We start from the raw sequence: 54,191 nt of genomic DNA, 5'->3' as shown, positions 1-54,191 counted from the left end.
GCGACGCCAGCGACTCGACCGTCGTCTCGGGCCGGATCCCCTCGTCCAGGGAGACGACCACCGGTGCACCTCGGCGCTGCGGCACCTCCACCGGGACGATCTCCTCGGCGAACACACCCGACTGCACGGCCGCGGCCGCGCGCCGGTGGCTCTCGGCGGCGACGAGGTCCTGGGCGTCCCGGTCGATGGAGAGGGCCTTGTTGCCGCGTTCCGTCGACGAGCCCATCGACTCGCGGTCGAACGCGTCGGTGAGCCCGTCGAAGGCCAGGGAGTCGACGGCCTGGATGTCGCCGTAGGTCCACCCGCGACGCGAGCCGGGCAGGAGGTGCGGCGCCTGGCTCATCGACTCCTGGCCGCCGGCGACCACCACGGACGCCTCGCCGAGCCGGATCATGCGGGCGGCGTCGATGATCGCCGTCAGCCCGCTGAGGCAGACCTTGTTGATCGTCGTGGCGGGCACCGTCCACGGGATCCCGGCCGCCACGGCGGCCTGGCGAGCGGGGTTCTGCCCGGCGCCGGCCTGTACGACCTGGCCCATGAGCACCTGGTCGACGTCGGACGGGTCGACGCCCGCGCGGGCCAGCGCTCCGCTGATGGCGGCGGCGCCGAGCGAGGCCGCGGACAGGGACGACAGGCCGCCGTTGAGGCGCGCCATCGGCGTCCGGGCGAAGGAGAGGATCACGACCTCGCGGTCAGCGTTCATGACAGCACCATCTCTCGCACGTCGTCGGCGATCGTCAGAGGGACGAGGGAGGTGGCCTCGACGACGTCCTGCACGGACACGCCGGGGGCGCACTCCCGGAGCACCAACCCGTCGGGCAGCACGTCGATCACGGCCAGGTCGGTGATGATCCGGTCCACCACGCCGACCCCGGTGAGCGGGAGGGTGCACGCGGGCAGGATCTTGGCGGACCCGTCGCGCGCGACGTGCTCCATCAGCACGACGATCCGACGAGCGCCGTGGACGAGGTCCATCGCCCCGCCCATGCCCTTGACCATCTTCCCGGGGATCATCCAGTTGGCGATGTCGCCGGAGGAGGACACCTGCATGGCGCCGAGGATCGCGACGTCGACCTTGCCGCCGCGGATCATCGAGAAGCTCACGGCGGAGTCGAAGTACGACGCGCCCGGCGCGATCGTGATCGTCTCCTTGCCGGCGTTGATGAGGTCGGGGTCGACGGCGGCCTCGGACGGGTAGGGACCGACGCCGAGCACCCCGTTCTCCGACTGCAGGACCACCTCGACGCCGGGCGGGACGAAGCCGGGCACCAGCGTCGGCAGGCCGATCCCCAGGTTCACGTACGACCCGTCGGACAGCTCGAGCGCCGCCCGTGCGGCCATCTGCTCCCGCGTGAGGCTCATGAGACCGTCCTCCGTTCGATGCGCTTGTCGGTGGCCTCGTCGGGTGAAAGCGCGACGACCCGGTCCACGAAGATGCCCGGCAGATGGATGGCATCGGGGTCCAGCGAGCCGACCGGCACCAGCTCCTCGACCTCCGCGATCGTCACCGCGCCGGCGGCCGCGCACAGCGGGTTGAAGTTGCGCGCCGACGCGTGGAACACGAGGTTCCCGTGCCGGTCGCCGCGGGCTGCGCGGACCAGCGCGTAGTCGGCGGTGATCGCCTCCTCGCGGACGAACTCGTGGGCCACGCCCCGCACGGTGAACGTCTCGACGGGCTTGGGGGGCGAGGAGACGAGGACCGAACCGTCGGGGGAGTACCGCCACGGCAGGCCCCCGGAGGCGACCAGCGTCCCCACCCCGGTACGCGTGTAGAAGGCGGCGATGCCGCTCCCACCTGCACGAAGACGCTCGGCGAGGGTCCCTTGCGGGGTCAGCTCCACCTCGAGCTCCCCGGCGAGGTACTGCCGCGCGAACTCCTTGTTCTCGCCCACGTAGGAGGCGACGATGCGCCGGATGCGACCGGCCTGCAGCAGCAGCCCGAGCCCCCAGTCGTCCACGCCGCAGTTGTTGCTCACGACCTCAAGGTCCTGGACGCCGGACTCGAGCAGAGCGTGGATCAGCACGCTCGGGATACCGCACAAGCCGAACCCACCGACCGCGAGGGTCGCCCCGTCGGGGATCTCGGCTACCGCCTCGACGGCGGACTGGACGACCTTGTCCATTCTTGCCTCCTGTCGACGACGACATTGTGTGCAGCCGTGTCGGCACTCGCGCTAGTCCAACATGTGGACCTACTCTGACGGGACATCAGGCAATGGGGCCTAGCTTCACAAGAGCGACGGTTCCGCCACCAGACGGAGCGAAACATGTTGCGTGCAGATGTGTCACCCGGCCGTGCCCTGCCCACCCACCAGCAGGCGGAAGCGCTGCAGCTGGTGACCCCCGACGGCGTCCGTCGGGACGATCCCGTGCACGACCCCTGGATCGCCGACGTCGACGACGAGCTGCTGCTGCACCTGTACGAGGACATGGTCGTCGTGCGGAGGTTCGACACCGAGGCCGTCGCGCTGCAGCGGCAGGGACAGCTCGGGCTGTGGCCCCCGCTGCTGGGCCAGGAGGCCGCGCAGATCGGCTCCGCCCGGGCGCTGCGCAGCGACGACTTCGTGTTCAGCAGCTACCGCGAGAACGGTGTGGCGTACTGCCGCGGCGCGCAGCCGACCGACCTGATGCGGGTGTGGCGGGGGACCGCGCTGTCGGGCTGGGACCCGCGCACGATCGGCATGGCGACGCCGCAGGTGATGATCGGCTCGCAGACGCTGCACGCCACCGGGTACGCGCTCGGCTGCGTCAAGGACGGCGTCGACTCCGTCGCCGTCGCGTACTTCGGCGACGGTGCCACCAGCAAGGGCGACGTGCACGAGGCGATGGTGTTCGCCGCGACGTTCGCGGCCCCGGTGATCTTTTTCTGCCAGAACAACCAGTGGGCCATCTCCGAGCCGGTGGGGCTGCAGGCCCAGCGGCCGATCGCGGACCGGGCGGCCGGGTACGGCATCCCCGGCATCCGCGTGGACGGCAACGACGTGCTCGCCGTGCTGGCCGCGACGCGGGAGTCGCTCGACCGGGCGCGACGGGGCGACGGCCCCACGTTCATCGAGGCCGTCACGTACCGGATGGGCCCGCACACGACCTCCGACGACCCGACCCGGTACGTCGACCCGTCGGACAAGGAGCAGTGGGCCGCGAAGGACCCGATCGCGCGGGTCGAACGGCTGCTGCGGGCCACGGGTGCGCTGACCGACGAGCGTGCCGCCGCGATCACGGCGAAGGCCGACGCGTTCGCCACCCAGATGCGGGAGGGCTGCTACGGCCTGCCCACCCCCGAGCCGCTGAGCGTCTTCGACGACGTCTTCGTCGAGCCGACACCCGAGCTCGAACGGCAGCGGAGCCAGTACGCCGCGTACCTCGCGATGTTCGACGAGGAGGCGTGATGGCCACGATGACGCTGGCCGCGGCGCTCAACAGCGGCCTTCGGCACGCGCTCGACGACGACCCCACGGTGGTGCTGCTCGGCGAGGACATCGGGACGCTCGGCGGGGTGTTCCGGGTGACCGACGGGCTCCAGCGTGACTTCGGCGTCGACCGCGTCATGGACACGCCGCTGGCCGAGGCCGGGATCATGGGCGTCGCCGTCGGGCTGGCGTACCGGGGGTACCGCCCGGTCGTCGAGATCCAGTTCGACGGGTTCGTGTACCCCGCGGTCGACCAGCTGATCACCCAGGTGGCGCGGGTGCACTACCGGACCCGGGGCGCGGTGCGGATGCCGATCACCGTCCGCATCCCCTACGGCGGCGGCATCGGGGCGGTCGAGCACCACTCCGAGTCGCCCGAGGCCTACTTCGCGCACACGCCCGGACTGCGCGTGGTCACGTGCGCCAGCCCGCAGGACGCCCACACGATGATCCGGCAGGCGATCGCGTGCGACGACCCCGTGGTGTTCTTCGAGCCGAAGCGGCGGTACTGGGTCAAGGGCGAGGTCGACGAGTCGATGCACGACGCGCCCCTGCTCGACCGCGCCCGCGTCGTCGTCGAGGGCACCGACGTCACGCTCGCGACGTACGGACCGCTCGTCATCACCGCGCGCGACGCCGCGATCGCCGCGCAGGACGACGGGCTGTCGATCGAGGTGGTGGACCTGCGGTCGCTGTCGCCCGTGGACCTCGACACCCTCGAGCTGTCGGTGCGCAAGACCGGGCGGCTCGTGGTGACGCACGAGGCGCAGGCCAGCGGCGGCCTGGGCGCGGAGATCGTCGCCGGCATCACCGACCGCTGCTTCGACGTCCTCAAGGCCGCGCCCGCTCGGGTGACCGGCTTCGACACCCCGTACCCGGCGGCGAAGGTCGAGGAGCACTTCCTGCCCAACCTCGACCGCATGCTCGACGCCGTCGACCGCGTGATGGGCAGACAGCACTCCCTGACCGGATGGAGGGCGTCATGACGACGATCAGGACCGTCACGCTGCCGGACCTCGGCGAGGGGCTGACCGAGTCCGACCTGGTGGAGTGGGTCGTGGCGGTCGGCGACACCGTCGAGCTCAACCAGGTCGTCGCCGAGGTGGAGACCGCCAAGGCGCTGGTGCAGCTGCCGTCGCCCTATGCGGGCGTCGTGGCCGAGCTGCTCGTCGAGCCGGGGGTGACCGTGCCCGTCGGGACGGCGCTCCTGACGATCGCGGTGGAGGAGCCGGCGACGGCCGACGGCGCCGCTGTGCCACCGGCCGTTCCGGCGCCCGCCGCCACCGACGCCGAGGACGCCGTGCCCGAGGCCGAGGGGGTCGCCCCCGCGGCGAGCGCCGCGCCCGAGCGGACCGCGGTGCTCGTCGGGTACGGGCCGCTGGTCGAGGGGTCGGCGCGACCGAGGCGCCGGTCGAAGTCGGAGGAGTGGGCTGCGGCGCACGCGGTCGCCGACGACGTCGGGCTCGCGCTCGCGGGCGGCCGGATCGGGCCGAGGGTGCTGCCGCCGGTCCGCAAGCTGGCCCACGACCTGGGCGTCGACCTCAACAAGATGGTCGGCTCCGGCAAGGACGGGATGATCACGCGCGAGGACGTGCTGCGCGCGGTGTCGGGCGTGGACGTCTCGCCGTCCGCCCGGCGGCCCGACGCCCTGTCCGCCGCGCACCGGCCCGGTCTGGCGAGGCCGCGCACGGACGTCCCGGCGCCCGCCCGCCCGGAGACCGCGGCGCGCGAGCACCGGACTCCGGTCGCCGGTGTGCGCAAGCAGACGGCCGCCGCGATGGTGGCCAGCGCGTTCACGGCGCCGCACGCGTCGACGTCGCTGACCGTGGACGTCACGCCGACGCTCGAGCTGCTGGAGGCGTTCCGGGCGGACCGCGCGCTGCAGGGTCACCGGATCTCGATCCTCACGCTCGTCGCCAAGGCGGTGACGATCGCGGTCGGCGGCAACCCGTCGGTCAACGCGCACTGGGACGAGGCCGCGGGGGAGATCGTCCAGTTCGGCTACGTGAACCTCGGGATCGCCGCGGCCACCCCGCGCGGCCTGCTGGTGCCGAGCATCAAGGACGCCGACCGGCTGCGGCTGCCGGATCTGGCCGACGCGATCGGGCACCTCACGGAGGACGCCAGGGCGGGCACGACGAGCCCGGCGGACCTCGCGGGCGGGACGATCACGATCACCAACATCGGGGTGTTCGGCGTCGACACCGGCACGCCGATCCTGGTGCCCGGGCAGGCGGCGATCCTGGCGATGGGGGCGATCCGGCGGCGGCCGTGGGAGTTCCAGGGCGAGATCGCGCTCCGCAGCGTGATGACGCTGAGCGTGTCGTTCGACCATCGGCTGGTGGACGGCGCGGAGGCCGCGCGGTTCCTGTCCGACGTCGGCACGATCCTGGCGCGACCGGGCATGGTCCTCGGCATGGTCTGACGAGTCGACGCCGAGCTCGCCGGTCCCGCCGACCTCGTCACCTGGCGCCGAGCTCGTCCGTTCGCACCGAACTCGTCCGTTGCAACCGACGAGCTCGGCGCAGAGTGACGAGTTCGGCACCGGGTGGCGAGCTCCGCGTCAGTGTCGCGCGGGGGCCAGGGGAGCGACTGGCGTCAGCGTCGTGCGCCGTCGGCGCACCGGGTACGGGACCGGGTGCACGACGACCCAGGCAGCGCCCGCGCAGATCAGCTCCTTGTACCGGGCCATGAGCCGTCCGCCGGGCGCGAAGGACCGGGCGCGGTCGTCGGGGGTGACGAACTGGATGAGCGCGTCGCGTCGGCCCAGGCTGATGCACTGGTGCACGTAGCTGAGCGGGGTGTGGGGAAGCTTCCCGCCGGTGAGGCGCGCGACGATCGAGTCCGCGGCCTGCCAGGACATCGGAACGCCCGACGCACACGACATGCGCATCGGCGTGCCCACCGTGGTGTGGGCGAAGGCGGCGTCGCCGACCGCGTAGACGTCGGGGTGGGACACCGAGCGCATCGTCCCGTCGACCACGATCTGCCCGCGGTCGGTGACGTCCAGGGTCGAGGCGGCGGCGATCGGGTGGGCGGCGAAGCCCGCGGCCCAGACCGTCACGTCCGCCGGGACGGTGGCGCCGTCGGCGGTCGTCACCGACGCGGCGTCGACGCGCGTGACGGGGGAGTGCTCGTGGACGGTGACCCCGAGCCGGTCGAACGTGCCGCGCAGGTGGCGACGACCCGACGGCGAGAGCCAGTCGCCGAACGCCCCGTGCACCGCGACCGCGACGTCGAGGTGCTCGAACGACTCGGCGATCTCGCTGGCGGCCTCGATGCCGGTCAGGCCACCGCCGACGACCACGACGCGTCCGCCGGGCGCGAGCGCAGCCAGCCGGTCCCGCAGCCGAAGGGCGCCTGGTCGGCTCGCGACCTCGTGGGCGTGCTCGAAGACGCCCGGGACGCCGTGGTCGTCGCGCGCGCTGCCCAGCGCGTACACGAGCGTGTCGTACGCGAGGTCGGCGCCGTCGTCGAGCGTCACGCTCCGGCCGTCCGCGTCGACCGAGACGACGCGCGCGACCCGCAGGGTCACGCCCGAGCCGGCCAGCAGGTCCTGCAGCGGGCGGTCGCGCACGATCTGGCCGGTGGCGACCTGGTGCAGACGCACGCGCTCGACGAAGTCGGGCTCGGCGTTGACCAGGGTGATCTCGACGTCGTCGCCGTGCAGGCGACGGGCCAGGCGCCCGGCGGCAGAGGTTCCGGCGTAGCCGGCTCCGAGGATGACGATGCGGTGCACCATGTCGCTCAGCTCCTTGGTTCGGGGGTTGGTGCCCCCTGAACTGAGCGTCGACCCGATCCCTGACACCGTCGGGCTGTGATCCGGGTCACCAGCCGGTGAGCAGCGGCTCGCCGTGGTCCGACGCGGCCCACCGACGCGACGCCCGCTCGAGCTTGTCGGGGTTGGCCTGGCTCAGCACCGCGGTGATCCCGTCCCGGGTCAGCTCCAGCGTCATGATGCCGACCACCCGGTCGCCGACGGCCACGACCACGGCGGGGCTGCCGTTGGCGGTCCCCGCGTAGGCGTCGGGCGAGCCGCCGATGATCCGGCGCTTCGCCTCGTTCGGTCGCAGGACCCCCCGCAGCATCTGCGCGACCGCCTGGGCGCCGACCACGACCTTGGCCCGTGCGGGCACCTTGCCGCCGCCGTCGCCCGCGCCCATCGCGTCGTCGGTCAGCAGCCGCACGAGCGGCTCGGTCTGCCCGCTCATGGCGGCCGCGAGGAACTCCTCGACCACGCGCCGGGCGGTCGCGCGGTCCACCTCGGTACGGACGCGCTCGCGGGCGAGGTGCTCCTTGGCGCGGTGCAGCACCTGCTGGCTGGCCGCCTCGGTGAGGTCGAGCAGCTCGGCGATCTCCGCGTGGGTGTGCGCGAACGCCTCGCGCAGCACGTAGACGGCTCGTTCGGTCGGGGTGAGGCGTTCCATGAGGAGCAGCACGGCGGTCGACACCGACTCGCGCTGCTCGACGGTCTCCGCGGGACCCAGCATCGGGTCGCCGTCGAGCAGCGGCTCCGGCAGCCACTGGCCGACGTAGACCTCGCGCCGCGCCCGCGCGGACTGCAGCTGCGTCAGGCAGAGGTTGGTCAGCACGCGGGTCAACCACGCGGCCGGCACGCGGACCTGGGTGCGGTCGGCGGCCTCCCACCGCAGGAACGTCTCCTGGACGAGGTCCTCGGCCTCCGCGGCCGAGCCCAGCAGGCGGTAGGCGATGGCGCCGAGACGCTGCCGGAGCCCCTCGAACACCTCGACGTCGTCCGGCGGGATCTCGTCGTCCACGCTCCGCACGCTCACGCGCCCGACCTTACGACGGCGCCCCGGCCAGGACGTGCGGACCGAGCCAGCCGAGCCTCAGCGGTCCCTCAGGGAGGTCGCCCGTGGGTGCAACGCGGCGAGCGCCATCTCCTCCAGCAGGGCCCGGGTCCGGGCGGAGGTCAGCGACCGGGCGCTGTGCGGGGTCGAGTTGAGCAGACCGAACGTCGCCTGGGCGCGCAGGCGGAGCTCGGCGCGGTCCGTGGCCGGGCTGAGCCGGGCGAGGACGTCGACCCACAGGTCGACGTACCGACGCTGCAGGTCCCGGACGGACTGGCGGTCCTGCGGCGAGAGGGCAGCGAGGTCGCGGTCCTGCACGCGGATGACGTCCGGGTCGCGCAGGGCGAAGTCGACGTGGAACCGCACGAGCGCCGCGAGGGCCGACGAGTCGTCGTCGGCGGTGGACACCACGGCCCGCCCGCCCGCGAGCAGCCCTTCGCTGACGCCGACGAGCAGTGCGGCGAGCACCGCCTGCTTGCTGGGGAAGTGGCGGTAGACCGCCGGGCCGCTGACGCCGACCGACGACCCCAGGTCCTCGATCGAGACGCCGTCGAAGCCGCGGCTGGCGAAGAGCTGCGCGGCCGACGACAGCAGCGCGTCGCGGCGCTCGGCCTTGGCGCGTCCCCGGGCGGTCGGCAGAGCCTCGAGCTGCTCGGACATCGGCGCGGCCTCCCGTCGTGGACAAGTGCGTGATCGCAGACTAGCCTGAATTCAGTTAACGACCGTTAACTCAGATCGTCTCTCCCACCACCCCCGCGGAGACAGCGTCGATGGAGATGCTCAGCACGGCAGCCGACCCTGCCGGGACCCCGTTCACCGCGAACGACGCGTCCCAGCGCGCGCTCGTCGCGGAGCTGAAGGACCGGCTCCGCACCGCCGCGCAGGGAGGCCCGCAGCGGTCGCGCGACCGGCACGTGGCCCGCGGCAAGCTGCTCCCGCGCGAGCGGATCGACGTGCTGCTGGACGACGGCAGCCCGTTCCTCGAGGTCTCCCCGCTGGCCGCCGACGGGCTGTACGACGGCGAGGCCCCGGGCGCCGGCGTGATCGCGGGGATCGGGCTCGTGCACGGCCGGCACGTCATGGTGCTGTCCAACGACGCGACCGTGAAGGGCGGCACGTACTACCCGCTCACGGTCAAGAAGCACCTGCGGGCCCAGGAGATCGCCCTGGAGAACCGGCTGCCGTGCATCTACCTCGTCGACTCCGGCGGCGCGTTCCTGCCCAAGCAGGACGAGGTGTTCCCGGACCGCGACCACTTCGGCCGGATCTTCTTCAACCAGGCCCGGATGTCCGCCGAGGGCATCCCGCAGGTCGCGTGCGTGATGGGCTCGTGCACCGCGGGTGGCGCCTACGTCCCGGCGATGAGCGACGAGACCGTCATCGTGCGCGGGCAGGGCACGATCTTCCTGGCGGGGCCGCCGCTGGTGAGGGCCGCGACCGGCGAGGTGGTGACCGCGGAGGACCTCGGCGGTGGCGAGCTGCACTCCCGGACCTCGGGCGTGACCGACCACCTGGCGGAGAACGACGCGCACGCGCTGCAGATCGTGCGGGACATCGTCGCGACCCTGCCCGTGCCGACCGCGACGGCGTGGGAGATCCACGAGAGCCGGCCGCCGAAGGTCGACGAGGGTCAGCTCTACGGGGTGGTCCCCACCGACCTGCAGACGGCGTACGACGTGCACGAGGTGATCGCGCGGCTGGTCGACGGCTCGGAGCTGCACGAGTTCAAGCGCGAGTACGGCACCACGCTGGTGACGGGGTTCGCGCGCCTGCACGGGCACCCCGTGGGCATCGTCGCCAACAACGGCGTCCTGTTCAGCGAGTCCGCGCTGAAGGGCGCGCACTTCATCGAGCTGTGCGACCAGCGCGGCATCCCGCTGGTGTTCCTGCAGAACGTGAACGGCTTCATGGTCGGCAAGGACTACGAGGCCGGCGGGATCGCGAAGCACGGCGCCAAGATGGTGACCGCCGTCGCGACGACGCGCGTGCCCAAGCTGACCGTCGTCATCGGCGGCTCGTTCGGGGCCGGCAACTACTCCATGTGCGGTCGGGCGTACTCGCCGCGGTTCCTGTGGATGTGGCCTGCCAGCCGGATCTCCGTGATGGGCGGACCGCAGGCGTCGGCCGTGCTGGCGACCATCCGGCGCGAGCAGCTGGGCGACGAGTGGTCCGCGCAGGACGAGGAGGCGTTCAAGGCGCCGCTGCGCGAGCAGTACGAGACGCAGGGCAGCCCGTATTACTCGACCGCGCGGCTCTGGGACGACGGGATCATCGACCCCGCCGACACGCGCCGCGTGCTCGGGATGGCCCTCGACGTGTGTGCACGCGTCCCGCTGAGCGAGCCCCGCCTCGGGCTCTTCCGGATGTGAGCGCCGTGTTCACCACCGTGCTCGTGGCCAACCGCGGCGAGATCGCCTGCCGGATCATCGCGACCCTGCGGAAGCTGGGGATCCGCTCGGTCGCCGTGTACACCGACGCGGACCGGGACGCCCTGCACGTGCAGCGCGCCGACCGCGCGGTGCGGGTCGGCAGCTACCTGTCCATCGAGGACGTCGTGACCGCCGCGCAGGACGCCGACGCCGTCCACCCCGGGTACGGGTTCCTCTCCGAGAACGCGGACCTGGCGCGCGCGTGCGAGGCGGCGGGGATCGTGTTCGTCGGTCCCGGCGTCAAGGCGCTGGAGGTGATGGGCGACAAGATCCGCGCCAAGGAGCACGTGAGCGCCGCGGGCGTGCCGGTGATCCCGGGCTCGTCGACGGCCGACGCCGAGGCGGCGGACCGCGTCGGCTACCCGCTGCTGGTCAAGCCGTCGGCGGGCGGGGGCGGCAAGGGCATGACGGTGGTCGAGCGGCCGCAGGACCTGGCCGACGCCCTGGCCGGTGCGCGGCGGGTCGCCGCCGCGGCGTTCGGTGACGACACGCTGCTGCTCGAGCGCCTGGTCAGAGCGCCCCGGCACATCGAGGTGCAGCTGCTGGCCGACGAGCACGGCAACGTCATCCACCTCGGCGAGCGCGAGTGCTCGCTGCAGCGCCGGCACCAGAAGGTCATCGAGGAGGCGCCGTCGCCGCTGCTGGACGAGCCGACCCGCGCGCGCATCGGCGCAGCGGCGTGCGAGGTGGCGCGCAGCGTCGGCTACGTCGGCGCGGGGACCGTCGAGTTCCTGGTGTCCGACGAGGCGCCGACGGAGTTCTTCTTCATGGAGATGAACACGAGGCTCCAGGTGGAGCACCCCGTCACCGAGCTGGTCACCGGGCTGGACCTGGTCGAGTGGCAGCTGCGGGTGGCGGCGGGGGAGCCGCTGACCGTGACGCAGGCCGACGTCGTCCTGACGGGCCACGCGATCGAGGCGCGCGTCTACGCGGAGGACCCGGCGCGCGACTTCCTGCCGTCCGCCGGCACCGTGCTCGTGCTGGACGAGCCGACCGGAGACGGCATCCGCGTCGACAGCGCGCTGCGTGCGGGCCTGGTGATCGGGTCGGCGTACGACCCGATGCTCGCCAAGGTCGTCGCCTGGGCGCCCGACCGGACGACGGCGGTCGCGCGGCTCGACGCTGCTCTGGCGCGCACGACGATCCTCGGCGTCCGCACCAACGTCGGGTTCCTCCGTCAGGTCCTGGCCGACCCCGACGTGCGCGCCGGACGGCTCGACACGGACCTGCTCGCCCGTCTGATCCCGACGCTGAACTTCCTGAGCCCGGACGACCGCCACCTCGTCGCGGCCGCGCTGTCGCGCCACGAGGTCCGCGAGGGGGCGTGGGGCTCCGACGGGTGGCGGCTCGGCGAGCCGCGACCGATCCGCTACGAGGACGTGTCCGTGCTGGGCGACACCGTGAGCGTGCGCGACGGCGACCCGGTCCCGGCGCGCCTGGTGCGCCGGGGACCCGACGCGGTCGACCTGGAGCTCGACGGGGTCGTGCACCCGCTGCGTCTGGTGTCGGACGGCTCCGTGACGTGGGTCGGCGACCAGGGCTCCGCCGTCGAGCTCCGGTTCCGCACCCGCGTCGAGCGGCTCGCCGACGAGCTCTCCGTCCTGACCCGCGGCACGCGCCCCGTCGACCCGCAGGTGCGTTCCCCCATGCCCGGCACGGTCGTCTCGGTGGAGGTGGCGACCGGCGACAGCGTCGTCGCCGGCCAGACCCTCCTCACCATCGAGGCGATGAAGATGGAGCACCGGGTCGTCGCGCCCAGCGACGGCATCGTCACCCTCACGGTCCGACCGACCGACCAGGTGGCACTCGACCACGTGGTGGCCACCATCAGCGGCCACCCCGACGAAGGGACCCCGGCATGACGTACGACCTGACCCCCGAGCAGCAGAAGCTCCGCGACGAGGTGCGGGACTTCGCCGACACCGTCGTGGCCCCCGCCGCCTACGAGTACGACACCAAGCGCGAGCTGCCGTACGAGATCCTCGCGCAGATGGGGGAGATGGGGCTGTTCGGGCTGCCGTTCCCGGTGGAGTACGGCGGCCAGGGTCGGGACTACGTCGACCTGTGCCTCGCGGTCGAGCAGCTGGCCCGGGTCGACCAGTCGATCGCCGTGACGCTCGAGGCCGGCGTCGGGCTCGGGGCGATGCCGGTGTGGCGCAGCGGGACGGAGGCGCAGAAGCGGGAGTGGATCCCGATGCTCGCGCAGGGCAGGGCGCTCGCCGGGTTCGGGCTGACGGAGGCCGACGCGGGCTCGGACGCCGGGGGCACCAAGACGACCGCGCGGCTGGACGACGGCGAGTGGGTCATCGACGGGACCAAGCAGTTCATCACCAACTCCGGCTCGAAGATCACGAGGCTGGTGACCATCACCGCGGTGACGGGGGAGAGCGTCCGCCCGGACGGGTCGGTGAAGAAGGAGCTCACCGCGATCCTCGTGCCCAGCGGGACGCCCGGCTTCACCGTCCTGCCGGCCTACGACAAGGTCGGCTGGCACACCTCCGACACCCACCCGCTGCGGTTCGAGGACGTCCGCGTCCCGGAGGAGAACCTGCTCGGCGAGCGCGGGCGCGGGTTCGCCCAGTTCATCCAGACGCTCGACGAGGGCCGCGTCGCGTTCGCCGCGCTGTGCACGGGGGCGGCGCAGGGCTGCCTGGAGGAGGCCATGCGCTACGCGAAGAGCCGCAACGTGTTCGGGCACCCCATCGGGGAGAACCAGCACATCGCGTTCACCATCGCCCGCATGGAGGCCCGCGTGCACGCCGCCCGCCTGGCCTGGCTCGACGCCGCCCACCGGCTCGTCGCGGGCCAGCCGTTCAAGCTGGAGGCCAGCCTGGCCAAGCTCATCGGCAGCGAGGCCGCGATGGACAACGCCCGCGACGCGACGCAGATCTTCGGCGGGTACGGCGTGATGAACGAGAACCCCGTCGCGCGGCACTACCGCGACGCGAAGATCCTGGAGATCGGCGAGGGGACGACGCAGGTGCAGCTCATGGTGATCGCACGCGAGCTGGGTTTCGCCGGGGCGCCGCGATGACGAGGGAGATCGAGCAGCGCGGGCTGTACTACGAGGAGCTGGAGCTCGACGTCCGCTACCAGCACCGGCCGGGGCGCACGATGACCGAGGCGGACAACGTCCTGTTCTCCACCCTGACCATGAACCCGCAGGCCCTGCACCTGGACGCCGCGTGGTCCGCGGAGCAGCCCTTCGGGCAGCGTCTGGTGAACTCGATGATGACGCTCGCCGTCCTGGTGGGCAGCTCGGTCGCGCAGCTCACCCAGGGCACGATCGTCGCCAACCTCGGGTTCACCGACGTCCGGTTCCCGCACCCGCTGTTCCACGGGGACACCCTCTACTCGTCGACCGTGGTCACGGCCAAGCGGCTCTCGGAGTCGCGGCCGGGCCAGGGGGTCGTCACGCTCGAGCACACCGGACGCAACCAGGACGACGTCGTCGTGGCCGTCGCCACGCGCTCCGTCCTCTTCCGGTGCCGCTCATGAGAGGACCGGCGCTGCTGTTCTGCCCCGCCGACCGCCCCGAGCGGTACGAGAAGGCCGCCGCCCGGGCCGACACCGTGATCCTCGACCTCGAGGACGCGGTCAACCCCGACGCCAAGGCGGCTGCCCGGTCGCACCTCGCCGCGAGCGCCCTCGATCCCGCCCGGACGATCGTGCGCGTCAACCCCGTCGGCACCGCCGACCTCGACGAGGACCTCGTCGCACTGCGCAGGACGCCGTACCGGACGGTCATGCTCGCCAAGACGGCCTCCGCCGCCGACGTCCGGGTGCTGGCCCGGTACGACGTCGTCGCGCTGGTCGAGACCGCGGCCGGGGTGGTGCACGCGGCGGAGATCGCCGCCCAGCCGAACGTGGTCGGGCTCATGTGGGGGGCCGAGGACCTGGTCGCGTCGCTGGGCGGGACGTCCAGCCGGCGTGCCGACGCGTCCTACCGGGACGTCGCCGTGCACGCCCGCTCGGTCGTGCTGGTCGCCGCGGGCGCCTACGGCAAGGACGCCGTCGACGCCGTGCACCTGGACATCGGCGACGTCGACGGGCTGGCCGCCGAGGCGTCCGACGCGGCGGCCAGCGGGTTCGCCGCGACCGCCTGCATCCACCCGTCACAGGTGGAGGTGGTCCGTGCCGCGTACCGGCCGACGGACGCGGAGGTCGCGTGGGCGCGCGGCGTGCTCGCCGCGGCGGCCGGGCAGCACGGGGCCTTCCGGTGGGACGGGAAGCTGGTCGACGGCCCGGTGCTCAAGCACGCGCGCAGCGTGCTGGTGCGGGCGACCGCCTGACTGGTTGCCTGGACCCGTGCACACGCCGCTCCCGCCGTTCGCCGCCTGGCGGTTCGTCGACGCGGTCGACGGGTTCGAGGTGGTCTACCCCGCACCGGGCCGGCTGCGCGGGCACACGTCGGCGGTGGAGGACGGCCGGGCGTACGCGGTGGCGTACGAGGTCACGCTGGACGACGCCTGGCGGACCCGGTCGGTCCGCGTCGGCTCCGACACCGTCGACGGCCCGCGCAGCACGCTCCTGCTCAGCGACGGTCAGGGCGGCTGGACCGTCGACGGTGTCCCGGCACCCCACCTGGACGGGCTGGTCGACGTGGACCTCGAGGCGTCCGCCTGCACCAACACGCTGCCGGTGCACCGGCTGACCCTGCCCGTGGGCGAGGTCGTCGCCACCTCGGCCGTCTACGTGCAGGCGGCGGACCTCGCCGTCCGCCGGCTGGACCAGACCTACCGGCGCCTGGACGACCACCGCTTCGCGTACACGTCGGAGGGCGGCTTCGAGGCCGTGCTCACGTTCGACGCGTCCGGGCTCGTGCTCGACTACCCCGGCATCGCGGTGCGGTTCGCCTAGCCGGCGGGCTCCTCAGGTCGCGGGAACGAGGACCTCGACGCCCGCAGCGTCCAGTGCCGCGGCCAGGTCCGGGGGCGGCGCCGAGTCGGTCACCAGGTAGTCGGCGCGACCGAGCTCCGCGATCTGCGCGAACAGGCGGCGGCCGAACTTGGTGGAGTCCGCGAGGACGGCGACGCGCGCGGAGCGGTTCATCATCTCGCTCATCATCGCGGCCTCGCCGAGGTTGCTCGTCGAGTAGCCGGCGTCCGCGTTGACGGCCCCGACGCCGATGAGCGCCAGGTCGCAGCGGATGTCGCGGTCGGTGCCGTTCTCGCTGGGGAAGGCCACGGCGCCGACGGTGCCCTGCGCGCTGAGCCGGACGACGCCCCCGAACACGTAGAGGTCGCGGAAGGCGAAGGGGCTGAGCTCCGTCGGCATGCGCAGGGAGTTCGTGGCGACGGTGAGGTCGCGGTGCTCGGACAGGTGGCGGGCCACCGCGAGCGTCGTCGTCCCGGCGTTGATCATGAGCGACGCACCGTCGGGCACGAGGGCTGCGGCGAGGGCCCCGATCTGGTCCTTGGCCGATGTCTGGATCCGCATCCGGACGTCGACCCCGGTGTCGGGCCGGGGGACCGCCTGGGGGCTGATGGCGCCGCCGTGCGTGCGGATGAGCACGCCGTCCCCGTCCAGCGCGTCGAGATCCCGGCGGATGGTGTCGGGAGAGACGTCGAACCGCTCGGCGAGGTCCGCCACCGTCACCTGGCCCTGCTCGGCGACATAGGCCGCGAGCGCGGCCTTGCGGCCCGCGGGCAGGCGGCGGGCGGAGCCGTCGGAGGTCGCAGACATGGGAGTACTGAACCACAGGGATGCGGCTTTGTGCGAGAAACCGCAGGCGTACTGCGAGTTCCGCGGAAACCCGCAGGGACGCTGACGCGAGCGGCGGATCCGGTCATCCGCGCAGTTCAGAGCGATGCACCAGGTCGTGACCTCGCGCTGGCTGGGAGAGGGGTGGCGTGCGAAAGCGGTCGCGACGGACATACACCGCTTGACGACGCAGATCTCCGGGTCTACTTTGGCGTAAACCCGCAAAAGTGCGCAGACAGTCGCACGAAGCGGCAGGATCGGGAGATGGGGAGAGTCATGGGCAAGGGCGCTCACGTTGGACGCTTCATTGCACTCACCGCGGTCGCGTCACTCGCGCTCGCGGCATGCTCCGGTGGGGGCGACGCGGACACAGGCTCGGACTCGGACTCGGGAGAGGACGTCACCCTCGAGTTCTCGCAGTGGTGGGAGCCCGAGCTCCCCGACGGTGCGTTCCGCGAGCTGATGGACCAGTTCGAGGAGGAGAACCCGGGCATCACGGTCGACCTGCTGTCGGGCCCCTACGCCTCGACCAAGGAGCAGGTGGTCGCCGGTGCCGCCGCCGGCACCATGTCGGACGTCGTCGGGCTGGACGGCGCCTGGGTCAGCGACTTCGCCGACCAGGGTGCGATCACGGACCTGTCCGCGGTCATGTCCGACGCGGGCTACGACGAGTCGCAGCTGGCCAGCCAGGTCAAGGTGGACGACAAGACGTACATGATCCCGGTGGTCAACTTCGTCTACCCGATGTTCACCAACGACGCCCTGCTCGCCGGCGCCGGGGTCACGGCGCCGCCGGCCACCCGCACCGAGTTCGCGGACGCGGCCGCCAAGATCACCACCGACAGCACCTACGGCTGGATCCTGCCGCTGTCGCTCGAGGCCCCCAACGGCATCCAGAACGACGTCATGTCCTGGGTCTGGGCATCGGGTGGCTCGATGCTCGACGACGGCCAGCCCGCGCTGACCGACAACGAGGACGTCACCAGCGCCACGGACTACATCCAGGGCATGTGGGACGACGGCGTCATCGCGCCCGGGTCGTTCACCATGAAGGAGCAGGACAAGGTCGAGGAGTTCAGCAACGGCCGGGTCGGCATGATGATCGACTCCCTCGCCCACGTGAACCTCATCCGCGAGTCCAACCCGGACCTGGACTTCAGCATCTCGGCGATCCCGGCCGAGGACGGGTACACGGGCGAGCGCGGCATCCCCTACGCCTCCTGGGGCATCGGCATCGCCGAGAACTCCGAGCACAAGGAGGAGGCGTTCAAGCTCGTCGAGTTCCTGATGAGCGAGTCCGTCAACAGCGAGCTGTCGTCGATCGCCAACGCCTTCCCGGGCAACACGACCTCCGTCCCCGACTTCGTCGAGGAGGACGAGCTGTTCGGCACCGCGTTCGAGATCTACCAGTCCGGCTTCCCGGCCAACGAGTTCACCGGTCTGCCCGTCGCCGAGCAGCTCATGCGGGACTTCGGTGAGGAGTTCCAGAAGGCGCTGGACGGCCAGCAGTCGATGCAGGACGCGCTCGCCGCGGCCCAGACCAAGTGGGAGGAGGAGTTCTAGGCCACCAGCCCGGAACTCCGGGGCCGCACCGGACTCGCACAGCCGGCGCGGCCCGCCCCCAGGGAGAGAGCCACGTGACCATGTCATCCACCACCCGCCCCGCGGCGGAGCCGCGGCCCGTCCAGGCCGCCCCGCCGCCGGGTGCAGACTCCGCCCGGACCCGCAGGATCGGCCGGATCCGGCGGACGCTGACGCCCTACGGATTCCTCAGCCCGACCGGCGTGCTGCTGATCATCCTGATGATCACGCCGATCGTCATGGTCGTCAGCTACTCGCTGCTCGACCGGGTGATCACCAACAAGAACCCCGCGTTCGTGGGCTTCGAGAACTACCTCGAGGTGCTGACCGACCCGGTGTTCTTCACCGCGGTGCGCAACACCCTCGTGTTCACCATCTCCTCGGTGATCGTGCACTTCGTGATCGGCCTGGCGTTCGCGCTGATGCTCAACTCGCCGCTGCTGAAGGACCGCACCAAGGCGTTCTTCCGGGTGCTGTACATCCTGCCGTGGCTGTTCACCGTGGCCATCGTCGCGGTGCTGTGGCGCCTGCTGCTCAGCCCCAACGGCGTCGTCAACTACCTGCTCGGCACCGCCGGGATCACGGACGGCTCGACCGAGTGGCTGGCCAACCCGTCGACGGCGCTCGCCGCGGTCACGTTCATCAACATCTGGTCCGGCTACCCGTTCTTCATGATCTCGCTGCTGGCCGGCCTGCAAGGCATTCCCCGCGACCTGTACGAGGCCGCGAAGGTCGACGGCGCCGGTGTGGTGGCGCAGTTCCGCAACGTCACGCTGCCGCAGCTGCGGCCGATCATCATCTCGATGGCGCTGCTGGACTTCATCTGGACCACGCAGCAGTTCGCGCTCATCTGGATGACCACCGGCGGCGGGCCGATCAACTCGACCGAGGTCCTGTCGACCTTCACCTACAAGCTCGCGTTCACCGAGTACGAGTTCTCCGTCGCCTCGGCGTCCGCGGTCCTCGTGCTCCTCATGTCGATGGTCCTCGCGTTCTTCTACGTGCGGCACCAGAAGGCGAGGGACTGACATGACCACGCTGGCCACCCGCGCTCGCACCTCCGAGCAGCCCGTGCTGCGCACCCCACCGAAGAAGACGGGTCAGCGCGCTGCGCTCGTCGTCGCGCTGGTCCTGGGCGCGTGCTTCGCGGCGCTGCCCGTGGTGTGGATGCTGTCGAGCTCGTTCAAGACCAACCCGGAGATCTTCGAGTTCCCCCCGCGCCTCATCACGCCCGGCTTCTCGTTCGACGCGTACACGACGATCCTCACCGACCCGACCAAGCTGCGGTTCTTCTTCAACAGCTACGTGATCGCCCTGTCGGTGACCGCGCTGTCGCTGGTCGTGGCGGTGCACGCCGCCTACGCGTTCAGCCGGTACGAGTTCTGGGGCAAGAAGACGATCAACGTCGTCGTCGTCTCGGTGCAGGCCGTGCCGCCCATCACGCTGCTGATCCCGTACTTCGGGCTGGTGGTGGCGCTCAAGCTCTACAACACCTACCAGGGCCTGATCCTCACCTACATGGTGTTCACGCTGCCGTACGCGATCATCATGATGACGGGGTATTTCAATACCCTTCCCAAAGAGCTCGACGAGGCCGTGAAGGTGGATGGCGCCGGCCCGCTGACCGCATTGTGGCGCATTCTCATGCCCATCTCCGTGCCGGGTCTGGTGTCCGTCGGCGTGTACACGTTCATGATCTGCTGGAACGAGTTCCTGTTCGCGTTGACGCTGACCAGGACCGAGGACATGCGGACGGTGCCCATCGGCATCCAGCTCCTCATGGGCCAGCACTCGTACGAGTGGAACGAGATGATGGCCATGAGCATTCTCGGCTGCATTCCTGTTCTCATTCTCTTTCTCTTCTTCCAGCGCTACTTCATCGGGGGGATGACCGCCGGCGCCGTGAAGATCTAGACCCCCCACTCCGAAGAACACCACACAGGAAAGTTGACTGCACCATGCTCCTGAACGGCCGAGACCTGCTCGCGGTGGCGAACGAGAACTACTTCGCCATCCCCGCCTTCAACATCAGCGACTACGCGATGGGCAAGGGGATCTTCGAGATCTCCGAGCGGCTGCACGCGCCGCTCATCGTCGCCATCCACCCCGACGAGGTGTCCCACATCGGTGGCGACGCCCTCGCCGCGCTCATCCAGCGCGCGCACCGCTCGTCGGTGCCGGTGGCGATCCACTGGGACCACGGCGGCACCTACGAGCAGGTGCTCGAGGCCATCCAGCTCGGGTTCACCTCCGCCATGATCGACGCGTCCATGGAGCCGTTCGAGGACAACGTCGCGATCACCAGGAAGGTCGTCGACACCGCGCACGCCGTCGGCCTGTCGGTCGAGGGCGAGCTGGGCACCATCGGCAAGCTCGACGAGCAGGCCGAGGACGGCGTGCTGGTCTCCCAGATCGCGTTCACCGACCCGGCCGAGGCCGTCGAGTACGTCGAGCGCACCGGCGTGGACAGCCTCGCGATCGCGATCCGCACCGCGCACGGCCTGTACCCCAAGCACGTGACCCCGCAGCTGAAGCTCGACCTCCTGCAGCAGATCAAGGCGCTGCTGCCCATCCCGCTGGTCCTGCACGGCGGCTCCGGCAACCCGGACGACGAGATCGGCCAGTCGGTCAAGCTCGGCGTGAACAAGATCAACATCTCGAGCGACATCAAGGTCGCGTACCACGACAAGATGCGCGAGGTCCTGGCGGACACGTCGCTGCGCGAGCCCAACAGCATCCAGCCGCCGTGCATCGCCGCGATGCAGGAGGTCGCCGCGCAGAAGATCCAGCTGTTCGACGCCGCCGGCAAGGCCGACCTGTACTGACGACCGGCACGACGACGCGAGAAGGAGCAGCCGGCCGATGAGCACGAGGTTCGTGCTGGGCATGGGTGGGACGGTCGACTACGAGCTCCGCTGGGACCCGGCGGTGCTCGAGCGGCTCGCCGCGGAGCACGGGATCGGCCCGGAGGACCTCGACCTGGCCACCCCCGTCGACTCCGTGCGCGACCTGGTGCGAAGCCTGCTCGCGTTCGTCCGCGACGGTGTCGGGGGAGAGCGGTTCGTCGCCTCCTCCGACATCGTCGAGGCCGTGGCCGCGCGGTTCGACACCGAGGTCACGCTCGGCGGGACGTGCGTGCGGGCGGCGATCGCGATGGACGTGCTGGGGCTGTCGAGCACCCTGCACCTGGTGTCCATCGACGACACCGTGCGCCGGCTGCTCCCGTCGTCCGTCGACCACGTCTCGAGCGCCGTGCAGGACTCGCGCGACCCGCACCTGATCGTGCAGTACCCCGCCGGTGCGCGGGTCCGGGTGGGCGACGCCGAGCTGGTCGCCCCGCACCCGAACCGCATCATCTACGCCAACGACCCGCCGCACCGTGAGCTGCGCATCGCGGCCGACCTGGCCGACGCGCTGCGCACGGCCGACGTGTTCCTGCTGTCGTCGTTCAACGTCATCCAGGACCCGGCGACCCTGGAGTCACGGTTGCTCCAGGTGCGCGACGCGATGCGGGCCATGCCCCCGGACGCGCTCGTCGTGTTCGAGGACGCGGGGTACCACGTGCCCGAGCTGAGCCGGCGGGTGCGCGACGAGATGGTGTGGACGGCCGACGTCTACAGCCTCAACGAGGACGAGATGCAGGCGTACCTGGGCCGCCAGGTCGACCTGCTCGACGCGGCGACGGTCGCGAAGGCGGTCGTCGAGCTGCACCAGCTGGTCCCTGCGCCCACGCTGGTGGTGCACACGAAGTACTGGGCGCTGGCCGTCGGGCAGCGGGCGGCGGCCCTGGGCCCCGCACTCCTCGGAGGGATCACCATGGCGAGCACGCGGTACCGGCTGGGTGACGGCTTCACCGCCGACGACTACGCGGACACCGGCGCGATGAGCCCGCGCGCGTCGACGCAGGCGCTCACGACGGAGGTGACCCACCTGCTCGGCCCCGACGCGTGCGTGGTGCCTGCCCTCGACCTCAGCGACGTCGCGCGGCCCACGACGATCGGGCTGGGCGACTCCTTCGTGGGCGGCTTCCTCGCCGCGCTGGCCCGGCCGTGACGGCCTGGGGCGCGCTCACCGACGACGGTCGGGTCGCGCAGCCGGACGCGCTGGCGAGCGTCGACGTGCACGACGGCGTGATCGCGGTGCGCCTGGCCGGCGGGCTCGCGTTCGACGTCCTGCCCGACCGGGGACTGGACCTCGGGGCGACGTGGTGGGGCTCGACGCCCGTCGCGTGGCGCTCCCCGAACCCCGTCGACCCGGGTCCGGGTCGCGACTGGGAGTCGCGCTTCCTCGGCGGGCTCCTGGCCACGTGCGGACCGGACAACATCGGCGAGCCGCGCGGCTCGTCGGGCCAGCACGGCACCCACCACCTGACCCCGGCGACCGACGTGCACTGGTCCCGCGAGCGCACCGAGCAGGGCTGGACGGTGGTCGTCCGCGGGGTGGTCGCGCACACGTCGCTGGGCGGGCCGCGGATCCTCGTCGAGCGCGAGGTCGTCGCGTCCACGGGGACACCGGCGGTCGAGGTGCGCGACGTCGTCCGCAACGTCGGCGACCAGCCCGTGGGCGTCCCGCTGCTCTACCACGTGAACCTCGGGGCTCCGCTGCTGCGACCGGGCGTGCGCCTGGACGTGGACGCCGACGAGTGGGTCGTCCGGGAGCCGCTCCCGGAGGATCGGCACCCGCTGGTCACGCCCGAGCCGGGGCCCGGTCTGGCCCCGGTGGTCGCCGAGCATCTCGGCGTCCGCGGGGCCCGGGCCACCCTCGTCGGCGACGACGAGCACCCCGACGTGGTCGTGACCTGGACCGGCGCGACCCTGCCCCGGCTGTGCACGTGGAGCTGGCCCGCGCGGGGCGCGTACGTCCTCGGCGTCGAACCGACCAACGCCCCGCTGTTCGGCCCCGAGCGGGAGCTGCCGAGTGCCGGTGCGCCCGTGCTCGAACCAGGCGAGTCCTGGACCACAGGCGTCCGCATCGCCGTCGAAGGAGTCGGATGAAGCCGCTGTACCTGCCCGCCAACCAGCCCGCCGACCGGTTCTACGCGGGAGGCCGGCAGATCGCGGCCCTGCGCGGCACCGGGCCGGCGGCGAGCCACGAGCCCGAGGACTGGGTGGCGTCGGCGACGTCGGTGTTCGGGCAGGAGCCCGTCGGGCTGACCGTGCTGCCGGACGGACGGCTGCTGCGCGACGCCATCGAGGCCGACCCCGAGGCGTGGCTCGGCGCCGAGCACGTCGCCGCGTTCGGCGCGGACCCGGCGCTGCTGGTCAAGCTGCTCGACGCGGGCGAGCGCCTGCCCGTGCACGCCCACCCCGACGTGGCGTTCGCCGCCGAGCACCTCGGGCTCGCGCACGGCAAGACCGAGGCGTGGGTGGTGCTCGAGCCCGCCCGGGTGCACCTCGGGTTCACGCGCGACGTCGGTGTCGACGAGCTGGCGGGCTGGGTGCGGACGCAGGACACGGACGCGATGCTCGACGCGATGCACGTGCTCGACCTCGCCGCGGGGGACGCGGTGCTGGTCCCCGCGGGGCTCCCGCACGCGATCGGGCAGGGCGCGCTCGTCGTGGAGCTGCAGGAGCCCACCGACCTGTCGATCCTGCTGGAGTGGTCCGGGTTCCGGATCGACGGCGACGCCGACGCTCACCTCGGCCTCGGGTTCGACGTCGCCCTGGCCGCCGTCGACCGCCGCGGGTGGTCCGCCGACGAGATCGCGCGCCTGCGCGGCGCCACCGCGGCATCGTCGGGAGACCTGCTCCCCGACGCGGCGAGCTTCTTCCGCGTGGAGCGGTGGACCGGTCCGCGGGGCCTGGACGCGGGGCTCGCGGTTCTCGTCGTGGTCGACGGCGCCGGCACGCTCGCCGCCGGGGGTGCGACGTCGGCGCTCCGGCGCGGGCAGACGGTGCTCCTGCCCGCCGCGGCCGGGCCCGTGACGCTGGACGGCGACGACCTGCGGGTCGTCGTCTGCCGACCGCCTCGTCCCTAGGTGCCGCCCCGGGATGCGCGTTCGCCCGAACGGTCGAACGATGGACGGCACGGTCGAGAACCCGGCCGACGTCGAGGTGGACGACGAAGTTCGACCGAGGGACGGCGCACGATGCACAGCTCACGACGCACATGGGTAGGAGCCGGCACCGCTGCCGTGCTCGCCGCAGGGCTCACGACGAGCGGGATCGCCGGCGGAGGTGACCGCGACGGGCGCGACCACGGGCGCGGCGGGGACAGGGCCGTCGCCAAGAACGTGATCTTCATGGTCGGTGACGGCCTGAGCATCGCGGCGCGTGAGGCCACGCGGCTGGCCACGGTCGGCCAGGACGGCGAGCTGCAGATGGACTCGCTGCGCTACGCCGGCTGGACGCACACCGACTCGCTGGACCCGGAGGAGGCCGTCACCGACTCGGCCGCCGCCGCGACCGCGTTCGCCACGGGCGTCCGCACGTACAACGGCGCGGTGTCCGTCGACATCGACGGCAACTCCGTCAAGACGCTGCTCGAGCACGCCACGGACCTGCGCAAGGCGACCGGCCTCGTCACCACCGCCCAGGTCACCGACGCGACCCCCGCCGCCTTCGGCTCGCACGTGCCCGACCGCGGCGACCAGAGCGAGATCGCGCGGCAGTTCATCGAGGAGACCGGGCCCGACGTCATCCTGGGCGGCGGCGAGGACTGGTGGTACCCCGTGGGCGACCCGGGCGCCTACCCGGACGACCCGGCCGACCCGCGGCCCGAGGAAAGCAAGAGCACCATCGGCAACCTCGTCGAGCTGGCGGAGGGGGCGGGCTACGACTACGTCAGCACCCCCGACGAGCTCGCGGCGACCCGGTCGGACAAGGTCCTCGGCCTGTTCGCGAACGAGGAGATGTTCGAGCAGTTCCCCGAGGGGCAGGGTGACGAGTACGCCCCGGTGGTCCCGCTCACGACGATGACCGCCAAGGCCCTCGACGTGCTGTCCCGCGACCGGCACGGCTTCTTCCTCATGGTCGAGGAGGAGGCCATCGACGAGTTCGCGCACAACAACAACGCGGAGCGCACCATCCAGGCGGGGCAGGCGCTCGACGAGACCGTGGCGCTGGTCCGGGAGTACGTCGCCAAGCACAAGGACACCCTGGTGGTCATCGTCGGCGACCACGAGACCGGGGGCATGCAGATCGAGAACGTCTCCGACTCCGACGAGTCCGGCGACACCGCGAGCACCGACCCGGCCGTCACGCAGAGCCTGGAGGACGGTCCCTTCCCGATCGCGAACAGCGACCTGGAGTTCACGGTCGACTGGACGACCGGTGGGCACACCGGGGCGGCGACCCCGTTGACCGCAGAAGGTCCGCGGGCCGACCGGCTGGCCCGGTCGCAGGACAACACCGACGTCTTCACGGTGGTCCTGGACGCCATGCGAGGACGTCGCTGACGGCTGACGGCTGACGCACGACGAGGGCGGCCCCACGGCCGCCCTCGTCGTCCGGCGGGAGTCAGGACCGGAGGAACTCCAGGAGGTCCGCGTTGATCGTCGCGGCCTCGGTGGTCGGCATCCCGTGCGGGAAGCCGGCGTACGTCTTCAAGGTCCCGTTCTGCAGCAGCTCCGCGGACAGCGGCCCCGAGTCGGCGTAGGGGACCACCTGGTCGTCGTCGCCGTGCATGACCAGGACGGGGACCGTGATCTTCTTCAGGTCCTCGGTGAAGTCGGTCTGGGAGAACGCGACGATGCCGTCGTAGTGCGCCTTCGCGCCGCCCATCATCCCCTGGCGCCACCAGTTCTCGATGATCGCCTCGTTCGGCTCCCGGCCGGGGCGGTTGAAGCCGTAGAACGCGGTGGCGGCCAGGTCCCGGTAGAAGGCCGACCGGTTGGTGGCCACCTGCTCCTGGAGGCCGTCGAAGACGCTCTTCGGCAGGCCGCCCGGGTTCGCCTCGGTCTGCACCATGATCGGAGGCACCGCGCTGATCAGCACCGCCTTGGCCACCCGGCTCTCGCCGTGCCGGGCGATGTAGTGGACCACCTCACCGCCGCCGGTGGAGTGGCCGATGTGGACGGCGTCGCGCAGGTCGAGGTGCTCGGTGAGCGCCGCCAGGTCATCGGCGTAGTGGTCCATGTCGTGGCCGTCGCCGGTCTGGGTTGAGCGCCCGTGGCCGCGGCGGTCGTGGGCGATCACGCGGTAGCCGTGCTGGAGGAAGAAGAGCATTTGGGTGTCCCAGTCGTCGGCCGACAGCGGCCAGCCGTGGCTGAACACGAGCGGCTGCCCGGACCCCCAGTCCTTGTAGAAGATCTCCGTGCCGTCCGTCGTGGTGATGGTGCCCATGAACGTCCTCCCCGTGCCTCGGTCTCGCGGACGTTCCGAGACTAGGTGCGAGGGGCGCGGCACGCGCAAGGGCGCCTGAGGTCAGGCGGTCACCCGCTGGCGGACGAGCTCGACCACGCGGCCGACGTTCAGCGTCCAGCCCACGCCGAACACGCGGGGGCTGATCAGGTGTGCCCCCTCCGGGTCCCACATCCGCTGCTTCAGCCGGGCGAGGGTGGGCACACGGAAGTCGTAGGGCACGAAGCCCAGGACGCCGTTCCACGTCCGCTGCTCGGGCGGGGTGCGCAGCTCCTTGACGACGGCGGCGACCGCCAGGGCCAGCGTGATCAGCCGGATGACCTTCTGCAGGTCCATCCCCGTCGCGCGCTCGTCGTGCGATGCCATCTCGACTCCTTCGTCGGCCGGTGATCCGTCCATCGTCCACCCGCCGGGCTCCCACCGGAACGGCCGCAGGCACTCAGTCTGCGGCGTCGAGGACCTCGCGCAGCCGCGCCGCGAACGCCTCCGGCTGGCCCGCCTGGCCGAACTCGCCACCGAGGAACCCGCCGTGGTTGCTGGGGAACACGGTGAGCTCCTGGCCCAGCGCGTCGGCCAGCGCGGCCGACGTCCGCCACGTCAGCGTGTTCCGGCTCTCCACGCCTCCGGCGACGACCACGCGCGTCGACGCCCCGGTCAGCGCGGCGACGTCCGGGCGGTAGGCCGTCACGGCGTTGGACGCCCCCGAGAGCAGGGGGTCGACGCGGGAGCCGTCGTCGTCGGTCGGCAGCCCGAACTGCGCGGGGTCGGGCAGGTCGCGGCCGAAGTCGTCGGTGAACTCGCCCTGCACCGAGGTGAGGGCGATGAACGCCGCCATCCCGGCGCCCCAGCCACGCTGCTGGTACGTCTCCTGGACCCGTCGCTCCGCGGCGAACGCCTGGACGGCGTCCGGCAGGACGGAGAGGACCGGCGGCTCGTGCGCGACGAACGTCCGGACGTCCTCGGGGTGCGTGGCCACCAGGTGCAGCCCCGAGACGGCCCCGCCGCTGCTGCCGAACAGGTCGACCGTGCCCCCGAGCTCACCCACCAGAAGGTGCAGGTCCTCGGCCTGCTGCTGCGGGGTGTTCTCGAGGGTGCCGTCGCTGCGCGTGCTGCGACCAAGCCCGCGCGGGTCGTACGTGACGATCGTCCGGTCGGACAGGTACGACGCCAGCGTGCCGAACCCGGACGCGTCCATCGGCTGGCCGACGAGCAGGAGCGGGAGCCGCCCGTCGGCGGCCGGGAGCGCGCCCCGGACGTCGTAGGTGAGGGTCGCTCCGGGGACGTCCAGGGTGTGCGTCGTCGGCCTCGTCACGGTGTGCTCCTGTCGGTTGCCCGGGTCGCGTGTGCGCTCGCTAGTATCTCGTCGCGGACCCGGACGCGCCGGTCAGGGGAGCAGGACCCGCACCGCCTGCGTCGCCCCGGCGCTGCTCAGCGACCAGGTGCCGTCGTCCGTCGGCTGCAGGGTCCACGTGCCGCAGGCGGCGCCGTCGCGCCCCGCGCGGACCAGCGTCAGGTCGGAGCCGAGGCACGCGACCTGGCCGCGCCGGACGTCCGCCTCGACGCTGCGCACGATGTAGCCGGCGGTCCCGGGCACGGGCTCGAGGCGCCAGGTCTGGCACGCGCGCTCGTCGCGCGGCTGGAAGTCGACCGCGCTCCCGTGGCCCTGGTGAGCCGTGCAGCGTGCACCCAGCGTCCGGGTCCCGTCCGTCGGGCTGGCGAGCAGCACGTCGCCGACGGGCTCGAACCGGAACTGCTGGTCCGCGCTGCCGGTCGGCGAGCTGATCACGACGTCGGCGCCGGCCACCGGGCCGCCCTGCGCCGTCCAGACCCGGTCGCCGGGAAGCACGCTCGCGACCGTCGTCCAGCCGTCAGCCGCCGCCGCGAAGGTCCAGCGCTGGCAGTCGTTGTCCGGCAGGAAGCCGAGCCAGCCCCACTGCGTGACGTCGCCGCCGTCGACGTTCTGGCAGGCGCCCACCTCGGCGACGTTGTTGCTGAACCGGTTGAGGATCCGGGTGCCGTTCCCGCGGTCGGAGAGCTGCCACTGCTGGCACGCGTCGTCGAGGTCCTCCCCGAGCGTGATGTCGGCGCCCTCGTAGCCGCAGCCGGCGTTCTCGACGACCGCGGTGCCGTCCCGCGGCACGATCTGCACGAACGCGTCGCCGTGGCCGATCGAGCGGCTCGGGTTGATCGGGTCGCTGATCACGGGCCAGCCGTCGCGACCCCAGGTGAGCGTGCGGACGTTGAGGCGCGGGGCACCGCCGTCGGTCGCGTCGTAGTAGTGGTTCACGAAGTACCCGGTGCGCCCGTTCTTCGCCATGAGCAGGTCGCCGCCGCCCGCGCCGACGAACTCGTTGTACCCGCGCAGGACCTCGGTGCCGCCCGTCCCGTCCAGCAGCGGGACGCCCTCGGCGTCGACGTACGGGCCGGTCAGGCTGGGGGAGCGGCCGACGACCGTCCGGTAGTCGCTCTCGACGCTGCGGCAGCAGTAGTCCCAGGACAGGAACAGGTAGTAGTAGCCGTCGTGGAACGCGATCGTGGGGTTCTCCTCGGCGTTCGGCTCGAACTGTCGTTGCGCGATCCGGACGGGCTCCGCGCCAGCGACGGGCTTGCCCGTGGCGTCGTCGACCGGCACCACGTGGATGCCCGAGAAGAACGAGCCCCACGACAACCAGGTCCCGCCGTCGGCGTCCGTGACCAGGTTCGGGTCGATCGCGTTGAACGTGTCGACGCCGGGCTGCGAGCGGACGACGAGACCGCGGTCCTCCCACCGGGCGTCCGCCAGGGTCGGCGAGGTCAGCAGCCCGATCACCGAGTTGTTGGTGCCGAACTGGGACACCGCGTAGTAAAGACGCCACTCGGTCCCGGACCAGCTCAGGTCCGGTGCCCAGGCGTCCCGCGGCGCGTTCTCGGGGGCCACCCCGAGCGACTCGAGGACCCACGCGGGCAGCTCCGTGATTGCCGGGCCGAGCTCCTCCCAGTGCACCAGATCCCGGGAGCGCTTGAGCGGCAGGTACGTGTCGTCGAAGGCCGCGTCGCCGGTGATGGCGACGTAGTACCAGCCCTTCTCCTTGACCATCGTCGGGTCGTGCGCGATGGGGTCCACGGGCCGGACGGCCGGCGGCCGCTGTGCCGGGGCGGCGGTCGCGGGGGCGGTCGCACCGACCAGCCCGAGCACGCTCGCGATCGCGATCAGGACCAGTGCCAGGGGGGAGCGCTGCATGGGGTGTCCTCGTCTTCCACATCGTCGTGGGGTTCGCCGAGTCCATGATGTATCCGCTTCTACAACGTTGCAAACCGGCGTCCAGAGTGTGATCACCGTCTCGGAAGAAGACCCCTGGGTCCGCCTGTTGCGAACGGAGGCTGGAGATCACCGGCCACCGTTTGTCACCCTCCGCGCACCCTTCTGGAGTCCCGTGCCCGACACCACCACGCAGCGCACGCGCCGGCCGCGTCTGCCGTCCTTCTCCGTCCAGGTCCTGCTCGGCCTCGCGCTCGGCATCCTGCTCGGCTGGGTCGCCCTGCAGATGGGTCCGACCGCCGACGGTGACCCGAACTGGCTGACCACGACGCTCGACACCATCGGTGCCTCGTTCGTCACCCTGCTCAAGACGATCGTGCCGCCGCTGGTGTTCCTCGCCATCGTCGCCTCGATCGCCAACCTCCAGCAGGTCACCAACGCCGCACGCCTCGCCTGGCAGACGCTGCTCTGGTTCGCCATCACGGCCGCCATCTCCGTAGCCATCGGCATCGGGCTCGGTCTGGTCTTCCAGCCCGGCAACAACTCCACGCTGAGCCCCGAGGCGGGCTCCGAGGTGGGCACCACGGGGAGCTGGCTCGACTTCCTCAACGGCCTGATCCCGGCCAACTTCCTCGGGCTCGGCGCCAGCACGCAGGAGGCCGACGGCTCCCTGAGCACCTCGGTCTCGTTCAACGTGCTGCAGATCGTCGTCATCGCGATCGTCGTCGGCATCGCCGCGCTGCGCAGCGGCAAGGCCGCCGAGCCGTTCCTGGGCTTCACGCGCTCAGCGCTCGCCGTCGTGCAGAAGATCCTCTGGTGGGTCATCCGCCTCGCACCGCTGGGCACGCTCGGTCTCATCGGCCGCGCCGTCGCGACCTACGGGTGGGACCTGCTCGCCCCCCTCGGCTCCTTCGCCGTCGCCATCTACGTCGGCCTCGCGCTCGTGCTGTTCGTCGTCTACCCGGTGATCCTGCGGACCAACGGGCTCGGCATCCTCAGCTTCTTCCGCGGCGCCTGGCCCGCGATCGAGCTCGCGTTCGTGTCCCGCTCGTCCGTGGGCACGCTGCCCGTCACGCAGCGGGTGGTCGAGCGCAACCTCGGCGTCCCGCGCTCGTACGCCTCGTTCGCGGTCCCGCTCGCGGCGACGACCAAGATGGACGGCTGCGCCTCGATCTACCCGGCGATCTCGGCGATCTTCGTCGCGCAGCTGTTCGGCATCGACCTGTCGATCACGGACTACCTGCTCATCGCCTTCGTGTCCGTCGTCGGCTCGGCCGCGACCGCGGGCCTGACCGGTGCGGTGGTCATGCTCACCCTCACGCTGTCCACCCTCGGGCTGCCGCTGGCCGGTGTCGGTCTGCTGCTGGCCATCGACCCGATCCTCGACATGGGCCGCACCGCCGTGAACGTCGCCGGACAGGCTCTGGTGCCGACGATCGTCGCCAAGCGCGAGGGGATCCTCGACCTCGAGCAGTACAGGTCCGCCTCCGCGGAGGACCTGTTCTCCGACGACGTCATCGAGGTGGACGTGGAGTCCGAGACCGCGACCGGTCGCCGCGAGCCCGCCTCGGTGTCCTGAGCCCACCCGGCTCGGTCCGGTCGCCTGAGCCCCGGTCGCCCTGCGCGACCGGGGCTCACGCGTCCGGCAGCAGCGGCACCGCGATCCCCTCGCCCCGCCGCAGCAGGCTCGCCCGCATCACCGCCTGCGTGCCGAACCGCACGGCGACCGCGTCGACGGCCTCGTCGAGCCCGCCGTGGTCCGGGTGGTCGAGCGGGAGCGCGAGCTGTACGTACTCGTCGGACGACAGCCCGGTCAGCGCGACGCCCACCAGCGTGATCCCGCGCTCCCGGATCAGGGGCGCGGCGGCCTCCAGCAGCCCCACGGCGACGGCCGCGATGTCCTCCGACGAGTCCGTCGCGGCGGCGAGGGACCGCGAGCGCGTGACCTTGGTGTAGTCCTCGAACCGCAGCCGCAGCACGACGGTCCGCGCGATCCGGTCCGCCTTGCGCATCCGCCGGCAGACCCGGTCGACCAGACCGAGGAGCGCGGCTCGAACGAAGGCCTGGTCGTGCGGCCCGTGCCCGAGCGCGCGCTGCGCACCGATCGACCCGCGCGACCGTCCGACGACCACCTTGGCGGGGGTGTGCCCGTGCACGACCGCGAACAGGTGCCGGCCACCGGCCGGTCCGAGCGCCGCCACGAGCACGGACTGGGGGAGTGCGGCGACGTCCCCGGCCGTCCGCAGCCCGTACGCGTGCAGCTTGGTCGCGGTCACCTCGCCGACGCCCCACAGCATCTCGACCGGCAGCGGGTGGAGGAACGACTCCTCGTCGGCGGGCAGCACCAGCAGCAGCCCGTCCGGCTTGGCCACGCGTGAGGCGACCTTGGCCAGGAACGGGGTGCGGGCCACGCCGACCGTGATGGGCAGGCCGACGACGTCCCGGACCCGGGCGCGCAGGCGCGCGGCGATGTCCACCGGTGGCACGTCGATGCGGTGCAGTCCGCCGACGTCGAGGAACGCCTCGTCGATCGACACGCCCTGGACCAGCGGGGTGGTCTGGTGGAACAGCTCGAAGACGGCCTTGCTGGCCTCGACGTAGGCGTCGAACCGCGGCCGCACGATGATCAGGCCGGGACACAGCGCGCGGGCCTGCCGGCCGCCCATGGGTGTGGTCACGCCGCGGCGCTTCGCCTCGTAGGACGCCGCCAGGATCACACCGCCTCCGCCGACGGCCACCGGCCGGTTGCGCAGCCGGGGGTCGTCGCGCTGCTCGACGGACGCGTAGAAGGCGTCGAGGTCGGCATGCAGGATGGTGGAACGCACGAACACATGTTCGAACATACGTCTGACACTAGGGTCGGCGCATGCACCGGATCATGCTCCGCGAGGTCATCATCGACGCCCCCGCAGCCCACATCGACACGGTCACCACGTTCTGGGCGGGCGCCCTCGCCGCGACCCCGCACCCGATCCCCGGGGAGCCGTTCGTGGCCCTGCGCGGTGCCGCGTCGCTCCCGCACGTCGCCACGCAGAGCCTCGGCGGGGACGCGGCCGCGCGGTTCCACCTCGACATCGAGACCGACGACCTCGAGGCGGAGATCGCGCGGCTCGAAGGGCTCGGTGCCACCGTCCGCACCCGCTACGACGACTACGCGGTGATGGTCGACCCCGTCGGGCTGCTCTTCTGCCTGCTGCCGCCGGAGTCGGAGGAGTTCGCGACGCGCTCGCGGACGGTCGGCTAGCGCCGGCCGGCGAGAGCGGCCCGCACCGTGACGAGGGTGCGGGCCGCTCCGGCGCTCGCGGTCACTCCCAGACGAACGCCGGCCGCAGCTCGGCGACGCTCCCCGGGCCGGCGAACTGGGCGGCCACCTCCTCGGCGCGCTCTCGCGTCGCGCAGTCCACCAGGAAGAACCCCGCGAGGTGCTCCTGCGTCTCGGCGTACGGGCCCTCGCTGGCCAGCGAGTCGCCGCTGCGCCAGCGGTACACCGTGGCCGACGCCGGGTCCGCCAGGGCCTCCGCCGTGACCAGCTCGCCGCTCGCGGACAGCTCCCCGAGCAGCGCGTCGAACGCGCGGTCCGCCGCGTCGTGCTCCGCGACGGGCAGCGCGCGGCCCTCGTCGGTGAACCGGGACGTCGGGTGCGCCCACGGCTTCGGGTCGGAGTGGATTAGGATGACGTACTTCATGAGGACCTCCTGCGTCGGTGGTGCTGTCGGCTCATGACGGGCGCGCCCTGACGTTCTCGACACGCTCCCGGCGCGAAAGTCCGTGGGCGCCCGGCCGGGTCCCGTCCTACCGTCTGAGCATGACGATCCGCCACCTGCGCCAACCGACGGTGGACTGCGCCGAGCCGCGAGAGCTGGCGGAGTTCTACCGGCAGCTGCTCGGCTGGGAGTACGCGCCCGGCCACGAGGAACCCGACCCGGACGGCGACGAGTTCCTCCTCCTGGTCGACCCCGAGCGCAAGGCACGCCTCGGGTTCCAGCGCTCGGACGCCACGGTCCCGCCATGGCGGGTGGGTGCGCGGGTGCACCTGGACCTGGAGGTCACGGACCTCGCCGTCGGCCACGACGACGCCGTCCGGCTCGGTGCCCGTCCGCTCACCGGTACGCCCGAGGAGGAGGGTCACGCCGACGACCCGTTCCGGGTGTACGAGGACCCGTCCGGGCACCCGTTCTGCCTGTGCCTGGACCGGTGACCGTCCCGCGCTAGCGCGACGGCGGGCTGGGCTCGAACGGGGTCAGCTCCTCGCGCCCCGCGTCGACGAGCAGGCATGTGCTCTCCGGCACCTCGTGCCACGCGCCCTTGAGGTCGCCGAGCGGCTCGGAGACGATGACCCGCGTCCAGTCCGCCAGCCCGTGCAGCACCGGGTTCTCGGGGTACTGCTCCTTGAGCACGGCGACGTCGGCGTTGCGGAAGAGGGACCGGCTCTGGCCCTCGGTGGAGTACCGGAACGCCCACACCCGCTGCCCGTCGGTGGTGCACACCGTCATCTGCACGGGGAACGCGACGCCGTGCGTACGGCCGACCTCCTCGACCAGACCGACCGCGCGTGCCACGGCCGCGGGTGGGTCGTCCTGGAGCCCGAACGTCAGCGCGAGGTAGAAGAGCACCTCGGAGTCCGTCGAGCCCTCGATGAACGGGTAGAGGTCGGGGTCGATCGCGAGCACGAGGTCCCGCTTCATCGCGGCGAACCCCGCCAGCAGGCCGTTGTGCATCCAGAGCCAGCGTCCGTGCCGGAACGGGTGGCAGTTGGTCTGCTGCACGGCCGAGCCTGACGTGGCGCGGATGTGCGCGAGCACCGTGCCGGAGCGGACGTGCTCGGACAGCTCACGCAGGTTCCGGTCGCTCCAGGCGGGCTCGATGCTGCGGAACACGCCGGGCGTCGGGGAGTGCTCCGTGTACCAGCCGACGCCGACCCCGTCGCCGTTCGTCGCCTCCGCACCCAGCCGGCTGTGCAGGCTCTGGACGACGAGGGAGTTGGTCGGCTTGTAGAGCAGGTCGTCGATGAGGACGGGCGATCCGGTGTACGCGAGCCAACGACACACGACGGCCTCCTTCGGCACGGGCCCGGCGAAGGGGGCCTACCCGCCCACGTTACGGCGTCGGGCCGGCGAGCCAGGGTGCCCCCGGACGCCCCTCGTCGTGCTCGCCCCCGGGTCCGCAGCCCCCGCGGTAGTCCGACGGCATCCGCGGGTACACCTCGGTCCAGTACCGCACGGCGAGCGCCTGGGCCTGTGCGGGTGAGGCGCCGAGGGCAACAGCTGTCGCGGCGTCGCGCTGCACGGCGGCGCACTCGGTGCGCGCCTCGTTGACGATGCCGACCATGTGCATCGTCTCGTGCGTGAGCACGTGGACCGCGACGACCTGGTCGAGGGTCGGGTCGCTCGTCGACGAGGCCAGCCAGGCGCGCAGGTCGTTGCAGACGCGGACCTTGATCAGGGTCGAGCGCTCGGGGACCCCGTCGGGTCCCCACCGGACGTAGCCGAGCTCCTGGCCGACGTCGACGAACGCCTGCCCGAGGCTCTGGCAGTCGACCTGCACCGGGACGCCCGCGACCTCGGAGGCCGCCGCCTCGAGGCGGTGCTCCAGCCAGGCCTCCAGCGCCATGGGGACCGCACAGCCCAGCGCCAGCGCGAGGGAGAGTCCGACGCTGATCGCCGGGAACGGCGCGATCCGGCCGAGGACGTCCACGCGTCGCCGCAGCCACCGCACGACGATGCTCGCGGCGAGCGCGAGGAAGCCGATCAACGACAGGAGGAGCAGCACACCTCAGTCATCGGTCGCTGCGCGTGCACCCATGACGTGCGCGGGGTCGAGAACCTCGAGGACGCGGCCCATGATGCGGTCGAGGTCCGCGACGTCGGTCGCGGTCAGCGGGTCGATCACGGTCTCCCGGACCGTGGCGACGTGCCCCGGCGCCGCGGCGACGACGGCGTCCCAGCCCTGTGCGGTGAGGACGGCGTTGGTCGCCCGCCGGTCCTGCGCGCACGCCTCCCGGCGCACCAGCCCACGCTTCTCCAGCCGCGAGACCACGTGGGACAGGCGTGCGAGGGTGGCGTTGGTGTGCGCGGCGAGGGTGGTCATGCGCAGCGTGCGGTCCGGGGCCTCGGAGAGCATCGCGAGCGTGAAGTACTCGAAGTGGCTCAGGCCGCAGTCGCGCTGGAGCTGCGTCTCGAGGGCGCCGGGGAGCAGCTCGACGACCGCGATCAGCTTCTTCCAGGCGTCCAGCTGCTCGGCGGTGAGCCATCTCGTGTCCGTCATGCAGCCGACGGTATCAAATACTTGACGCTACAACTATTGGCGGTACAGTAGTTGAAGCGACAACAAAAACCGAGGAGGACGCTATGAGCACGGTGACGATCATCGGAGCAGGCAGCATGGGCGCGGCCATCGCGTGGCGCGTGATCGCGGGCGGCAACGACGCGCAGGTGCTGACGCGCACGCCCCTGAAGGTCGCGATCCCCGGGGCGAAGCACGGCACCGTCGGAGACCCGGTCACCGGTGACATCGTCGTCCTCGCCCTCCCGTACGCCGCCGTCGCCGAGGTCCTCACGCAGTACGAGGGGCAGCTCGACGGCAAGGTCCTCGTGGACATCACCAACCCGGTCGACTTCGCGACGTTCGACTCCCTCGTCGTGCCGGCGGGCAGCTCCGCAGCGGCCGTCATCGCGCAGGCCGTCCCGGGCGCCTCGGTGCTCAAGGCGTTCAACACCAACTTCGCGGCGACCCTCACCACCGGCGAGGTCGGCGACGAGAAGACCACCGTCCTCGTCGCGGGCGACGACGCCGACGCGAAGGCGCAGCTGGCCGCCGTGATCACCGCCGGCGGCCTGCGCGCGGTCGACGCGGGCTCGCTGAAGCGTGCGCACGAGCTCGAGGCGTTCGGGTTCCTGCAGCTCACGCTCGCCGCGGCCGAGCAGACGTCGTGGACCGGCGGGTTCGGGCTGACGGCATGACCGAGATCCTGGACGCCCGCACCGACGTCGGCGCCGTCACCCTCAAGGTGGGCGACCTCGACGCCATGACCGACTACTACGCGCGCGGCATCGGCCTGGGCGTCCTCGACCAGCAGGGGGACCGCGTCACCCTCGGCCGGCTGGGCGTCCCGTCGGTGGTGCTCGAGCACACGCCCCTGCTCAAGCACGCGCCGTCGTCGGCGGCCGGCCTCTTCCACACGGCGATCCTGTTCGCCGAGCAGAGCGACCTCGCGTCGTCCGTCTACTCGGTCGCCCGGCACTTCCCGTCGTCGTTCACCGGAAGCTCGGACCACCTCGTGTCCAAGGCGCTGTACTTCGACGACCCCGAGGGCAACGGCGTCGAGCTCTACTGGGACCGGCCGCGCGAGCAGTGGGGCTGGGAGCACGGCCGCGTCGCGATGGCCACCGAGTACCTGGACCCCAACGGCTTCCTGCGGGAGAACCTGGTCGACCCCGACACCCTCGACGGTGCCGCCGCCGTCGGGCACGTCCACCTCAAGGTCGGCGACATCGGCACGGCCCACGAGTTCTACGTCGACACGGTCGGCTTCGAGGTCACCGCCGAGTACGGCACGCAGGCCCTGTTCGTCTCGGCCGGCGGCTACCACCACCACCTCGCCATGAACACCTGGCAGAGCCGCGGCGCCCAGGGCCGCTGGCCCGCGCTCGGCCTCGGGGAGGTCACCATCGAGCTGCCCACCGACGACGAGCGCGGCGCGCTGGGCGCCCGGTTGGCGAGCCGGGGGATCGCGACGCGCGACGACGGCCGCGTGCTGGCGTTCGAGGACCCCTGGAACAACGAGATCAGGGTGGTCGTCGGCTCCTGAGCGCTCACTCCGGGAACGCGTCGGCCAGCTCCTCGCGGGACCGGATCCCGAGCTTCAGGTAGACGTTGCGCCGGTGGTACTCGATGGTCTTGGGGCTGAGGAACAGCGCGGCGCCGGTCTCCCGGGTGGTCCGTCCGGCCGCGAGCATGCGGGCGACCTGCAGCTCCTGGGGCGTCAGGTGGTCGAGCCCGGTGGTGGTGCGGCGCTGCGCGGTCTCGCCGGTGGCGCGCAGCTCGGCGGCGGCCTGGTCGGCCCACGGCACGGCGCCCAGGCGCTCGAACGCGGCCAGGGCCGCCCGCAGGTGCGGGCGGGCGTCGACGCGGCGCTTCAGGCGGCGCAGGCGGGAGCCGTAGGCGAGCTCCGTGCGTGCCGCCTCGAAGTCGTCGGGAGTGTGCTGGTGGTAGGCGAGGGCGACCGGGAAGCACACGTCGACGTCGGCGTCGGGGCAGGTCAGGCCGGCGGCGCGGGCGGCACGGGCCAGCGACCAGGGCTGGCCCTTGACCTCGGCGCGCTCGGTCAGGGAGGCGGCCAGGGCGCTCGCCTCGTCGGCCATCCCCAGGCGCACCAGGACCTCGACCATCTCGGCGGCGGGCGAGATGTCGACGTCCACCAGGCCCAGGTCGGCCAGGACGGCGTCCAGCTCGCGGAACCTCTCGAGCGCCGCGTCGGTCCTGCCGAGTCCGAGCTCCAGCTCGGCCAGCGCGGTCATGGCCCAGGTCTGGAAGAACCCCAGGTGGTGCTCGCGGGCGAGCTCCAGCGCCTCCTCGGCGTGCGCCCGGCAGGCGTCGACGTCGCCCCGGCGCGCCTCCAGCCACGAGAGCCCGGCCAGGCACGCGGTGACGTCGGTGGCCTGCCCGGCCTCGCGGGCCAGCTGGATCGCCTCGGTGTAGCCGGCGACGGCGTCGTCCCAGCGGTCGGTGGTGGCCTGGTCGCGGGCGACGTAGAACAGCAGCATCGGCAGCCCGCCGATGTCGCTGCGGCGCCGTGAGTGCGCGACGACGGTCGGGATGACGTCGCGGCCCACCGAGCTCTCCCGCAGGAAGAGCGGCAGCACCACGAGCCACGGAGCCAGCTGCGGGTCGTCGACGGCCACCTCGACCCCGGCCATGGACGCGCGCAGCAGGTCGGGGCCACCCTGGCCGGCCAGGATGTCCGCGACGGCGGTGGCCATGGAGCCGACCCACCGGGCGCGTGCGGTCCGCGGCTCGAGCTGCGCGATGAGTGCCGCGGCACGTTCGGCCGTGGCGACGTCCCCGGCGAACTGGCTGGCCAGGATGGCCTCGGCCAGCAGCAGGACGGCCGTGTCCGGGTCGTCGTCGGCCGCGCGCGCCCCCGCGTCGAGGAAGACGTCCCGAGCCCGTTCCACGGCGCCGGTCCGCGCCGCGACGGCACCGTCGAGAGCGGCGGCGCGGGTCCGCAGCGGCGGGGCCTGCGGGAGTGCGGACGCCCGGTCGAGCAGGTCACGGGCCGCGTCGGGGAACCCGGCGTGCCAGGCGCTCTCGGCGGCCGAGACGAGGCGCTCGACGCGCTCCGCCGGGTCCGGGCTCAGTCGAGCCGCCCGCTCGAACCCGGCGGACGCCACCGCCCACGCCCCTCGGGCCCGCGCGCGCGACGCGGCGTCGTCGAGCACGGCCGCCACGGACGCGTCCGGGGCGGCCGTCGCCTCGCCCAGGTGCCAGGCGCGTCGGTCGACGTCACCGGCCGGGACGGACCGGGCCAGCGCCGCGTGCACGGCGCGGCGGGCCGTCGGGCTCGACTCGGCGTAGATGCCGGAGCGGACCAGGTCGTGGCGGAAGGCGATGCGGGTGGCGTCGACGGTGAGCAGCCCTTCCCGCGCCGCCTCGTCGAGGTCGCCGACGGAGACCCCCAGCACCGCACAGGCGCTCGTGACCGTCGCGACGTCACCCCCGGCCGCCGCCGCGACCAGCAGCGCGGTCCGGGTGTCCGCCGGGAGGGCGTCGGCGCGGCGCGCGAACGTCCGGGCCAACGACGCCGGGACCGGCACCGGCGCGCCGGGCGGGAGCGCGCCGAACCCCTCGTCGGTGAGCTCCAGCAGGGCGAGCGGGTTGCCTCCGGCCGACGCGAGCAGCCGCGAGCGCGCCTCGGCGGAGAGGCGGTGGCCGAGCCCGGCCGCCAGCGACTCCGCGTCCGCCGCCGCCAGACCGCCCACCACGAGCTCCGGGAGCCCTGCCGAGCGGACCACCGACGGCTCGTCGCGCGCGGCGAGCAGGACGACGACCGGGTCGGCGGTGAGGCGGCGGGCCGCGAAGCACAGCGCCTGCGCGGAGGGCGGGTCGAGCAGGTGCGCGTCGTCGACGATCACGGCGAGCGGCTGGTCCTCGGCCACGCGGCTGAGCAGGCTGAGCACCGCGGCACCGACCGCGAACCGCTCGCCGCCCGATCCGGGCAGCACGGCGAGCGCGGAGCCCAGGGCCTCGGCCTGGGGCGGAGGGATGGCGTCGAGGTGGCCGAGCACCGGCCGCAGGAGCTGCAGGAGCCCCCCGAACGGCACCTCGCGCTCGGAGTCCACCCCGGCCGCGCGCAGCACGCGCATGCCCGCGCCACCGACCGCCGCCGCGGCGTCCTCGAGCAGGGCGCTCTTGCCGATCCCCGCCTCGCCGGCCAGCAGCAGAGTGCCGCTCTCACCCACGCGTGCGGAGGCCACCAGCCTGCTGATGACCTGCCGTTCGCGCTCGCGTCCGACCAGCACGGACCGAGTCTAGGGAGCACACCAGGGGGGTCCCCTGATGCGACGGGGACCCGGCGACCGCCAGGGTCGGAAGCGACATATCCGACACCTCTTCCAGGAGAAGCATCACCATGACTGACACCCTGCCCGCGCAGACCCAGCGGACCATCGACCCCGACAAGCTCATGTCCTTCGTCTTTCGCGCCGTCGACGAGGTCGGTGCCACGCTGAACACCGCGCTCGTCGTGATGGGCGACAAGCTGGGCTACTACACCGCCATGGCCGACGGCCGCCCGGTCACGCCCGCGGAGCTGGCCGAGCAGACCGGCACCAGCGAGCACTACGCCCGCGAGTGGCTGAACAACCAGGCGGCGGGCGCGATCGTCGAGTACGACGCCGAGACGCGCCGGTACACGCTGCCGGCCGAGCACGCCGTCGCGCTCGCGGACCCGACGAGTCCCGCCTACCTGGCCGGGTTCTTCCAGCTGGCGCTGGGCACCGTGCACGACGCCGAGCGCATCTACCAGGCGGCGCGCGACGGCGACGGCATGGGCTGGCACGAGCACAACACCGACGTGCACCACGGGTGCGAGCGGTTCTTCCGCACGATGTACAACGGGCACCTGCTCAACGAGTGGATCCCCGCGCTCGACGGCGTCGCGGCGAAGCTCGCGGCGGGCGGCACGGTCGCCGACGTCGGCTGCGGTCACGGCGCGTCGACGATCCTGCTGGCTAAGGCGTTCCCGAACGCGACGTTCGTCGGGTCCGACTACCACGCGGAGTCGATCGCGGTCGCCCGCGAGCGCGCGGCGGCCGCCGGGGTGTCCGACCGCGTGACGTTCGAGGTCACGCCCGCGACCGGGTTCACCGGGACCGGGTACGACCTGGTCGCGATGTTCGACTGCCTGCACGACATGGGCGACCCGGTGGGCGCGGCCCGGCACGTGCGCGAGGCGATCGCCGAGGACGGCACGTGGATGGTCGTCGAGCCGATGGCGGGCGACCGCGTCGAGGACAACCTGAACACGGTCGGGCGGGCGTACTACGGCTTCTCCACGCTGCTGTGCACCCCGGCGTCGCTGAGCCAGGACGTCGGTCTGGCGCTCGGCACGCAGGCCGGCCCGGCGAAGATCCGCGACGTCTCCACGGCCGCGGGGTTCACCGGGTTCCGCACCGCCGCGACCACCCCGTTCAACAACGTGTTCGAGGTACGCCCGTGACGCGGAGCCCCCGCGAGGAGAAGACTGCACGGGTGGGCACGGACCCGAGCAGAGCAGCGGACCCGGACGTCGCTGGCGTCGCCGAGCGCGACGGGGTCCCGCTCGCCTACGAGGTGTACCACCAGGACCACGGCACGACCGTGGTCCTGGTGCCCACCTGGTCGATCGTCCCCTCGCGGTTCTGGAAGGCACAGCTCGGCTTCCTCGCGCGGCACTACCGGGTCATCACGTTCGACGGCCGGGGCAGCGGCCGCTCGGGCCGGCCCGACGGCGCCGACGCGTACACGGACCGGCAGTACGCCGACGACATCCTGGCCGTGCTCGACGCGACCGGGACGGAGAAGGCCGTCCTCGTCACCGAGTCGTGCGGCGCGTCCTGGGCAGTGCATGTCGCGGCGGGTGACCCGGACAGGGTCCTGGGGATCATGGCGATCGCCCCGTCGTGCGGGCTGGACGTGGCCACGCCCGGCCGTGACCACGTGCCGTGGGACGAGCCCCTCGACTCGACGGACGGGTGGGCCAAGTACAACAAGCACTACTGGCTGGGCGGCGGCTACGACGACTTCACGGAGTTCTTCTTCCAGAAGATGTTCTCCGAGCCGCACTCGACCAAGCAGATCGAGGACTGCGTCGGCTGGGCGCACGAGATCTCGCCGCAGGTCCTGGCGGACACCACCGCGGGGCGCCTGGGGTGCGACGGAGCGGTGTGCGAGCCGGTGGCCCTGCTGGCCCGGCAGGTGACGTGCCCGGTCGTCGTGGTGCACGGCACCGAGGACCGCATCCGGCCGGCCGAGTTCGGTGAGCGGCTGGCCGAGCTGACCGGCGGGGAGCTGGTGCTCCTCGAGCACGCGGGGCACGGTCCGTCGGCGCGCGACCCGGTGAAGGTCAACCACCTGATCGCGCAGTTCGTCGACCGCTTCGCGCCCCGGCCGCCCAGGACGACGTGGACCCGTGCGGCGCGCCGGCCACCGAAGGCGCTGTACCTCTCGTCGCCGATCGGGCTGGGGCACGCCCAGCGCGACGTCGCGATCGCGGCGGAGCTGCGGGCGCGGCGGCCCGGGCTGCAGATCGACTGGCTCGCGCAGGACCCGGTGACCGCGGTGCTCGCGCAGCACGGCGAGCGGGTGCACCCGGCGTCGGCGTGGCTTCGCAACGAGTCCGGGCACATCGAGCACGAGGCGGGGGAGCACGACCTGCACGCGTTCCAGGCGATCCGCCGCATGGACGAGATCCTGGTGAACAACTTCATGGTGTTCGACGAGGTGGTGGCCGACGGTGGCTACGACCTGGTCATCGGGGACGAGGCGTGGGACGTCGACTACTTCCTGCACGAGAACCCGGAGCTCAAGCGCTTCTCGTTCGCCTGGATGACCGACTTCGTCGGCTGGCTGCCGATGCCCGACGGTGGCCCGCGCGAGGCGGCGCTGACCGCGGACTACAACGCGGAGATGATCGAGCAGCGCGCCCGGTTCGCCCGCGTGCGGGACCGGTCGGTGTTCGTCGGGGACCCGGACGACGTCGTGGACGACGACTTCGGGCCCGGCCTGCCGAGCATCCGGACGTGGACGCAGGAGAACTTCGACTTCGCCGGGTACGTGACCGGGTTCGACCCCGCCCAGCTGGAGGGCACCGAGCGGCTGCGCGCGGAGCTCGGGGTGGGTCCGGGGGAGAGGCTCTGCCTGGTCACGGTCGGCGGGTCCGGCGTCGGCACGTCGCTGCTGCGCCGCGTCATGGACGTCGTGCCGCTGGTCCGCCAGCTGGCGCCGGAGCTCCGGTTCGCGTTCGTCACCGGCCCGCGGATCGACCCGTCGTCGCTCCCCGCGCACGACGGGTCGACCGTGCTCGGGTACGTCCCGGACCTGTTCCGCCACCTCGCCGCGTGCGACGTCGCGGTGGTCCAGGGCGGCCTCACGACGACCATGGAGCTGACGGCCCTGAACAAGCCGTTCGTGTACGTGCCGCTGCGGCACCACTTCGAGCAGAACCTGCACGTGCGCAAGCGGCTCGACCGCTACGAGGCGGGACGGCACCTGGCCTACGAGGACGCGCTGGACCCGGACGCCCTGGCGGAGGCCATCGTGAAGGAGGCCAGCCGCGACGTGCGGTACCGCCCGGTCGCGACGGACGGCGCGGCGCGGGCGGCCGCGCTCCTGGCGGACCTCGTCTAGAAGTCCACCAGGGTGAGGTGCACCCGGACGGTGTCGCCGACGTCGAGCTCCTCGGCCCGGCGCACCGCCTTCTTCACCGGCAGCACGTAGGTGTCGGTGGACGGGAAGATCGACGTCCGCCAGACGGTCGCGCCGACGGTCACCTCGACGCGGACCGACCCGAACCCTCGAGCAGCGTCGCCGACGAGGTCCAGCACCTCGTCGGCGACGTGCGTGGGGAGGCTGACGAAGGTCCACACGTCGGTCCGGCGGGCGTCCCAGCGCCACAGCGGGGCATCGAACTCGAAGGTCACGGCACCGATCATCTCCCGTCGCGCGTACCCCGGCGGCCCGACGTAGCCTCGGCGGGACCGAGACGAGGATGGTGCTGCATGGACGTGGCCGGGCTGCTGGTCGAGTCGTTCGGGCGGGTGGAAGGGGTGCTGACGCGCGCCGTCGACGGGTTGAGCGTCGACGAGCTGGCGTTCCGCCCCGACCCCGAGGCGAACTCCGTCGCGTGGCTCGCGTGGCACGCCGCGCGCGGCGAGGACGCGCAGGTCGCGGACGTCGCCGGCACGGAGCCGGTGTGGACGGCGCAGGGCTGGGCGGACCGCTTCGACCTCCCGTTCGACGACGCGGAGACGGGGTACGGCATGAGTGCGCAGGACGTGGGCCGCGTCCGGGTGTCGTCGGAGCTGCTGCTCGCGTACGCCCGTGCGGTCGCGGACCGCACGCAGGACTACCTCGCCGGTCTGTCCGAGGCGGACCTCGACCGGGTGGTCGACGAGGGGTGGGACCCGCCCGTGACGCTCGGCGTCCGGCTGGTCAGCGTCGTCGGCGACAGCCTGCAGCACGCCGGCCAGGCGTCGTACGTTCGTGGTCTCCTGGAGCGCTCGCGCCGGGTATGACGCGAGCCGGCCGGCTCAGAGCGCGTGCGCGTCGACCAGCGCCTCGAGCTGCTCACGGTGCGCGTCCACGAACTCCTGCTGGAGGGTGTGCCAGGCGGCTCGGGTCGTCTCCCGGTACCCGGTCGAGTCGCGGCAGGTGAGGTCGGCGACCGCCAGGGCGATCTCCGCCGCCTGGACCTCGGGGTCGTCGGTGAAGAGGACGTTGCCGCCGTGGGTCGCGGCGGACGCCTGCAGCTCTGCCTCGTCCGGGGTCGCGACGTCGTGTCCGGCCTCGGACATGCAGGCGGACCACGCCGCGTCGCCCGCGTGCACTCGAGGGTCGTCGATCGCGGCGAAGATCCACTCCTCGTAGTCCGCGTGCAGGCCGGCGAAGTCGGGGTCGGACGCCCAGTCCTGCGCAGGCTCCAGCACGGGTGCGGTCGCGCAGCCGTCGAGCACCGCCTCGTACCGTTCGCGGTCCTGCGGGGAGAGCGTCCCGGCGTAGGCGGTGTTCTGCTCGGCCGCCGTCGGCACGCTGATGCTCAGACCGCCGTACCCCCACGCGCGCGCGAACGGGAGGGTGTCCTGGGAGAGCTCGTTGTGGGGGTCGTCCGGCCAGTACAGGAAGCCGGCGTCGGCGACGCATGCCCGCGTCCGGTCCTCGTCGATCCGCGCCATCGACCCCGCGTCGACCTGCTCGAGGTAGGCGGAGAGGGGTCCGGGTGCCGGGCGCTCCACGGGCGGGACGGCGGGCGGGAGCGTCTCGGTGGTGCTCTCGGCGCAGCCGGCGAGGAGCGTGCCGCCTGCGAGGGCCCACAGCAGAGCGGTCCGGTGCGGCACGACGGGCTCCTGTCGACGAGGGCGGGCCCTGCGCCCGTCGCGGCCCGCCCACCCTAGCGCCGCTCCGTGGCAGCCGTCCGGCCGTTTCCCGCGTCCACGTAGGCTTTCCGATCATGCGGTGTGCCTACTTCGACGCGGGGGTCTGCCGCTCCTGCACGTGGATGGGCCGCCCGCACGGCGAGCAGGTCGCCGACAAGGAACGGCACTGCGCCACCCTGCTGGGCGAGCGCGCCGACCTCGTGTGGCTCCCGCCGGTGACCGGCCGCGAGTCGGGCTACCGCAACAAGGCGAAGATGGTCGTCGGCGGCACGGTCGAGCACCCGACGCTGGGCATCCTGGACGGCACGGGTCAAGGTGTCGACCTGCAGGGCTGCGGGCTGTACCCCGGCTCGCTGGCCGCGACGTTCCCGGTGCTCGCCGCCTTCGTCACCCGGGCGCGCCTCACGCCCTACGACGTCCCGGCGCGCACCGGTGAGCTCAAGAACCTGCTGGTCACGCAGTCGCCGGACGGCGAGGTGATGCTCCGGTTCGTGCTGCGGTCGCAGGAGCCCGTGGCCCGGATCCGCAAGCACCTGCCGTGGTTGCTGGAGACCCTGCCGCAGCTGCGGGTGGTGTCCGTGAACCTGCTGCCGGACCACAAGGCGGTGCTCGAGGGGGACCGCGAGATCCTGCTGACGGACACCCAGACCCTGCGGATGCGCGTCAACGGGATCGACCTGCACCTGCGCCCGCAGAGCTTCTTCCAGACCAACACGGAGGTCGCCGCCGCGCTGTACCGGCACGCGGCGTCCTGGGTGGAGGAGCTGGCGCCGCGGACCGTGTGGGACCTGTACTGCGGGGTCGGCGGATTCGCGTTGCACGTCGCGGCGCCCGGTCGTGACGTCGTGGGCATCGAGACGAGCGTCGAGGCGATCGCGAGCGCGACCCTGAGCGCGGCCGACCTCGGGCTGTCCGGTGTGCGGTTCGCCGCGGGCGACGCGACCGAGTTCGCCCTCGGCGCCGTGGCGCCGGACCTCGTGATCGTCAACCCCCCGCGACGCGGGATCGGCGACGTGCTGAGCCGCTGGCTCGAGGCCTCCGACGTGCGGCACGTCGTGTACTCCAGCTGCAACGCGAGCTCGCTCGCGCGGGACCTGGCGGCCATGCCGTCCCTGCGTCCGGTCCGTGCGCAGGTGCTCGACATGTTCCCGCAGACGACCCACTACGAGGTCCTCACCCTGCTCGAGCGCGCCTGACTCTTGGACGGTCGTCCAAAAGACGGTAGGAAGAGGCATGAGCACCTCTCCCGTCCTCGTCATCGGCGCCGGACCCGCCGGCCTGGCGGTCGCCGCCGCCCTCGGCCGGCGGGGCGTGCAGGCCGTGGTGCTCGAGCGCGCCGACGACGTGGGTGCCTCGTGGCGGCGGCACTACGAGCGGCTCCACCTGCACACCACCCGCCGGTGGTCGGGGCTGCCCGGACTCCCGATCCCGCAGCGCTTCGGCCGGTGGGTCGCCCGCGCGGACGTCGTGAGCTACCTGGAGATGTACGCGTCGCACCACCGGATCGACGTGCGCACCGGCGTCCAGGTGAAGCGCGTGGCGCGCGCCGGGTACGGCAGGTGGGTGGTGGAGACCGAGTCGGGGGAGTCGTTCACCGGGTCGACCGTCGTCGTGGCCACCGGGTACAACCACACGCCCGTCCCCCCGCAGTGGCCGGGAGTCGAGGCGTTCCCCGGTGAGCTCGTGCACGCCTCCGCGTACCGGAACCCCGGGCCCTACCGCGGCAAGGACGTGCTCGTCGTCGGTGCCGGCAACACCGGGTCCGAGATCGCCGTCGACCTCACCGAGGGCGGCGCCGCCCGGGTGCGGCTCGCCATCCGGACGGCACCCCACATCGTCCGGCGCTCGAACCTCGGCTGGCCCGCGCAGGGCACAGGGATCCTCGTCCGCCACCTGCCCGTCCCGGTCGTGGACCGCATCGCGGCCGTGGTGGCGCGCGTCGAGGTGCCCGACCTGTCGGCGCACGGGCTGCCGCGGCCCACCACCGGGCTGTACTCCCGCGTCAAGCAGGGCTCCGTGCCGCTCCAGGACGTCGGCCTGATCGCCGCGGTGCAGGCGGGAGACGTCGAGCCCGTCGCGGCGCTGCAGTCGTTCGACGACGACGGCACGGTCGTCCTTGCCGACGGGTCGCGCATCACCCCGGACGTCGTCATCGCCGCCACCGGGTACCGCCGTGGTCTGGAGCCGCTGGTCGGCGACCTCGACGTGCTGGACGAGCGCGGCCTGCCGCGCGTGCACGGGCCGCGGACGTCCCGCTCGGCGCCCGGGCTCTACTTCACGGGGTACACCAACCCGATCAGCGGCATGTTCCGCGAGCTGCGGATCGACGCCGAGCGGATCGCGCGCGCGATCAGCCGCGCCTGACCCGGCTCTCCCGCCACGCCTTCCAGGCGCCCGTCGACCAGAGCGCCCAGACCACCAGCAGCGGCTGGAACACCAGCCGGACGGCGCGCGCGCGGTCCGAGTCCAGCCCGAACGCGTCGGTCCGCGTGACCAGCTGGGAGATGTTGCCCGGGAAGATCGCCACGAAGAACGCCGCGACGACCCAGCCGACCGCCACCCGCTGCCGGGGGAGTGCGACGAGCGCGCCGCCCAGGGCGAGCTCGACCAGGCCGGAGCCGACGACGACCGTGTCGGTGTCGACGGGCACCCATGGCGGCACCTGCGCGGCGAACTCCTCGCGCGCGAAGGTCAGGTGGCTGGTGCCGGCGAGCAGGAGCATCGCACCGAGCGCGATCCGGCCGACGGTCCGTGCGGGGGAGGTCATGTCCCCAGCGTCTCCCGCGCGGGCCGTCACCGCACGACGCGGAAGGTCAGGTGCGTGGCCTCGTCGGTCGCGACGAGGCCCGTCCGCACCAGCTCGGTGTGCTGGTCCCCGCCGACGTCCAGCAGACGCTCTCCCCGGTGCAGCAGGACCGGCACCAGGTTGACCTCGATCTCGTCGACCACCCCCGCGGCCAGGGCCTGCCGGCAGACGTCGGCGCCGCCCATGACGAGGACGTCGCGGCCCCCGGCGGCGAGCACCGCCTGCGCCACCGCGCTGGCGATGCCGTCGGTGACGAACGTGAACGTGGCGCTGCGCATCGGGCGGGGTTCGTGCGCACGGTGCGTCACGACGAAGGTGGGCACCGGGAACGGGGTGTCCCCCCAGAGGTCGACGCCGATGTCGTAGGTCCGGCGGCCCACGACGACGGCCCCCGTGCGGGCGAACTGAGCGGCGGCCACCGCGGCGTCCGCCTCGGACGGGGTGGCGCCCTCGCGCTCGGGGAAGAGCCAGCGGTGCAGCCGCTCGCCACCGACACCCAGCGGGGCCTCGCGCGACGTGTCGGGGCCCGCGCTGAAGCCGTCCAAGGACACCGAGGAGCTCATCCGCACGATTCCCATGCGACCTCACGCTAGGGGTTGACGGCGTCGGTGGGGAGGCCTACGTTGAAGATGTTCCTTAATTAAGGAGTTGCTGAAATGCCAGCTCGGGACGCGTTGAGCGTGGTCTTCGCCGCGCTCGCCGACCCCACGAGGCGCGCGATCCTCACGCACCTCCAGCAGGGCCCCTCGACCGCCGGGGACGTGGCAGCACCGTTCGCCATGAGCCGGTCGGCGATCTCCCAGCACTTGCGGGTGCTCGAGGACGCCGGTCTGATCGAGCGGACCGTGACCGCGCAGTGGCGCACGTGCGTCCTGCGCACCGAGCCGCTCGACGAGGTCGCGACGTGGGTGGACAGCCACCGACGCCTGTGGGACGAGCGGTTCGACCTGCTGGACGCACGACTCCGGGAACGGAAGAAGGCCACGACGACGCAAGGAGAAGACGATGACTGAGACGAAGCAGACCCTCGAGAAGTCCTTCACCATCACGCGGATCTTCGACGCCCCGCGGGCAGAGATCTGGCGGGCGTGGACCGACCCCGACGAGGCGGCCACCTGGTGGCACCCGCGTGGCGTGGAGACTCCGCGGGACTCGGTCGAGATCGACGCCCGACCGGGCGGAACCTACCGCTACACGATGATCGCGCCGGACGGGAGCACCTACCCGACGTTCGGCGTCTACCGCGAGGTCGTCGAGCCCGAGCGGCTCAGCTTCACGTGGGCCGACCCGGGCGACACGTCGGCCGACGCGCCCCTGATCACCGTGACCCTCGAGGACCTCGGTGAGCGGACGCGGATGACGTTCCACCTGGATGGGTACGGCGGTCAGCCCGGCGACGACGGCGTCTACGACGGCTGGGACCAGGCCTTCGACGTCCTCGTCGAGCACCTCGTCTGACGGCGCTCAGCGGCTCGCGCGACGCAGGGCGACGACGACCACCAGCGGCCAGACCGCCTGGGCACCGGCCACGGCCCGCTCGGACAGGCCGGTGAGGTCGCCGCCGCCCTGCAGCTCGACCACGAACCAGCCGAGCAGCCCGGTGAGCACCACCGAGGCGCCGACGGTGACGGCCGGCCGCAGGATGCCGGTCGCCCCGCGGCGCGCGGCCAGCGCGGGCCAGAGGGCGAGCGCGCCGAACCCGATCCCGGCGGCGACGCCGTGCGCCTGCGGGGCGGCGTCGACGGGGAGCAGCGCGACGGCGAGCGTGGCGGCACCACCGATCGCGTGCAGGACCCGCGCACGGCGGGCGACCGGCCGCAGACCCCCTGCGGTCACCAGGTGCGCCACCCCGGTGACCGCCAGGCCGGCCGTCATGATCCACGGGTCCGTCGCGGTCGAGGCCGCGAGCGCGCTGATGGTCTCCTGCACCGCGTCGAACGACGGCTGACGCGCAGCGGCGAGCGTCCAGCCGCCGATCATGGCGACGGGGGCGGCGATCGCGGACGCGAGCGCCCAACGGGGGACGGGCACGGGGGGCTGCCTTCTGCTCGGGGTCTGTCGGAGACTGGGTTCGTGACCGACCACCCCGACGGATGGGTGCTGGTCTTCGAGGACCACTTCGACGGCCCCGAGCTCGATCCTGCCGTGTGGCTGCCGCACTACCTGCCGGCCTGGAGCTCGCGCGCGGCGACCGCGGCGTCCTACGAGCTGCGCGACTCCTGCCTGCACCTGCGCATCCCGCCCGAGCAGGGCCTGTGGTGCGGCGACGACCACGTGCCGCCGATGCGCGTGTCGGGCATCCAGTCGGGGAACGTCTCGGGACCCGTCGGCGGCACCCGCGGCCAGCAGCCGTACCGCGACGGCCTCCGCGTCCGCGAGGCGCAGGACCCGTTCTGGGGATGGACCCCGACCGGTGGCCGGATCGAGCTGCACGCGCGGGCCGTGCTGACCCCGCGCTCGATGGTCGCGTTCTGGATGGTGGGCCTCGAGGACGAGCCCGAGCGGTCGGCGGAGATCTGCGTGACGGAGGTGTTCGGCGACGCCGTCGCACCCGGCTCCGCCGCCGTGGGGATGGGCCTGCACCCGTTCCGGGACCCGGCGGTGGAGGAGGACTTCGCCGCCGTGCGGCTGCCGCTCGACGTCGCGGAGCCGCACACGTATGCCGTCGACTGGTCGGCGGAGGAGGCCGCGTTCCTCGTCGACGGCGTCGTCGTGCGTCGCTGCGCGCGGCCGCCGGCGTACCCGATGCAGATGATGCTTGCGGTCTTCGACTTTCCCGAGAGGTCCGTCGGCGACGACGACGACGCCGTCCCCGAGCTCGTCGTGGACAGCCTGCGGGGCTACGAGCGGCGCTGAGCCGAAGTCATCCGCCACACGACCGTCAAACGTCCCCGCAGAACGAACCGCGCACGGTATAACCGACGCGCCGCCTTCTCCGCCGACCTCGAGGACACCGACGCATGCTGATCTTCTGGGTGATCGCCGGGGTGGCGCTGCTGCTCCTCGTGCTGACCGTCACCCTCGGCGACTTCCTCGACGGCGCCGTCGAGGCGATCGACGTCACCGGCGGCTACCTGTCGTCGACCGTCGTCCTGTCGTTCCTGGCCACGTTCGGCATCGTCGGCGGTCTGCTGCTGGCCACCACGGACGTCAGCGTGCTGGTCGCGTCCCTCGGCGGTGTGGTCGCGGGGGCCCTGGTGGGTGCGGGCGCCGGGGCGGCCACGCGGTCGCTCACCGATGGTCCGACCGCCCACCAGATCACCAGCAGCGACTACGTCGGACTGGCTGCGACGGTCACCACCTCCATCCCGGCCGGCGGGCTCGGTCAGATCTCGCTCGTCGTCGCCGGCCAGAGCACCGCGCTCGCGGCCCGCGCCGACGGTCCCGTGCCCACCGGTGCCGGCGTGACCGTCGTCGCCTCCCTCGGTCCCGGCGTCGTCAAGGTCGCCACCACCCTCTCCTAGGAGCTCGTCGTGCCCGAATCCTGGCTGCCCATCGCGGGCGTCGCCGGTCTCGTCCTGGTCGTCCTCATCGTCGGCATCGCGATCGCCAAGCGGTACCGCGTGGCCAAGCCCAACGAGGCGTTCATCGTCACGGGCCGCAAGGGCAAGACCTCCGGCGACCTGTCCGGGCAGAAGGTGGTGACCGGTGGTGGCGTGTTCGTCCTTCCGTTCGTCCAGCAGCTCTCGGTGCTCGACATGTCCTCGCGCCGCATCACGGTCGAGGTCAACGGCGCCCCGTCGTCGCAGGGCATCGCGCTCACGGTCTCCGGCGTCGCCATCGTCAAGGTGCACAACGAGGACGTGTCCATCCGCGCGGCCGCCCAGCGGTTCGGCAGCCAGCAGGAGGAGATCGACAGCTTCACCACCAACCAGCTCTCGGGTGCGCTGCGCGCGATCGTCGGCAACCTGACCGTCGAGCAGGTCATCCGGGACCGCGAGTCGTTCTCCCAGCAGGTGCTCGAGTCGGTCACCGGGTCGCTCAGCGCGCAGGGCCTCAGCCTCGACGCGTTCACCATCCAGGAGGTCGGCGACCACGGCGGCGGCACGTACATCCTCGACATGGGCCGGGCGTCCGCGGCCGCGATCCGCCGCGAGGCCGAGATCGCCGAGGCGGAGGCGCACCGGCTGTCCGAGGAGAAGCGGATCCACGCCGAGACGGAGGTGGCCAACTACCGCCGGGCGCTCGACCTGCGGCAGGCGGAGATCCTCGCCGAGACGGACCGCGCGAAGGCCCTGTCGGCGTCGGCAGGACCGCTCGAGGCCGCCGCGCGCCAGCAGGAGATCCTGGCGCAGGAGGAGCTCGTCGCGCAGCGGCAGGCCGCGCTGACCGAGCGGCAGCTGGACACCACCGTGCGCCGCCCCGCCGACGCCGAGCGCTACCGGCTCGAGCAGCAGGCCGAGGCGCAGCGCGTGACCGCCGTCAAGGCGGCCGAGGCGTCGAAGGCGGAGAACGAGCTGCGCGGTGCCGGTGAGCTGGCGCTGCGGTCGGCGCAGGCGCGAGCCACGGAGCTCGAGGGTGCGGCCGAGGCGGCAGCGGTCCTCGCGCGCGGCAAGGCCGAGGCCGAGGCGCTGCAGAAGCGGGCCGAGGCGTACAAGGAGTTCAACCAGGCCGCCGTGTTCGACCGGCTGCTGGAGACCCTGCCGGAGATCGCCAAGCAGCTCGCGGCGCCCATGGCCGGCATCGACACGCTCACGGTGGTCTCCACGGACGGCGCCGCGGCCCTGCCCAAGGCGGTCGCGGGGAACTTCCTGCAGCTGCAGGAGCTGATCAAGTCGACCACCGGCCTGGACCTGACCCAGATCGTGCACCAGCTGACGGACTCGCCCACCGCAGTGGTCCCCGTCGCGGTGCCGACGACGGCCGGGACGTCGACCAACCACGCCTGACGGCCGCCTAGGCTCAGCCCATGACCGTGCTCTCCCGCAACAACGTCGTGCTCTCGGGCGTCCCGGACGGGCCGGCCATGGTGTTCGCCCATGGGTTCGGGTGCGACCAGAGCATGTGGCGGTTCGTCGCGCCGGCGTTCGAGTCGACCCACCGGGTCGTCCGGTTCGACCACGTGGGCGCGGGCGGGTCGGACCTGCACGCCTACGACCCGCAGCGGTACGCGTCGCTGGAGGGGTACGCGGACGACGTCGTGGAGATCCTCGACGCGCTCGCCCTGGGGCCGGTGGTGTTCGTCGGCCACTCGGTGAGCGCGATGATCGGGGTCCTCGCGGCGGCGCGTCGGCCCGAGCTGTTCGACCGGCTCGTGCTCGTCGGACCCAGCCCGCGGTACGTCGACGACGGCGACTACCGGGGCGGGTTCAGCGCGGCGGAGATCGACGAGCTCCTGGCGACCATGGACGACAACTACCTGGGCTGGTCCGCGTTCATCGCGCCCGTGATCATGGGCAACGTGGACCGCCCCGAGCTGGGCGACGAGCTGACCAACTCGTTCTGCCGCACGGACCCGGCGATCGCCCGGCGGTTCGCCCGCGCCACGTTCCTGGCCGACAACCGCGCCGACCTGGCGGCCGTCACCACCCCGGCCCTGGTCCTCCAGTGCCGCGAGGACGTCATCGCGCCCCCGGAGGTCGGCCGGTACGTCCACGAGCACCTCGCCGGCAGCGAGCTGGTGCTCCTGGACGCCGTCGGGCACTGCCCCAACCTGAGCGCGCCGGACCAGGTGGTCGACGCCATCGCCGCGTACGTGTCGCATGTCAGCGTCCAGCCGTAGCGACGCCTGGGACGTCGCGCCGGTCGCGCTCCTGCGGCTGGACGGTGACGGCACGGTCGTCGACGCCAACCAGGTCCTGCTCGACTGGGTGCGCCGCCCCGCGCAGGGCGTGCGGCTGGCGGACCTGCTCTCGGTGGGCGGCCGCATCTACTGGGAGACGCACCTGTCCCCGCTGCTGCACATGCAGGGCCGGTTCGACGAGGTCGCGGTCGAGCTGCGTGGTCCGGACGGCCGGCTGCCCGTGCTCATGTCGGCGGTGGTGCGGACCGGCGTCGACGGCGGGCGCCGTGTCGACGTGGCGCTGTCCCGCGCCACGGAGCGCTCGCGGTACGAGCGCGAGCTGCTCGCCGCGCGGGCGGCCGCCGACCGGTCCGCGGACCAGCTGCGCGCGCTGCAGGCCATCACCGCCGCGCTGTCGCAGGGTGTGGGCACGGACGGTGTGGCCCGCGCGCTCGCCGACTCCGCCGTCACGCACCTCGGGGCGACGGCGGCGAGCGTCTGGGTGGCCGCCGAGGACGGGACGCTCGTCCGTCGTGGTGCGGCGGGTCACCTGCCCGACGGT

The 54,191-nt window shown here is 72.5% G+C and carries 56 protein-coding genes (2 of these 56 only partly in view); 34 read left to right on the top strand and 22 right to left on the bottom strand.

Annotation, left to right across the window (positions count from 1 at the left end; all coding sequences use genetic code 11):
* The 3 genes in view from CXY01_RS19060 to CXY01_RS19050 are tightly spaced (each overlapping or abutting the next) and all read right to left on the bottom strand, a layout consistent with a single transcriptional unit that may run on beyond the window.
* Positions 1 to 703, bottom strand: partial view of an acetyl-CoA C-acetyltransferase gene (locus CXY01_RS19060; RefSeq protein WP_146930841.1) — the 5' portion only. The gene continues 488 nt to the left of window position 1, outside the view; 703 of the gene's 1,191 nt are visible here — the first part of the coding sequence; it begins with the start codon at positions 701 to 703; the stop codon falls past the left edge of the window.
* A complete protein-coding gene (locus tag CXY01_RS19055; RefSeq protein WP_146930839.1) occupies positions 700 to 1,362 on the bottom strand; it encodes a CoA transferase subunit B in 663 nt (220 codons plus the stop codon). Before CXY01_RS19055 ends, CXY01_RS19060 begins: the two co-directional genes overlap by 4 nt.
* Positions 1,359 to 2,123, bottom strand: coding sequence for a CoA transferase subunit A (locus CXY01_RS19050; RefSeq protein WP_146930836.1), 765 nt, complete (start codon positions 2,121 to 2,123; stop codon positions 1,359 to 1,361). Before CXY01_RS19050 ends, CXY01_RS19055 begins: the two co-directional genes overlap by 4 nt.
* Before the next feature lie 144 nt (positions 2,124 to 2,267).
* Between CXY01_RS19050 and pdhA the strand changes: the two genes are divergently transcribed.
* From pdhA to CXY01_RS19035, 3 genes are read left to right on the top strand one after another with little or no spacing between them, the layout of a single operon-like run.
* A complete protein-coding gene (pdhA, locus tag CXY01_RS19045) occupies positions 2,268 to 3,389 on the top strand; it encodes a pyruvate dehydrogenase (acetyl-transferring) E1 component subunit alpha (RefSeq protein ID WP_146930834.1) in 1,122 nt (373 codons plus the stop codon).
* Positions 3,389 to 4,396 carry an alpha-ketoacid dehydrogenase subunit beta gene (locus tag CXY01_RS19040; RefSeq protein ID WP_146930831.1) on the top strand — a complete coding sequence of 336 codons (1,008 nt, stop codon included), beginning with the start codon at positions 3,389 to 3,391 and terminating at the stop codon, positions 4,394 to 4,396. The genes pdhA and CXY01_RS19040 overlap by 1 nt, the downstream gene beginning before the upstream one ends.
* A complete protein-coding gene (locus CXY01_RS19035; protein WP_146930828.1) occupies positions 4,393 to 5,835 on the top strand; it encodes a dihydrolipoamide acetyltransferase family protein in 1,443 nt (480 codons plus the stop codon). The genes CXY01_RS19040 and CXY01_RS19035 overlap by 4 nt, the downstream gene beginning before the upstream one ends.
* A gap of 138 nt (positions 5,836 to 5,973) precedes the next feature.
* Here the strand turns inward: CXY01_RS19035 and CXY01_RS19030 are convergent, their stop codons facing one another.
* From CXY01_RS19030 to CXY01_RS19020, 3 genes are all read right to left on the bottom strand, one after another.
* Positions 5,974 to 7,152 (bottom strand): NAD(P)/FAD-dependent oxidoreductase, encoded by a 1,179-nt coding sequence (locus tag CXY01_RS19030; protein WP_146930825.1) that lies wholly within the window; start codon positions 7,150 to 7,152, stop codon positions 5,974 to 5,976.
* An 85-nt stretch (positions 7,153 to 7,237) separates the two neighbouring features.
* On the bottom strand, positions 7,238 to 8,203 hold the full coding sequence (gene sigJ / locus CXY01_RS19025) for an RNA polymerase sigma factor SigJ (RefSeq protein ID WP_246125493.1): 966 nt from the start codon (positions 8,201 to 8,203) through the stop codon (positions 7,238 to 7,240).
* Positions 8,204 to 8,260: 57 nt separating this feature from the next.
* Complete coding sequence (locus CXY01_RS19020; protein WP_146930822.1) at positions 8,261 to 8,881, bottom strand: SACE_7040 family transcriptional regulator; 621 nt, start codon at positions 8,879 to 8,881, stop codon at positions 8,261 to 8,263.
* Positions 8,882 to 8,991: 110 nt separating this feature from the next.
* On the opposite strand from CXY01_RS19020, the gene CXY01_RS19015 reads away from it, so the two are divergent.
* The 6 genes from CXY01_RS19015 to CXY01_RS18990 are packed head-to-tail and all read left to right on the top strand — an operon-like array spanning position 8,992 to position 15,510.
* A complete protein-coding gene (locus CXY01_RS19015) occupies positions 8,992 to 10,590 on the top strand; it encodes a carboxyl transferase domain-containing protein (RefSeq protein WP_146930819.1) in 1,599 nt (532 codons plus the stop codon).
* Complete coding sequence (locus CXY01_RS19010) at positions 10,587 to 12,512, top strand: acetyl/propionyl/methylcrotonyl-CoA carboxylase subunit alpha (RefSeq protein WP_222594593.1); 1,926 nt, start codon at positions 10,587 to 10,589, stop codon at positions 12,510 to 12,512. The genes CXY01_RS19015 and CXY01_RS19010 overlap by 4 nt, the downstream gene beginning before the upstream one ends.
* Positions 12,509 to 13,684: an acyl-CoA dehydrogenase family protein gene (locus CXY01_RS19005; protein WP_146930813.1), complete on the top strand. Its 1,176-nt coding sequence runs from the start codon at positions 12,509 to 12,511 to the stop codon at positions 13,682 to 13,684. Before CXY01_RS19010 ends, CXY01_RS19005 begins: the two co-directional genes overlap by 4 nt.
* On the top strand, positions 13,681 to 14,148 hold the full coding sequence (locus CXY01_RS19000) for a MaoC family dehydratase (RefSeq protein WP_146930810.1): 468 nt from the start codon (positions 13,681 to 13,683) through the stop codon (positions 14,146 to 14,148). Before CXY01_RS19005 ends, CXY01_RS19000 begins: the two co-directional genes overlap by 4 nt.
* Positions 14,145 to 14,942 carry an HpcH/HpaI aldolase/citrate lyase family protein gene (locus CXY01_RS18995; RefSeq protein WP_146930807.1) on the top strand — a complete coding sequence of 266 codons (798 nt, stop codon included), beginning with the start codon at positions 14,145 to 14,147 and terminating at the stop codon, positions 14,940 to 14,942. The genes CXY01_RS19000 and CXY01_RS18995 overlap by 4 nt, the downstream gene beginning before the upstream one ends.
* Positions 14,943 to 14,958: 16 nt before the next feature.
* Positions 14,959 to 15,510 (top strand): putative glycolipid-binding domain-containing protein, encoded by a 552-nt coding sequence (locus tag CXY01_RS18990; RefSeq protein ID WP_146930804.1) that lies wholly within the window; start codon positions 14,959 to 14,961, stop codon positions 15,508 to 15,510.
* A gap of 12 nt (positions 15,511 to 15,522) precedes the next feature.
* On the opposite strand, the gene CXY01_RS18985 is transcribed toward CXY01_RS18990, so the two are convergent.
* Positions 15,523 to 16,335: a DeoR/GlpR family DNA-binding transcription regulator gene (locus CXY01_RS18985; protein ID WP_146930801.1), complete on the bottom strand. Its 813-nt coding sequence runs from the start codon at positions 16,333 to 16,335 to the stop codon at positions 15,523 to 15,525.
* Positions 16,336 to 16,617: 282 nt separating this feature from the next.
* On the opposite strand from CXY01_RS18985, the gene CXY01_RS18980 reads away from it, so the two are divergent.
* The 8 genes from CXY01_RS18980 to CXY01_RS18945 all read left to right on the top strand — a co-directional run bounded on the left by CXY01_RS18980 (position 16,618) and on the right by CXY01_RS18945 (position 25,330).
* Positions 16,618 to 17,916, top strand: coding sequence for an ABC transporter substrate-binding protein (locus tag CXY01_RS18980; RefSeq protein WP_246125492.1), 1,299 nt, complete (start codon positions 16,618 to 16,620; stop codon positions 17,914 to 17,916).
* An 80-nt stretch (positions 17,917 to 17,996) separates the two neighbouring features.
* Positions 17,997 to 18,962: a carbohydrate ABC transporter permease gene (locus tag CXY01_RS18975; protein ID WP_146930920.1), complete on the top strand. Its 966-nt coding sequence runs from the start codon at positions 17,997 to 17,999 to the stop codon at positions 18,960 to 18,962.
* 1 nt (position 18,963) lies between these two features.
* A complete protein-coding gene (locus CXY01_RS18970; protein ID WP_246125491.1) occupies positions 18,964 to 19,848 on the top strand; it encodes a carbohydrate ABC transporter permease in 885 nt (294 codons plus the stop codon).
* Positions 19,849 to 19,892: 44 nt separating this feature from the next.
* Positions 19,893 to 20,759: a ketose-bisphosphate aldolase gene (locus CXY01_RS18965; RefSeq protein ID WP_146930798.1), complete on the top strand. Its 867-nt coding sequence runs from the start codon at positions 19,893 to 19,895 to the stop codon at positions 20,757 to 20,759.
* 37 nt (positions 20,760 to 20,796) lie between these two features.
* Entirely contained in the window at positions 20,797 to 21,987 is a 1,191-nt protein-coding gene (locus tag CXY01_RS18960) for an ADP-dependent glucokinase/phosphofructokinase (RefSeq protein WP_146930795.1), read from the top strand.
* On the top strand, positions 21,984 to 22,928 hold the full coding sequence (locus tag CXY01_RS18955; protein WP_186813469.1) for a DUF4432 family protein: 945 nt from the start codon (positions 21,984 to 21,986) through the stop codon (positions 22,926 to 22,928). The genes CXY01_RS18960 and CXY01_RS18955 overlap by 4 nt, the downstream gene beginning before the upstream one ends.
* Positions 22,925 to 23,911: a class I mannose-6-phosphate isomerase gene (locus CXY01_RS18950; RefSeq protein ID WP_146930789.1), complete on the top strand. Its 987-nt coding sequence runs from the start codon at positions 22,925 to 22,927 to the stop codon at positions 23,909 to 23,911. Before CXY01_RS18955 ends, CXY01_RS18950 begins: the two co-directional genes overlap by 4 nt.
* Positions 23,912 to 24,022: 111 nt before the next feature.
* The gene (locus CXY01_RS18945; protein ID WP_146930786.1) at positions 24,023 to 25,330 is read left to right on the top strand and encodes an alkaline phosphatase; all 1,308 of its coding nucleotides are present in this window, start codon (positions 24,023 to 24,025) and stop codon (positions 25,328 to 25,330) included.
* A gap of 61 nt (positions 25,331 to 25,391) precedes the next feature.
* On the opposite strand, the gene CXY01_RS18940 is transcribed toward CXY01_RS18945, so the two are convergent.
* The 4 genes from CXY01_RS18940 to CXY01_RS18925 form a co-directional block, all read right to left on the bottom strand.
* Positions 25,392 to 26,216: an alpha/beta fold hydrolase gene (locus tag CXY01_RS18940; RefSeq protein ID WP_146930783.1), complete on the bottom strand. Its 825-nt coding sequence runs from the start codon at positions 26,214 to 26,216 to the stop codon at positions 25,392 to 25,394.
* An 81-nt stretch (positions 26,217 to 26,297) separates the two neighbouring features.
* Positions 26,298 to 26,600, bottom strand: a complete 303-nt coding sequence (locus CXY01_RS18935; protein WP_146930779.1) for a DUF5808 domain-containing protein — start codon at positions 26,598 to 26,600, stop codon at positions 26,298 to 26,300.
* A 73-nt stretch (positions 26,601 to 26,673) separates the two neighbouring features.
* Positions 26,674 to 27,546, bottom strand: a complete 873-nt coding sequence (locus CXY01_RS18930) for an alpha/beta fold hydrolase (protein WP_146930776.1) — start codon at positions 27,544 to 27,546, stop codon at positions 26,674 to 26,676.
* A gap of 72 nt (positions 27,547 to 27,618) precedes the next feature.
* Positions 27,619 to 29,454, bottom strand: coding sequence for a family 43 glycosylhydrolase (locus tag CXY01_RS18925; protein ID WP_146930773.1), 1,836 nt, complete (start codon positions 29,452 to 29,454; stop codon positions 27,619 to 27,621).
* 193 nt (positions 29,455 to 29,647) lie between these two features.
* On the opposite strand from CXY01_RS18925, the gene CXY01_RS18920 reads away from it, so the two are divergent.
* On the top strand, positions 29,648 to 31,051 hold the full coding sequence (locus tag CXY01_RS18920; RefSeq protein WP_146930770.1) for a dicarboxylate/amino acid:cation symporter: 1,404 nt from the start codon (positions 29,648 to 29,650) through the stop codon (positions 31,049 to 31,051).
* A 55-nt stretch (positions 31,052 to 31,106) separates the two neighbouring features.
* Here the strand turns inward: CXY01_RS18920 and dinB are convergent, their stop codons facing one another.
* Complete coding sequence (gene dinB / locus CXY01_RS18915; protein WP_146930767.1) at positions 31,107 to 32,315, bottom strand: DNA polymerase IV; 1,209 nt, start codon at positions 32,313 to 32,315, stop codon at positions 31,107 to 31,109.
* Between the two features lie 23 nt (positions 32,316 to 32,338).
* On the opposite strand from dinB, the gene CXY01_RS18910 reads away from it, so the two are divergent.
* A complete protein-coding gene (locus tag CXY01_RS18910; protein ID WP_146930764.1) occupies positions 32,339 to 32,716 on the top strand; it encodes a VOC family protein in 378 nt (125 codons plus the stop codon).
* Between the two features lie 61 nt (positions 32,717 to 32,777).
* Here the strand turns inward: CXY01_RS18910 and CXY01_RS18905 are convergent, their stop codons facing one another.
* Positions 32,778 to 33,158: a YciI family protein gene (locus CXY01_RS18905; protein ID WP_146930761.1), complete on the bottom strand. Its 381-nt coding sequence runs from the start codon at positions 33,156 to 33,158 to the stop codon at positions 32,778 to 32,780.
* A 119-nt stretch (positions 33,159 to 33,277) separates the two neighbouring features.
* On the opposite strand from CXY01_RS18905, the gene CXY01_RS18900 reads away from it, so the two are divergent.
* Entirely contained in the window at positions 33,278 to 33,670 is a 393-nt protein-coding gene (locus tag CXY01_RS18900; protein ID WP_146930758.1) for a VOC family protein, read from the top strand.
* Positions 33,671 to 33,680: 10 nt separating this feature from the next.
* On the opposite strand, the gene CXY01_RS18895 is transcribed toward CXY01_RS18900, so the two are convergent.
* The 3 genes from CXY01_RS18895 to CXY01_RS18885 are packed head-to-tail and all read right to left on the bottom strand — an operon-like array spanning position 33,681 to position 35,736.
* The gene (locus CXY01_RS18895; RefSeq protein ID WP_146930755.1) at positions 33,681 to 34,520 is read right to left on the bottom strand and encodes a class II glutamine amidotransferase; all 840 of its coding nucleotides are present in this window, start codon (positions 34,518 to 34,520) and stop codon (positions 33,681 to 33,683) included.
* Between the two features lie 49 nt (positions 34,521 to 34,569).
* Complete coding sequence (locus tag CXY01_RS18890; protein WP_146930752.1) at positions 34,570 to 35,241, bottom strand: hypothetical protein; 672 nt, start codon at positions 35,239 to 35,241, stop codon at positions 34,570 to 34,572.
* Positions 35,242 to 35,244: 3 nt separating this feature from the next.
* Positions 35,245 to 35,736 (bottom strand): MarR family winged helix-turn-helix transcriptional regulator, encoded by a 492-nt coding sequence (locus tag CXY01_RS18885; protein WP_146930749.1) that lies wholly within the window; start codon positions 35,734 to 35,736, stop codon positions 35,245 to 35,247.
* Between the two features lie 83 nt (positions 35,737 to 35,819).
* Here CXY01_RS18885 and CXY01_RS18880 point away from each other — a divergent pair, with 83 nt between their 5' ends.
* Together CXY01_RS18880 and CXY01_RS18875 are read left to right on the top strand one after the other, a co-directional pair.
* The gene (locus CXY01_RS18880; protein ID WP_146930746.1) at positions 35,820 to 36,431 is read left to right on the top strand and encodes an NADPH-dependent F420 reductase; all 612 of its coding nucleotides are present in this window, start codon (positions 35,820 to 35,822) and stop codon (positions 36,429 to 36,431) included.
* Complete coding sequence (locus tag CXY01_RS18875) at positions 36,428 to 37,279, top strand: VOC family protein (RefSeq protein ID WP_146930743.1); 852 nt, start codon at positions 36,428 to 36,430, stop codon at positions 37,277 to 37,279. Before CXY01_RS18880 ends, CXY01_RS18875 begins: the two co-directional genes overlap by 4 nt.
* A 4-nt stretch (positions 37,280 to 37,283) precedes the next feature.
* Here CXY01_RS18875 and CXY01_RS18870 read toward each other — a convergent pair whose 3' ends face one another.
* Positions 37,284 to 39,989 (bottom strand): AAA family ATPase, encoded by a 2,706-nt coding sequence (locus tag CXY01_RS18870; protein ID WP_146930740.1) that lies wholly within the window; start codon positions 39,987 to 39,989, stop codon positions 37,284 to 37,286.
* A gap of 110 nt (positions 39,990 to 40,099) precedes the next feature.
* Between CXY01_RS18870 and CXY01_RS18865 the strand changes: the two genes are divergently transcribed.
* Positions 40,100 to 41,188 (top strand): class I SAM-dependent methyltransferase, encoded by a 1,089-nt coding sequence (locus CXY01_RS18865; RefSeq protein WP_146930737.1) that lies wholly within the window; start codon positions 40,100 to 40,102, stop codon positions 41,186 to 41,188.
* On the top strand, positions 41,185 to 43,356 hold the full coding sequence (locus CXY01_RS18860; protein WP_146930734.1) for an alpha/beta fold hydrolase: 2,172 nt from the start codon (positions 41,185 to 41,187) through the stop codon (positions 43,354 to 43,356). The genes CXY01_RS18865 and CXY01_RS18860 overlap by 4 nt, the downstream gene beginning before the upstream one ends.
* Here CXY01_RS18860 and CXY01_RS18855 read toward each other — a convergent pair.
* On the bottom strand, positions 43,353 to 43,649 hold the full coding sequence (locus CXY01_RS18855; RefSeq protein ID WP_146930731.1) for a DUF1905 domain-containing protein: 297 nt from the start codon (positions 43,647 to 43,649) through the stop codon (positions 43,353 to 43,355). The genes CXY01_RS18860 and CXY01_RS18855 overlap by 4 nt on opposite strands.
* Before the next feature lie 78 nt (positions 43,650 to 43,727).
* Here CXY01_RS18855 and CXY01_RS18850 point away from each other — a divergent pair, with 78 nt between their 5' ends.
* Complete coding sequence (locus CXY01_RS18850) at positions 43,728 to 44,243, top strand: mycothiol transferase (protein ID WP_146930728.1); 516 nt, start codon at positions 43,728 to 43,730, stop codon at positions 44,241 to 44,243.
* A gap of 15 nt (positions 44,244 to 44,258) precedes the next feature.
* Here CXY01_RS18850 and CXY01_RS18845 read toward each other — a convergent pair whose 3' ends face one another.
* On the bottom strand, positions 44,259 to 45,062 hold the full coding sequence (locus CXY01_RS18845; protein WP_146930725.1) for a hypothetical protein: 804 nt from the start codon (positions 45,060 to 45,062) through the stop codon (positions 44,259 to 44,261).
* A gap of 113 nt (positions 45,063 to 45,175) precedes the next feature.
* Here CXY01_RS18845 and rlmC point away from each other — a divergent pair, with 113 nt between their 5' ends.
* Positions 45,176 to 46,297: a 23S rRNA (uracil(747)-C(5))-methyltransferase RlmC gene (gene rlmC, locus CXY01_RS18840; RefSeq protein WP_146930722.1), complete on the top strand. Its 1,122-nt coding sequence runs from the start codon at positions 45,176 to 45,178 to the stop codon at positions 46,295 to 46,297.
* Between the two features lie 37 nt (positions 46,298 to 46,334).
* On the top strand, positions 46,335 to 47,465 hold the full coding sequence (locus CXY01_RS18835) for a flavin-containing monooxygenase (protein ID WP_146930719.1): 1,131 nt from the start codon (positions 46,335 to 46,337) through the stop codon (positions 47,463 to 47,465).
* Here the strand turns inward: CXY01_RS18835 and CXY01_RS18830 are convergent.
* Both CXY01_RS18830 and CXY01_RS18825 read right to left on the bottom strand, forming a co-directional pair.
* Positions 47,452 to 47,868: a DoxX family protein gene (locus CXY01_RS18830; RefSeq protein WP_146930716.1), complete on the bottom strand. Its 417-nt coding sequence runs from the start codon at positions 47,866 to 47,868 to the stop codon at positions 47,452 to 47,454. The genes CXY01_RS18835 and CXY01_RS18830 overlap by 14 nt on opposite strands.
* Positions 47,869 to 47,894: 26 nt before the next feature.
* Entirely contained in the window at positions 47,895 to 48,485 is a 591-nt protein-coding gene (locus CXY01_RS18825) for a dihydrofolate reductase family protein (protein WP_146930713.1), read from the bottom strand.
* Between the two features lie 78 nt (positions 48,486 to 48,563).
* Between CXY01_RS18825 and CXY01_RS18820 the strand changes: the two genes are divergently transcribed.
* Both CXY01_RS18820 and CXY01_RS18815 read left to right on the top strand, forming a co-directional pair.
* Positions 48,564 to 48,920 carry an ArsR/SmtB family transcription factor gene (locus CXY01_RS18820; protein WP_146930709.1) on the top strand — a complete coding sequence of 119 codons (357 nt, stop codon included), beginning with the start codon at positions 48,564 to 48,566 and terminating at the stop codon, positions 48,918 to 48,920.
* On the top strand, positions 48,913 to 49,365 hold the full coding sequence (locus CXY01_RS18815; RefSeq protein WP_146930706.1) for an SRPBCC family protein: 453 nt from the start codon (positions 48,913 to 48,915) through the stop codon (positions 49,363 to 49,365). The genes CXY01_RS18820 and CXY01_RS18815 overlap by 8 nt, the downstream gene beginning before the upstream one ends.
* A gap of 6 nt (positions 49,366 to 49,371) precedes the next feature.
* Here the strand turns inward: CXY01_RS18815 and CXY01_RS18810 are convergent, their stop codons facing one another.
* Positions 49,372 to 49,938, bottom strand: a complete 567-nt coding sequence (locus CXY01_RS18810) for a DUF998 domain-containing protein (protein WP_146930703.1) — start codon at positions 49,936 to 49,938, stop codon at positions 49,372 to 49,374.
* Between the two features lie 42 nt (positions 49,939 to 49,980).
* Between CXY01_RS18810 and CXY01_RS18805 the strand changes: the two genes are divergently transcribed.
* The 5 genes from CXY01_RS18805 to CXY01_RS18785 form a co-directional block, all read left to right on the top strand.
* Entirely contained in the window at positions 49,981 to 50,763 is a 783-nt protein-coding gene (locus tag CXY01_RS18805; protein ID WP_246125489.1) for a glycoside hydrolase family 16 protein, read from the top strand.
* A 104-nt stretch (positions 50,764 to 50,867) separates the two neighbouring features.
* Positions 50,868 to 51,371: an NfeD C-terminal domain-containing protein gene (locus CXY01_RS18800; RefSeq protein ID WP_146930700.1), complete on the top strand. Its 504-nt coding sequence runs from the start codon at positions 50,868 to 50,870 to the stop codon at positions 51,369 to 51,371.
* 9 nt (positions 51,372 to 51,380) lie between these two features.
* Complete coding sequence (locus tag CXY01_RS18795; protein ID WP_146930697.1) at positions 51,381 to 52,796, top strand: flotillin family protein; 1,416 nt, start codon at positions 51,381 to 51,383, stop codon at positions 52,794 to 52,796.
* 20 nt (positions 52,797 to 52,816) lie between these two features.
* Positions 52,817 to 53,629, top strand: coding sequence for an alpha/beta fold hydrolase (locus tag CXY01_RS18790; protein WP_146930694.1), 813 nt, complete (start codon positions 52,817 to 52,819; stop codon positions 53,627 to 53,629).
* Positions 53,610 to 54,191, top strand: partial view of a PP2C family protein-serine/threonine phosphatase gene (locus CXY01_RS18785; protein ID WP_146930691.1) — the 5' end (the start) only. Its footprint extends 948 nt past the window's final position; the window shows 582 of its 1,530 coding nt (coding positions 1-582); it begins with the start codon at positions 53,610 to 53,612; the stop codon falls past the right edge of the window. The genes CXY01_RS18790 and CXY01_RS18785 overlap by 20 nt, the downstream gene beginning before the upstream one ends.

This window comes from Cellulomonas xylanilytica (genome assembly GCF_007989805.1).
Lineage (GTDB): Bacteria > Actinomycetota > Actinomycetes > Actinomycetales > Cellulomonadaceae > Cellulomonas > Cellulomonas xylanilytica.
The sequence above is the reverse complement of the archived record's forward strand: the minus strand, read 5'-3'. Positions and strand labels throughout refer to the sequence as shown.

Bases quoted from the DNA above. Each gene is read 5' to 3' on its own strand.
- CXY01_RS19050 (WP_146930836.1), bottom strand. From the start codon at position 2,123: ATGGACAAGGTCGTCCAGTCCGCCGTCGAGGCGGTAGCCGAGATCCCC.
- pdhA (WP_146930834.1), top strand. From the start codon at position 2,268: ATGTTGCGTGCAGATGTGTCACCCGGCCGTGCCCTGCCCACCCACCAG.
- CXY01_RS18900 (WP_146930758.1), top strand. From the start codon at position 33,278: ATGACGATCCGCCACCTGCGCCAACCGACGGTGGACTGCGCCGAGCCG.
- CXY01_RS18830 (WP_146930716.1), bottom strand. From the start codon at position 47,868: ATGACCTCCCCCGCACGGACCGTCGGCCGGATCGCGCTCGGTGCGATG.
- CXY01_RS18875 (WP_146930743.1), top strand. From the start codon at position 36,428: ATGACCGAGATCCTGGACGCCCGCACCGACGTCGGCGCCGTCACCCTC.
- CXY01_RS18815 (WP_146930706.1), top strand. From the start codon at position 48,913: ATGACTGAGACGAAGCAGACCCTCGAGAAGTCCTTCACCATCACGCGG.
- CXY01_RS18835 (WP_146930719.1), top strand. From the start codon at position 46,335: ATGAGCACCTCTCCCGTCCTCGTCATCGGCGCCGGACCCGCCGGCCTG.
- CXY01_RS18945 (WP_146930786.1), top strand. From the start codon at position 24,023: ATGCACAGCTCACGACGCACATGGGTAGGAGCCGGCACCGCTGCCGTG.
- CXY01_RS19040 (WP_146930831.1), top strand. From the start codon at position 3,389: ATGGCCACGATGACGCTGGCCGCGGCGCTCAACAGCGGCCTTCGGCAC.
- CXY01_RS18980 (WP_246125492.1), top strand. From the start codon at position 16,618: ATGGGGAGAGTCATGGGCAAGGGCGCTCACGTTGGACGCTTCATTGCA.
- CXY01_RS18820 (WP_146930709.1), top strand. From the start codon at position 48,564: ATGCCAGCTCGGGACGCGTTGAGCGTGGTCTTCGCCGCGCTCGCCGAC.
- CXY01_RS19005 (WP_146930813.1), top strand. From the start codon at position 12,509: ATGACGTACGACCTGACCCCCGAGCAGCAGAAGCTCCGCGACGAGGTG.
- CXY01_RS18925 (WP_146930773.1), bottom strand. From the start codon at position 29,454: ATGCAGCGCTCCCCCCTGGCACTGGTCCTGATCGCGATCGCGAGCGTG.
- dinB (WP_146930767.1), bottom strand. From the start codon at position 32,315: ATGTTCGAACATGTGTTCGTGCGTTCCACCATCCTGCATGCCGACCTC.
- CXY01_RS18885 (WP_146930749.1), bottom strand. From the start codon at position 35,736: ATGACGGACACGAGATGGCTCACCGCCGAGCAGCTGGACGCCTGGAAG.
- CXY01_RS18975 (WP_146930920.1), top strand. From the start codon at position 17,997: ATGTCATCCACCACCCGCCCCGCGGCGGAGCCGCGGCCCGTCCAGGCC.
- CXY01_RS19015 (WP_146930819.1), top strand. From the start codon at position 8,992: ATGGAGATGCTCAGCACGGCAGCCGACCCTGCCGGGACCCCGTTCACC.
- CXY01_RS18850 (WP_146930728.1), top strand. From the start codon at position 43,728: ATGGACGTGGCCGGGCTGCTGGTCGAGTCGTTCGGGCGGGTGGAAGGG.
- CXY01_RS18880 (WP_146930746.1), top strand. From the start codon at position 35,820: ATGAGCACGGTGACGATCATCGGAGCAGGCAGCATGGGCGCGGCCATC.
- CXY01_RS18970 (WP_246125491.1), top strand. From the start codon at position 18,964: ATGACCACGCTGGCCACCCGCGCTCGCACCTCCGAGCAGCCCGTGCTG.
- CXY01_RS19035 (WP_146930828.1), top strand. From the start codon at position 4,393: ATGACGACGATCAGGACCGTCACGCTGCCGGACCTCGGCGAGGGGCTG.
- CXY01_RS18800 (WP_146930700.1), top strand. From the start codon at position 50,868: ATGCTGATCTTCTGGGTGATCGCCGGGGTGGCGCTGCTGCTCCTCGTG.
- CXY01_RS18910 (WP_146930764.1), top strand. From the start codon at position 32,339: ATGCACCGGATCATGCTCCGCGAGGTCATCATCGACGCCCCCGCAGCC.
- CXY01_RS18960 (WP_146930795.1), top strand. From the start codon at position 20,797: ATGAGCACGAGGTTCGTGCTGGGCATGGGTGGGACGGTCGACTACGAG.
- CXY01_RS18905 (WP_146930761.1), bottom strand. From the start codon at position 33,158: ATGAAGTACGTCATCCTAATCCACTCCGACCCGAAGCCGTGGGCGCAC.
- CXY01_RS18995 (WP_146930807.1), top strand. From the start codon at position 14,145: ATGAGAGGACCGGCGCTGCTGTTCTGCCCCGCCGACCGCCCCGAGCGG.
- CXY01_RS18825 (WP_146930713.1), bottom strand. From the start codon at position 48,485: ATGGGAATCGTGCGGATGAGCTCCTCGGTGTCCTTGGACGGCTTCAGC.
- CXY01_RS19020 (WP_146930822.1), bottom strand. From the start codon at position 8,881: ATGTCCGAGCAGCTCGAGGCTCTGCCGACCGCCCGGGGACGCGCCAAG.
- CXY01_RS18865 (WP_146930737.1), top strand. From the start codon at position 40,100: ATGACTGACACCCTGCCCGCGCAGACCCAGCGGACCATCGACCCCGAC.
- CXY01_RS18940 (WP_146930783.1), bottom strand. From the start codon at position 26,216: ATGGGCACCATCACCACGACGGACGGCACGGAGATCTTCTACAAGGAC.
- CXY01_RS19030 (WP_146930825.1), bottom strand. From the start codon at position 7,152: ATGGTGCACCGCATCGTCATCCTCGGAGCCGGCTACGCCGGAACCTCT.
- CXY01_RS18935 (WP_146930779.1), bottom strand. From the start codon at position 26,600: ATGGCATCGCACGACGAGCGCGCGACGGGGATGGACCTGCAGAAGGTC.
- CXY01_RS19055 (WP_146930839.1), bottom strand. From the start codon at position 1,362: ATGAGCCTCACGCGGGAGCAGATGGCCGCACGGGCGGCGCTCGAGCTG.
- CXY01_RS19000 (WP_146930810.1), top strand. From the start codon at position 13,681: ATGACGAGGGAGATCGAGCAGCGCGGGCTGTACTACGAGGAGCTGGAG.
- CXY01_RS18965 (WP_146930798.1), top strand. From the start codon at position 19,893: ATGCTCCTGAACGGCCGAGACCTGCTCGCGGTGGCGAACGAGAACTAC.
- CXY01_RS18950 (WP_146930789.1), top strand. From the start codon at position 22,925: ATGAAGCCGCTGTACCTGCCCGCCAACCAGCCCGCCGACCGGTTCTAC.
- CXY01_RS18790 (WP_146930694.1), top strand. From the start codon at position 52,817: ATGACCGTGCTCTCCCGCAACAACGTCGTGCTCTCGGGCGTCCCGGAC.
- CXY01_RS18985 (WP_146930801.1), bottom strand. From the start codon at position 16,335: ATGTCTGCGACCTCCGACGGCTCCGCCCGCCGCCTGCCCGCGGGCCGC.
- rlmC (WP_146930722.1), top strand. From the start codon at position 45,176: ATGCGGTGTGCCTACTTCGACGCGGGGGTCTGCCGCTCCTGCACGTGG.